Annotated in this window: 53 protein-coding genes (1 of these 53 running past the window's edge); 35 read left to right on the top strand and 18 right to left on the bottom strand. The window is 44.1% G+C overall.

The window, feature by feature from the left end; translation table 11 throughout:
• Positions 1-305, bottom strand: partial view of a hypothetical protein gene (locus tag NLX73_RS13455; RefSeq protein ID WP_069291487.1) — the 5' portion only. Its footprint begins 91 nt before the window's first position; only the first 305 of its 396 coding nucleotides appear in the window; it begins with the start codon at positions 303-305; the stop codon falls past the left edge of the window.
• Positions 306-546: 241 nt separating this feature from the next.
• On the opposite strand from NLX73_RS13455, the gene NLX73_RS13450 reads away from it, so the two are divergent.
• The 12 genes from NLX73_RS13450 to NLX73_RS13395 all read left to right on the top strand — a co-directional run bounded on the left by NLX73_RS13450 (position 547) and on the right by NLX73_RS13395 (position 13312).
• Positions 547-1428 carry a putative sporulation protein YtxC gene (locus tag NLX73_RS13450; protein WP_254326424.1) on the top strand — a complete coding sequence of 294 codons (882 nt, stop codon included), beginning with the start codon at positions 547-549 and terminating at the stop codon, positions 1426-1428.
• Between the two features lie 61 nt (positions 1429-1489).
• Positions 1490-2065 (top strand): 3D domain-containing protein, encoded by a 576-nt coding sequence (locus tag NLX73_RS13445; RefSeq protein WP_254326423.1) that lies wholly within the window; start codon positions 1490-1492, stop codon positions 2063-2065.
• An 84-nt stretch (positions 2066-2149) separates the two neighbouring features.
• Positions 2150-2458, top strand: a complete 309-nt coding sequence (locus NLX73_RS13440; RefSeq protein ID WP_069291489.1) for a hypothetical protein — start codon at positions 2150-2152, stop codon at positions 2456-2458.
• Positions 2459-2653: 195 nt separating this feature from the next.
• A complete protein-coding gene (locus NLX73_RS13435; RefSeq protein WP_103048234.1) occupies positions 2654-4240 on the top strand; it encodes a S1C family serine protease in 1587 nt (528 codons plus the stop codon).
• Positions 4241-4389: 149 nt separating this feature from the next.
• Entirely contained in the window at positions 4390-5079 is a 690-nt protein-coding gene (locus NLX73_RS13430; protein ID WP_013309432.1) for a response regulator transcription factor, read from the top strand.
• 1 nt (position 5080) lies between these two features.
• Positions 5081-6559, top strand: coding sequence for a sensor histidine kinase (locus NLX73_RS13425; protein WP_254326422.1), 1479 nt, complete (start codon positions 5081-5083; stop codon positions 6557-6559).
• A 111-nt stretch (positions 6560-6670) separates the two neighbouring features.
• Positions 6671-7627 (top strand): 4-hydroxy-3-methylbut-2-enyl diphosphate reductase, encoded by a 957-nt coding sequence (locus NLX73_RS13420; protein ID WP_013309434.1) that lies wholly within the window; start codon positions 6671-6673, stop codon positions 7625-7627.
• Positions 7628-7892: 265 nt separating this feature from the next.
• Positions 7893-8930: a 3-deoxy-7-phosphoheptulonate synthase gene (aroF, locus tag NLX73_RS13415; protein ID WP_013309435.1), complete on the top strand. Its 1038-nt coding sequence runs from the start codon at positions 7893-7895 to the stop codon at positions 8928-8930.
• Between the two features lie 271 nt (positions 8931-9201).
• Positions 9202-10626 (top strand): type I glutamate--ammonia ligase, encoded by a 1425-nt coding sequence (glnA, locus tag NLX73_RS13410; protein WP_061829159.1) that lies wholly within the window; start codon positions 9202-9204, stop codon positions 10624-10626.
• Positions 10627-10891: 265 nt separating this feature from the next.
• Entirely contained in the window at positions 10892-11983 is a 1092-nt protein-coding gene (gene serC, locus NLX73_RS13405; protein WP_254326421.1) for a 3-phosphoserine/phosphohydroxythreonine transaminase, read from the top strand.
• Positions 11984-12221: 238 nt separating this feature from the next.
• Positions 12222-12686, top strand: coding sequence for a tRNA (uridine(34)/cytosine(34)/5-carboxymethylaminomethyluridine(34)-2'-O)-methyltransferase TrmL (gene trmL / locus NLX73_RS13400; RefSeq protein ID WP_061829161.1), 465 nt, complete (start codon positions 12222-12224; stop codon positions 12684-12686).
• Between the two features lie 377 nt (positions 12687-13063).
• Positions 13064-13312: an AbrB/MazE/SpoVT family DNA-binding domain-containing protein gene (locus NLX73_RS13395; protein WP_013309439.1), complete on the top strand. Its 249-nt coding sequence runs from the start codon at positions 13064-13066 to the stop codon at positions 13310-13312.
• 98 nt (positions 13313-13410) lie between these two features.
• On the opposite strand, the gene NLX73_RS13390 is transcribed toward NLX73_RS13395, so the two are convergent.
• Both NLX73_RS13390 and NLX73_RS13385 read right to left on the bottom strand, forming a co-directional pair.
• Positions 13411-14478, bottom strand: coding sequence for a phosphodiester glycosidase family protein (locus NLX73_RS13390; RefSeq protein ID WP_254326420.1), 1068 nt, complete (start codon positions 14476-14478; stop codon positions 13411-13413).
• On the bottom strand, positions 14475-14882 hold the full coding sequence (locus NLX73_RS13385) for a hypothetical protein (RefSeq protein WP_013309441.1): 408 nt from the start codon (positions 14880-14882) through the stop codon (positions 14475-14477). The genes NLX73_RS13390 and NLX73_RS13385 overlap by 4 nt, the downstream gene beginning before the upstream one ends.
• 275 nt (positions 14883-15157) lie before the next feature.
• On the opposite strand from NLX73_RS13385, the gene NLX73_RS13380 reads away from it, so the two are divergent.
• Both NLX73_RS13380 and NLX73_RS13375 read left to right on the top strand, forming a co-directional pair.
• On the top strand, positions 15158-15814 hold the full coding sequence (locus NLX73_RS13380) for a response regulator transcription factor (protein ID WP_023987808.1): 657 nt from the start codon (positions 15158-15160) through the stop codon (positions 15812-15814).
• 50 nt (positions 15815-15864) lie between these two features.
• Complete coding sequence (locus NLX73_RS13375) at positions 15865-17118, top strand: aminotransferase-like domain-containing protein (RefSeq protein WP_250261955.1); 1254 nt, start codon at positions 15865-15867, stop codon at positions 17116-17118.
• A gap of 20 nt (positions 17119-17138) precedes the next feature.
• On the opposite strand, the gene NLX73_RS13370 is transcribed toward NLX73_RS13375, so the two are convergent.
• Positions 17139-17972, bottom strand: a complete 834-nt coding sequence (locus NLX73_RS13370) for a DUF2161 domain-containing phosphodiesterase (protein WP_069291494.1) — start codon at positions 17970-17972, stop codon at positions 17139-17141.
• A 283-nt stretch (positions 17973-18255) separates the two neighbouring features.
• On the opposite strand from NLX73_RS13370, the gene NLX73_RS13365 reads away from it, so the two are divergent.
• Positions 18256-20151 carry a PrkA family serine protein kinase gene (locus tag NLX73_RS13365; RefSeq protein ID WP_165176125.1) on the top strand — a complete coding sequence of 632 codons (1896 nt, stop codon included), beginning with the start codon at positions 18256-18258 and terminating at the stop codon, positions 20149-20151.
• A gap of 296 nt (positions 20152-20447) precedes the next feature.
• Positions 20448-21470 carry a globin-coupled sensor protein gene (locus NLX73_RS13360; RefSeq protein ID WP_061831409.1) on the top strand — a complete coding sequence of 341 codons (1023 nt, stop codon included), beginning with the start codon at positions 20448-20450 and terminating at the stop codon, positions 21468-21470.
• A gap of 38 nt (positions 21471-21508) precedes the next feature.
• Here NLX73_RS13360 and NLX73_RS13355 read toward each other — a convergent pair whose 3' ends face one another.
• The 7 genes from NLX73_RS13355 to NLX73_RS13325 form a co-directional block, all read right to left on the bottom strand.
• Positions 21509-22387 carry an arylamine N-acetyltransferase family protein gene (locus NLX73_RS13355; protein WP_165176121.1) on the bottom strand — a complete coding sequence of 293 codons (879 nt, stop codon included), beginning with the start codon at positions 22385-22387 and terminating at the stop codon, positions 21509-21511.
• Between the two features lie 244 nt (positions 22388-22631).
• Positions 22632-23528, bottom strand: a complete 897-nt coding sequence (locus tag NLX73_RS13350; protein ID WP_069291537.1) for an aminoglycoside phosphotransferase family protein — start codon at positions 23526-23528, stop codon at positions 22632-22634.
• Between the two features lie 18 nt (positions 23529-23546).
• Positions 23547-24557, bottom strand: a complete 1011-nt coding sequence (locus NLX73_RS13345; RefSeq protein WP_254326419.1) for an aminoglycoside phosphotransferase family protein — start codon at positions 24555-24557, stop codon at positions 23547-23549.
• Between the two features lie 207 nt (positions 24558-24764).
• Positions 24765-25316 carry a PepSY domain-containing protein gene (locus NLX73_RS13340; protein ID WP_254326418.1) on the bottom strand — a complete coding sequence of 184 codons (552 nt, stop codon included), beginning with the start codon at positions 25314-25316 and terminating at the stop codon, positions 24765-24767.
• A gap of 119 nt (positions 25317-25435) precedes the next feature.
• Positions 25436-26029, bottom strand: a complete 594-nt coding sequence (locus NLX73_RS13335) for a PepSY domain-containing protein (protein ID WP_254326417.1) — start codon at positions 26027-26029, stop codon at positions 25436-25438.
• A 22-nt stretch (positions 26030-26051) separates the two neighbouring features.
• Positions 26052-27413 carry a sensor histidine kinase gene (locus NLX73_RS13330; protein ID WP_254326416.1) on the bottom strand — a complete coding sequence of 454 codons (1362 nt, stop codon included), beginning with the start codon at positions 27411-27413 and terminating at the stop codon, positions 26052-26054.
• Positions 27410-28111, bottom strand: a complete 702-nt coding sequence (locus NLX73_RS13325) for a response regulator transcription factor (RefSeq protein ID WP_076294949.1) — start codon at positions 28109-28111, stop codon at positions 27410-27412. Before NLX73_RS13325 ends, NLX73_RS13330 begins: the two co-directional genes overlap by 4 nt.
• Positions 28112-28435: 324 nt before the next feature.
• Here NLX73_RS13325 and NLX73_RS13320 point away from each other — a divergent pair, with 324 nt between their 5' ends.
• From NLX73_RS13320 to NLX73_RS13290, 7 genes are all read left to right on the top strand, one after another.
• Complete coding sequence (locus NLX73_RS13320) at positions 28436-29131, top strand: AroM family protein (protein WP_254326415.1); 696 nt, start codon at positions 28436-28438, stop codon at positions 29129-29131.
• A gap of 26 nt (positions 29132-29157) precedes the next feature.
• Positions 29158-30108, top strand: coding sequence for an aminopeptidase (locus NLX73_RS13315; RefSeq protein WP_254326414.1), 951 nt, complete (start codon positions 29158-29160; stop codon positions 30106-30108).
• A gap of 16 nt (positions 30109-30124) precedes the next feature.
• A complete protein-coding gene (locus NLX73_RS13310) occupies positions 30125-30751 on the top strand; it encodes an aspartate/glutamate racemase family protein (RefSeq protein WP_254326413.1) in 627 nt (208 codons plus the stop codon).
• Positions 30752-31009: 258 nt separating this feature from the next.
• Complete coding sequence (locus NLX73_RS13305; RefSeq protein WP_254326412.1) at positions 31010-32545, top strand: PucR family transcriptional regulator; 1536 nt, start codon at positions 31010-31012, stop codon at positions 32543-32545.
• 33 nt (positions 32546-32578) lie between these two features.
• Positions 32579-33265 (top strand): response regulator transcription factor, encoded by a 687-nt coding sequence (locus tag NLX73_RS13300; RefSeq protein ID WP_254326411.1) that lies wholly within the window; start codon positions 32579-32581, stop codon positions 33263-33265.
• Positions 33262-34845: a sensor histidine kinase gene (locus NLX73_RS13295; RefSeq protein WP_254326410.1), complete on the top strand. Its 1584-nt coding sequence runs from the start codon at positions 33262-33264 to the stop codon at positions 34843-34845. The genes NLX73_RS13300 and NLX73_RS13295 overlap by 4 nt, the downstream gene beginning before the upstream one ends.
• 126 nt (positions 34846-34971) lie before the next feature.
• Complete coding sequence (locus tag NLX73_RS13290; protein ID WP_254326409.1) at positions 34972-36153, top strand: TolB-like translocation protein; 1182 nt, start codon at positions 34972-34974, stop codon at positions 36151-36153.
• Here the strand turns inward: NLX73_RS13290 and NLX73_RS13285 are convergent.
• From NLX73_RS13285 to yhbH, 3 genes are all read right to left on the bottom strand, one after another.
• A complete protein-coding gene (locus tag NLX73_RS13285) occupies positions 36140-37168 on the bottom strand; it encodes an aromatic ring-hydroxylating oxygenase subunit alpha (RefSeq protein ID WP_254326408.1) in 1029 nt (342 codons plus the stop codon). The genes NLX73_RS13290 and NLX73_RS13285 overlap by 14 nt on opposite strands.
• A 215-nt stretch (positions 37169-37383) precedes the next feature.
• A complete protein-coding gene (locus NLX73_RS13280; protein WP_254326407.1) occupies positions 37384-38826 on the bottom strand; it encodes a SpoVR family protein in 1443 nt (480 codons plus the stop codon).
• Entirely contained in the window at positions 38823-39989 is a 1167-nt protein-coding gene (yhbH, locus tag NLX73_RS13275; RefSeq protein ID WP_025723949.1) for a sporulation protein YhbH, read from the bottom strand. The genes NLX73_RS13280 and yhbH overlap by 4 nt, the downstream gene beginning before the upstream one ends.
• A gap of 164 nt (positions 39990-40153) precedes the next feature.
• Here yhbH and NLX73_RS13270 point away from each other — a divergent pair, with 164 nt between their 5' ends.
• From NLX73_RS13270 to NLX73_RS13250, 5 genes are all read left to right on the top strand, one after another.
• Positions 40154-40876 carry a response regulator transcription factor gene (locus NLX73_RS13270; RefSeq protein ID WP_254326406.1) on the top strand — a complete coding sequence of 241 codons (723 nt, stop codon included), beginning with the start codon at positions 40154-40156 and terminating at the stop codon, positions 40874-40876.
• Positions 40873-41943, top strand: coding sequence for a sensor histidine kinase (locus tag NLX73_RS13265; protein ID WP_254326405.1), 1071 nt, complete (start codon positions 40873-40875; stop codon positions 41941-41943). The genes NLX73_RS13270 and NLX73_RS13265 overlap by 4 nt, the downstream gene beginning before the upstream one ends.
• 144 nt (positions 41944-42087) lie before the next feature.
• On the top strand, positions 42088-43011 hold the full coding sequence (locus tag NLX73_RS13260) for an ABC transporter ATP-binding protein (RefSeq protein ID WP_165176096.1): 924 nt from the start codon (positions 42088-42090) through the stop codon (positions 43009-43011).
• Positions 43008-43715, top strand: a complete 708-nt coding sequence (locus NLX73_RS13255) for an ABC transporter permease (RefSeq protein ID WP_165176095.1) — start codon at positions 43008-43010, stop codon at positions 43713-43715. The genes NLX73_RS13260 and NLX73_RS13255 overlap by 4 nt, the downstream gene beginning before the upstream one ends.
• A gap of 14 nt (positions 43716-43729) precedes the next feature.
• Positions 43730-44464, top strand: coding sequence for an ABC transporter permease (locus NLX73_RS13250; protein WP_254326404.1), 735 nt, complete (start codon positions 43730-43732; stop codon positions 44462-44464).
• Here NLX73_RS13250 and NLX73_RS13245 read toward each other — a convergent pair whose 3' ends face one another.
• On the bottom strand, positions 44465-45826 hold the full coding sequence (locus tag NLX73_RS13245) for a lanthionine synthetase C family protein (RefSeq protein WP_254326403.1): 1362 nt from the start codon (positions 45824-45826) through the stop codon (positions 44465-44467).
• Positions 45827-46023: 197 nt separating this feature from the next.
• Between NLX73_RS13245 and NLX73_RS13240 the strand changes: the two genes are divergently transcribed.
• The 5 genes from NLX73_RS13240 to NLX73_RS13220 all read left to right on the top strand — a co-directional run bounded on the left by NLX73_RS13240 (position 46024) and on the right by NLX73_RS13220 (position 53359).
• The gene (locus NLX73_RS13240; RefSeq protein WP_103048208.1) at positions 46024-46176 is read left to right on the top strand and encodes an FDLD family class I lanthipeptide; all 153 of its coding nucleotides are present in this window, start codon (positions 46024-46026) and stop codon (positions 46174-46176) included.
• Positions 46177-46252: 76 nt separating this feature from the next.
• Complete coding sequence (locus NLX73_RS13235; protein ID WP_254326402.1) at positions 46253-47515, top strand: lanthionine synthetase C family protein; 1263 nt, start codon at positions 46253-46255, stop codon at positions 47513-47515.
• 49 nt (positions 47516-47564) lie between these two features.
• Positions 47565-48242 (top strand): winged helix-turn-helix domain-containing protein, encoded by a 678-nt coding sequence (locus NLX73_RS13230; RefSeq protein WP_254326401.1) that lies wholly within the window; start codon positions 47565-47567, stop codon positions 48240-48242.
• Positions 48243-48369: 127 nt separating this feature from the next.
• Positions 48370-51471 carry a lantibiotic dehydratase gene (locus tag NLX73_RS13225; protein ID WP_254326400.1) on the top strand — a complete coding sequence of 1034 codons (3102 nt, stop codon included), beginning with the start codon at positions 48370-48372 and terminating at the stop codon, positions 51469-51471.
• A gap of 154 nt (positions 51472-51625) precedes the next feature.
• The gene (locus NLX73_RS13220) at positions 51626-53359 is read left to right on the top strand and encodes an ABC transporter ATP-binding protein (protein WP_254326399.1); all 1734 of its coding nucleotides are present in this window, start codon (positions 51626-51628) and stop codon (positions 53357-53359) included.
• A 43-nt stretch (positions 53360-53402) separates the two neighbouring features.
• Here NLX73_RS13220 and NLX73_RS13215 read toward each other — a convergent pair whose 3' ends face one another.
• Both NLX73_RS13215 and NLX73_RS13210 read right to left on the bottom strand, forming a co-directional pair.
• Positions 53403-53726 carry an AzlD domain-containing protein gene (locus NLX73_RS13215; protein WP_039269810.1) on the bottom strand — a complete coding sequence of 108 codons (324 nt, stop codon included), beginning with the start codon at positions 53724-53726 and terminating at the stop codon, positions 53403-53405.
• Positions 53723-54448 carry an AzlC family ABC transporter permease gene (locus NLX73_RS13210; protein WP_254326398.1) on the bottom strand — a complete coding sequence of 242 codons (726 nt, stop codon included), beginning with the start codon at positions 54446-54448 and terminating at the stop codon, positions 53723-53725. Before NLX73_RS13210 ends, NLX73_RS13215 begins: the two co-directional genes overlap by 4 nt.
• 389 nt (positions 54449-54837) lie before the next feature.
• Between NLX73_RS13210 and NLX73_RS13205 the strand changes: the two genes are divergently transcribed.
• Positions 54838-55137 carry a hypothetical protein gene (locus NLX73_RS13205; RefSeq protein ID WP_254326397.1) on the top strand — a complete coding sequence of 100 codons (300 nt, stop codon included), beginning with the start codon at positions 54838-54840 and terminating at the stop codon, positions 55135-55137.
• 344 nt (positions 55138-55481) lie between these two features.
• On the opposite strand, the gene NLX73_RS13200 is transcribed toward NLX73_RS13205, so the two are convergent.
• Positions 55482-55907, bottom strand: coding sequence for a hypothetical protein (locus NLX73_RS13200; protein WP_254326396.1), 426 nt, complete (start codon positions 55905-55907; stop codon positions 55482-55484).
• Between the two features lie 1078 nt (positions 55908-56985).
• On the opposite strand from NLX73_RS13200, the gene NLX73_RS13195 reads away from it, so the two are divergent.
• Positions 56986-57324 (top strand): hypothetical protein, encoded by a 339-nt coding sequence (locus NLX73_RS13195; RefSeq protein ID WP_254326395.1) that lies wholly within the window; start codon positions 56986-56988, stop codon positions 57322-57324.
• The last annotated feature ends 347 nt before the right edge of the window (positions 57325-57671 follow it).

Raw genomic sequence — 57671 nt, 5'->3', positions numbered from 1 at the left:
TTAGGGATGCTCAATAACAGCACAAGCGCTATCAAAATGACAAAGGGAAGTGATTTGGCCGCAGCGATCACCAGATGAAGTAAAGGGGAGGATTTGCGTATAGCTGGTTTGGAATGGTGTTCCAGACCGTGAGAATCTGTTTCTAACGAGGAAACGTCAGCATGAGGCACAACAGAAGATCCCGCAGTAAACTGAAGGGATTGAGTGGTGTCTTCCGCATGAAACGTCACAGGAAGGGACAAAATCTGAACGAGGCTCAATATGACGATCATGAATGTACGCAGCATGTTCAGCATCGTTAACATCTTATCTCCTCCCTCTTGTGAAAAATTCATATTACTATAACCTTAACATACCCCACCCTAAATATTCAAACGTCTTTCGTTATTTTCCTATATCACAGTAATTGTTTATAACACGCCAAACCAGCTTTTTGAAACTTGATCATCCTCTTTTGGATATGTCTTTCTGTTTCCAGTCGTTCACTTCGTATAACCCTTTAGAGGCCGCCATATACTGAAAGCAGTGATCGAAAGGAGTGAGCCAATGGAACTGTTTACAGTGTGGACCAATACAGACGGAGATCAGGAAACCGACCGGTTTTATGAAGTGGTCAAAAGTAGAACAAAGGGACTACATATGTCACGGCGCGGATTTCGATTCACTTTCAGACAGCTGGACAACAAAGTGGCATGGACCTGCAAGGGCACAGAAAGCAATTCGGCGTTTGAAAGCTTTCTCCCCTGTGTATACAGCATCATGTCTTCGGCAATAGCGGATTATATTATCGAAGTCAAGGAGTGGGGACTGCTCAATCTCATTCTCACCAAAGCCTGTTCGCTGCTGGAGAAAGAGGATACAGAGCAAATTCGCAGTATGATTCGTTCGCTGTTAAGCGATGATGGCCCGAGAGGCCGTTTGAAGCGTCATGGTAAGCTAAGCACTCTCCTGGAGAAGGATTTCAAAGAGCTTCGTGTGATCAATTTGGAAGGACTGATTCAATTTAGGCTCCATGCGTATAAAAAAGAGCTTGAAGAAATCGTCGACTATGCCATGGAGGAATTCTGGGCAGATCGGCAATACGAAGAATTTATGGGGCTGCTTAAATATTTTGTTTTTTTTCAGGAAAGCAAAGTTCCGCTCGTACACGTACTTCACCAAGGCGGACATAATTTTACGATTCTGGATAGTGCCATGGTGCCCATACCGACTCCTGATGCAGATGACATCATTGTCGAGATGCCAGGCATTGAACTAGAAATGGAGGTCGAAGATCGAATCGTAAGCACCCTTATTTCGATTTCTCCTGCTTCCATTATATTGCACACAGACGATGAGCACACCCCCATAGTGCGGACACTCCTGCATATTTTTGAAGATAAAGTGAAGCTGAGCAGACTTTATCCAGGTCAGGATGTTCAAAAATAATAATCTTTTCGTATAAACCAATGGATTTCTGGAAAGCCTTTGCCTCAAGGGGAGGTTTTTTATGAGATCCATGTTGGTATGGAAACGGATTTTGGGAACCGTGTTAATTGCAACCTGTCTGATATTGCCCGGCAATGAAGTTTACGGTCACAAAGAACCGGTCCAGCATAAAAAATGGCAGTCCGCACCTGTTTTGGCTCCACGCGAAGAGCAGGTTATTACGACCATGACGGTCACGGCAACAGGATATACAGCAGGCTATGAATCGACTGGCAAACGGCCAAGTCATCCCGGTTACGGTATTACGTATTCCGGTGTAAAAGTGCGTCGTGACAAGAACACACTGTCTACGATTGCGGCTGATCCCAAAACGTTTCCTTTGGGAAGCATATTGTACATTCCAGGTTATGGATACGGGATTGTAGCAGATACAGGTTCTGCGATTAAGGGCAATAAAATTGACTTGTATTTTAAAACAACCCGGCAGGTGTATTCTGAATGGGGCAAGAAAGATGTGGATGTCCAAATTATAAAAAAAGGGAACGGAAAATGTACGGAAAAGATGGTAAAATCGCTCCAAAAAGCGATAGAAACGCATAAAACCATTCCGACTGCGACACTGGATGCTTCCATATAATCCTTGAATATTGTTTTTTCCAACATCACATACTATGTTGCGGGATGAGCTTATCCCGCAAAACATACTGGGAGGTTGAGAATTATGCCAAATCAAGGCGGAAGTTCTTTCACGAACAAAGGCTTCAAGGCAAGCACAGGAAATCAGTTCAAAGCGGAATTTGCACAAGACAATACGGTAGGTGTCGTTTCACAAAAGGTAAAGCAGTCTGAACAAAATAAAATTCAAGACAACTTCCAGACACCAAATGAGAAGTATGATGAAGAATTTGCAACAGATCAAGGCGGTACAGGTGCAGTAGCGCAAAAAGTTCAAAACTCCAGTCGCAACAAAATTCAAAATAATGCTCAAACACCGAACGAAAAGTTCGACGAAAACTTTAACACGAAATAAAAAAGCATATACAATCGATAATGCTCCGGATTATATCCGGGGCATTTCGTTTTAAGTGAAAGTGATTAGGTACAATAGGTCTAAGGTTTTATCTCCTTTTTAATTTTTTTTAAGGTGGAATTAAGGTTTAAAGTGCAAAATAAAGTCAGTTAAACAACACCACCTTGAAGCATAGGGTTTGGGAGGAGATATACAATGGACGAATTTAAAAATAATAACTCCGGACGCCGGAACGACAACGATCAGGTTGATACCGATAACGCAACTCGGCAAAACGATTCGAACGGTTCCTCATATTATTATTCTTACGGCCCTTTTTCTTCAGTTCAATCGGACGGACAACGTAAGGAAGGGCAGTCGGTGGAAAAGGATGTTGAGATTACGCCACCGCAGGCAGTGAGACCTCTTCCTCCCTCTTACCATCGGGCTATGCCTGAGCAACAGGATGGTTCGGGTCGGAATGGCGGCAACTGGCAATTCAAACCGAATAAGCCCAAGTCGCAGGTGAAAACAATATTCTTATCTTTTTTGGCCGGGATGCTGGTCATTACGGTATTGATGTATACAGCTGACCGAACAAATATGTTCACACCCGAGACGGCGTTGACTTCGGCGGCAGCTGAAAGCGGAGAAACGACTAATTCAGGAACAACCAGCTCGACTCCAAGCGCAGTTCCGGCTGTGATGCCTTCAGGTACCGCTGATGTTCAATCTGTTGTGGCCAAGGCTGGGCCGGCAGTCGTCAAAATCGAAACGCTTGCCAAACAAACCAGTGGCAGCAGTGGCAGACAAAGCAGCCCTTATTACAATGACCCGCTGTATCAATACTTTTTCGGTAATCAGTATGGTGACAGTGGCAGCAGCGGTAACAGTAATGAAAATGAAGGTAGCAACAGCGGGCAGCTGACTCCGCTTGGTATTGGTTCCGGTTTTATTTTTGATAAATCAGGTTACGTCCTAACCAACAACCATGTTGTTGAAGGTGCGAGTGTGGTTCAGGTTACAGTGGAGGGAACTAATAAGCCTTACGAAGCCAAAGTCTTGGGCAAAAATGCTGATCTTGATTTGGCGGTACTTAAAATTGAAGGCAAAAACAACTTTCCGACAGTAACTTTGGGTGACTCCGATAACGCTAAAGTCGGCGAATGGATGGTCGCAATCGGCAACCCTGAAGGCTTTGAACATTCGGTAACAGCCGGGGTGCTAAGTGCGAAAGAACGTACGATCACCATTAATAGTGAATCGACTGGAAAACCGACGCAATACAAGCATCTCATTCAGACGGATGCGTCCATTAACCCTGGTAACTCTGGTGGACCGCTATTAAATCTGCAAGGGCAGGTTATCGGTATGAACGTAGCTGTTAGTGCAGACGCACAGGGAATCGGGTTTGCGATTCCGTCCAATACGATTTTGGAAGTCGTCGATAAGCTGAAAAATAACCAGCCTATTCCGAAAGAACCTGTACCTTTCATTGGTGCAAGTCTGTTAAATTTGAGTCCTGAAGTAGCCAAAGAACTGGGTACATCTCTGACCGAAGGCTCGGTTGTACGGGATATTATATACAAATCACCAGCTTATCAGGCCGATCTGCGTCCTTACGATGTGATTATCGGAGCGAATGGCACGCCTTATAGCACATCACAAGAGCTGATCCAGTTCATTCAAAAACAAAAAGTGGGTACAGCGCTGACACTTAACATCGAACGAGCTGGGCAGAAAAAAGATGTTCAGCTGAAAATTGGCAACAAAAATGACTTTAGCTCGACGCTTCAACAATAAGATGAAAACTCTACAAAAATGAACAAGTGCACGTAAGAAACGGAAGGAAGATCCCTTCCGTTTCTTGCTGTATGAAGCAGCCAGATGCTACACGCGTCTACTCCTGCTACAATAGAAGGAAAAGAAGAGATAAAGGAGTTCGATCGTGTATGCGTTCTACTATTCTAATCATTGATGACGATGAAAAAATTGTTTCCATGCTGCGCAGAGGGCTGGCATTTGAAGGCTATGAAGTGCTGACAGCCGCCAATGGAGCAGAAGGATTAAATAAAATGTTGACAGCTGAGCCTGATGTGGTCGTGCTGGATGTAATGATGCCGCAGGTCGATGGTTTTGAGGTATGCCGTCGTATGCGGGAGGGTGGAAGTACGGTACCTGTCCTGATGCTTACAGCCAAGGATGAGGTTGAGAATCGGGTTAAGGGCTTGGATCTAGGGGCCGATGATTATCTCGTTAAGCCGTTCGCTCTAGAGGAGCTGCTGGCACGAGTGCGAGCGCTTTTGCGGCGTAAAACCGAACAACAGGACAATAACGGAAATCGGCTTACCTTCGAGGATTTACAACTGGACAACGAATCCCGTGAAGTGGTTCGTGGCGGCAAACGTTTGGAACTGACGGCCAAAGAATTTGAACTGCTCCATTTGTTCATGCAAAACCCGAAGCGTGTTCTGTCGCGTGATCTGATTATGGACAAAATTTGGGGCTATGACTATAGCGGAGAATCGAATGTGCTGGAAGTATACATTGCCATGCTACGACAAAAAACGGAGCAGGATGGCGGTAAACGACTCATTCGTACAATTCGGGGAGCTGGCTATATTTTAAGAGGTGATGTGTAATATGTCTATTCGGTGGCGGCTGACAGCCTGGTATTCGAGCATCTTGGCTATAGTACTAGTCATTTTTGGTCTGGTTACTTACGGACTAGTATATTACTACACGTATAATGAAGTGAAAAGTCAGCTTATGACTCAGGCGCCACAGATTAACAAGCAATTACGCCTTATTATAAAAGGGGGATTGTTTGAAGTCCCCAACCTGGATTTGGGATTAGAGCAGGGACGTGGAATAGATGACTCACAGCTATATGTACAAATTTACAATTATACGTCCGGTGTTACCAAAACGACCCAAAATATGAAAGACCTCAATATCACCTTCCCTGTTCCATCTACAGCGGCAGGAGCAGTTCAAAATGAGGGGATTCGGCGTGTGAACGTCAATGGGGATTCCTTTATGATTTATCAACAGCCGATTAAATCCGAGGAGTTGGGGTTGGTGGTCGGGCTGCTACAGGTAGGACAATTCACGGGCTCTCAGGATCGACTCATGAACAGGTTACAAAATGTGCTTGTATACGGTTCGTTGTTTGCATTACTCGCTGCTGCGACCTCAGGTCTCTTTCTGGCTCGCAAGTCTATGAAGCCGCTGGTCAAGGTCATTGAGGGGGCAAATCAGATTCAATCCAGTAATGATTTGAGTGTTCGGATTGAATATGACGGACCACCAGATGAAATTGGTCAATTAATCGGGACAGTTAACAACATGCTGGGGCGCACAGAGGTGTTTTACAAGGAGCTGGAAGATGCGTACGGTGCACAGCGCCGTTTTGTGGCTGATGCTTCCCATGAGCTTCGTACGCCGCTAACGACGATCCGTGGCAACGTTGATTTTTTGCTCAAAATGTGGACTACCGAACCAGGAGAGCGACCGAATATGGATGAAGAGATGATTCGCGAGCTTTCTATGGAGGCATTAAATGACATGGCGGATGAAGGCAAACGGATGAGCCGTTTGGTGAGTGATATGTTGTCACTCGCGAGAGCGGACACAGGGAAAACGTTCGATAAGACTCCCGTTGCGCTGGAACCACTTGTAAGTGAGGTTGCCCGTCGTGCTCAGTTTTTAGAGCGAACGGCCGAATGGAATGTGGGAGATTTTTCGTTGCTGAATGGTATTTATATGGATGGCAGCAAGGATTATTTGCAGCAAATGCTATTCATTTTCATTGATAATGCATTCAAATATACACCTGAAGGCACAGTCCGATTTGATGCCATTGTTTATCAAGGACAGGTGGGCCTACGGATCAGTGATACGGGCATTGGAATGGACAAGAGTGAGGTTCCCTTTATTTTTGACCGCTTTTACCGGGCAGATGAGTCACGCGGGGTGACAGAGGGAATTGGGTTGGGGCTATCTATTGCCAAGTGGATTATTGATGAACATCACGGGTCTGTGGAAGTGGTTACGCGCCAAGGAGAAGGAACGACATTTGTCATCTGGCTTCCAGTCAGCTTTTCCGCGCCTTTGGAATAGGCTATAATAGGAAGGCAACTACATCATAGAATTGGCCGGTAAAGGCTAGGATGCCCACAGCTACCGAGTTATCGGAGCTGTATACTGTGTCGAAGAAAGCGGGGGCTCATTTTGGAAGTACTCAGAATTTCGCCCCGGGGTTACTGCTACGGCGTAGTCGATGCCATGGTATTGGCTCGTCAGGCAGCCAGAAATCTGGACTTACCCCGGCCTATTTATATATTGGGCATGATTGTGCATAACAGTCATGTCACCAATTCCTTTGAAGACGAAGGGATTATTACACTGGACGGCCCGAACCGTATGGAGATTTTAAGCCAGGTAGAGAGCGGCACTGTTATCTTCACTGCTCATGGCGTATCACCAGAGGTTCGCAAGCTGGCACGAGACAAGGGGCTGACTACGGTAGACGCGACTTGCCCTGACGTCACAAAGACGCATGATCTGATTCGGGAGAAGTCTGCCGAAGGCTATCAGATTGTTTATATTGGTAAAAAGAATCATCCAGAGCCAGAGGGAGCTATTGGTATTGCTCCTGACCATGTTCATCTGATTGAAAAGGAAGAAGAGATCGACAGTCTTACGTTGCCAGCTGGCAAAATTCTTATCACGAATCAGACGACCATGAGTCAATGGGACATCAAGCACATTATGAAGAAGCTGCTGGAGAAGTTCCCGGGTGCTGAGATACACAATGAAATCTGTTTGGCGACGCAGGTACGTCAGGAAGCGGTAGCTGAGCAGGCTGGACAGGCGGATCTGGTGATCGTTGTCGGGGATCCGCGCAGTAACAATTCAAACCGATTGGCTCAGGTTTCGGAGGAGATTGCTGGTACAACAGCTTATCGTATTTCTGATGTAACCGAGCTGAAGAGAGAGTGGCTTGAAGGTGTAGCCAAAGTGGCTGTGACTTCTGGGGCTTCAACCCCGACACTGATTACCAAAGAGGTTATTACGTATTTGGAGCAGTATGATGCGGCTAACCCGGACACGTGGGAGATTCAGCGAACCATAGATATGAAAAAACTGCTGCCTCCTGTACGAGAGAAGTCAAAAACAACGAAATAGTATGTGATTGATTACAGCCGTTATTCGGATACAACCATCCGGATAGCGGCTTTTTAAATTGTTTTAATTTGTAGATATTTTCCGGTTAGCTTCACTAAGTTAGAATATTGAATAATTCGGGATAATTAAGCCTTGACGAGTATAGCTAAAACAGGTATAGTTGCTTTAACGAATAAAAGCTTAAAAGCGAACAAGCGTCTAAGTGTCATAATATTAACCTATATGTTGGTTTATAAAATATGTTTCATAGAGAGGAAGAAAAAAAATGATCGTTATCGCTGGTGTTCAAACACCTGAAGAGCATATTCAAGCTATTGTTGAAGTTATTGAGAAAGAAGGATTGCAGGCTCATGTATCAAGGGGATCGGATCGCACGATCATCGGACTGATCGGTAGCGTAGAGCCCAAGCTGGCTGAACATCTGCGTCAAATGAAAGGCGTAGAAAATGTGGTTAAAATATCGAAGTCCTATAAATTGGCCAGCCGTGATTTTCATCCGGAAAATACGGTTATCTCTATTAAAGGTGTAAATATCGGCGGGGGCGAGCTTGTCATTATGGGTGGACCATGTGCTGTTGAGTCTGCTGCACAGATAGATGAAATTGCCGGATTGGTCAAAGCTGCAGGCGCGCAAGTTCTCCGTGGGGGTGCTTTTAAGCCGCGTACAGGGCCATACAGCTTCCAAGGAACGGGTGTAGAAGGTTTAATCATGATGGCTGAGGCGGGGCAAAAGCACGATCTCTTGACCATCACAGAGGTCATGACACCTGAATACGTAGACATCTGCGCGGAATACGCCGATATTCTGCAAGTAGGTACACGTAATATGCAAAACTTTGATTTGCTGCGCAAGCTGGGTACTTGCGGCAAGCCAGTATTGCTCAAGCGCGGTTTCAGCTCGACTTATGATGAGTTCTTGAATGCTGCTGAGTACATCTTGGCAGGCGGCAATCCGAATGTTATGTTGTGTGAGCGCGGTATCCGTACATTCGAAACCTACACTAGAAATACGCTCGACTTGTCCGCGATCCCTGTTTTGCAACAGTTGAGCCATCTGCCGGTCATTTCCGATCCTAGCCATGGCACAGGTAGACGTGAACTGGTTGTTCCTATGACGAAGGCTTCGGTAGCTGCCGGAGCGGATGGTTTAATTATTGAGATGCATACAGACCCTGACAACTCGATGACGGGTGACGGCGTACAATCCCTGTTCCCAGATCAATTTTCAGATTTGCTAAAAGATTTGGAAATATTGGCTCCTGCTGTGGGGAAAACATTTCACACGCCTACTACCATTGCTTAAAACCAATGTTTAACATTAATGCATAAAAGTTTTGCTGCAACGCAGTAATGAGATTTAAATTGCCTAAAAGCCCGATGTTTCGGGCTTTTTGTGCTATTCAAATGTTATCAAGGGCGTAAGCATATCTAACATTAGTTTAAAAAATACCTTACATAGCTATTGACCCGTGTCATGTTTGAGATTTATAATGACGACAGAAAAAAACATTCGATCATGAACATTTCAGGGTTGTATAAGACTTAATGTTCGGAAAAATTGGGAGGAAGAAGACATGTCCGTTGAAAACGTATTGAAAACAATTCAGGAAAATAATATTGAGTGGGTAGATTTTCGTTTTGTAGATTTGTCTGGTCGTGCTCACCATATTTCATTGCCAGCTTCCGAAGTAGATGAAGAGACATTTGTTAACGGTGTTGCTTTCGACGGTTCTTCCATTCCCGGCTATCGTGGCATCGAGGAATCCGACATGGTTATGCTGCCCGATCCAGAAGCGGTTTTTATCGACCCTTTCACTCAGCATCCTACACTGAATATCCTGTGTGACATTGCTACGCCAGACGGCGAAAAATACGACCGCGATCCTCGCGGCATCGCAAAAAAAGCTGAGGCATTTCTGCAATCGGCAGGAGTGGGCACAGCAGCATTTTTTGCACCTGAGTCCGAGTTTTTCATCTTTGATGATGTACGCTACGAAAGCGGCATGAACAGCTCCTCCTTCTTCGTAGATTCCGAGGAAGCAGCTTGGAACACGAACCGTAAGGAAGAAGGCGGCAACCTGGGCTTTAAAGTGGGAGTGAAGGGCGGATATGTACCTGTAGCGCCAGTAGACACCCAACAAGATATCCGTAGTGAAATGTGCCGTTTGCTTGAAGAAGCAGGTCTGAGAATTGAGCGCCATCACCATGAGGTAGCTACGGCAGGCCAAGCGGAAATCAACTTCCGTTTTGATACACTCAAGAAAACAGCAGACAACCTGCTCGTTTATAAATACATTGTACACAACACAGCTCGTCAATATGGTAAAGTGGCAACATTCATGCCGAAACCGATTTTTGGGGATAACGGAAGCGGTATGCACGTTCACCAATCTATTTTCGATGGCGACACTCCTTTGTTCTACGAAAAAGGTGGTTATGCTAATCTGAGCGAAATGGCTCTTCATTACATTGGTGGTATTCTGTACCACGCACCTGCGTTGATCGCTTTGACCAACCCAAGCACCAACTCGTTCAAACGTCTCGTTCCTGGCTACGAAGCACCAGTTAACCTGGTATTCTCCAAAGGTAACCGTTCTGCGGCTGTACGTATTCCAGTAGCAGCTGTTACTCCAAAAGGCTGTCGGATCGAGTTCCGTACACCGGACTCCACAGCTAACCCTTACCTTGCCTTCTCAGCAATGCTGATGGCGGGTCTGGATGGCATCAAGCGCAAACTGAACCCAATCGAATTGGGATATGGTCCACTTGACAGCAACATCTACGAGCTGTCTGACGCTGAAAAAGGTAAAATCCGTAGCGTACCTGGTTCATTGGATGAGGCTCTGGATGCTCTGGAAGCTGACTACGAATTCTTGACTGAAGGCGGCGTATTTACGAAGGACTTTATTGATAACTATGTAGAGCTCAAACGTTCCGAAGCTAAATCGGTGAACATCCGTGTTCATCCACACGAATACAGCCTGTATTTTGACTGCTAATAAGTCGATAGCATAGCTGCTTTGAATAACAAGCATTAGCTTACGGGTAACAGTTGTTATTCAAAATAGGTCTCCGGTCTTATGCCGGGGACCTTTTAATATTAAAGTGAAAATCACAGAATAAAGATGTTAAATATGTTGACATTCACAACTCTGTCACATCATAAATGAAATTGAAAACATTTTTATACAAGTCTTGAACGCATTTATGAATACTGCTATCATAGCGATAATATCCACACCAGAGTAGAGAAGGGATGGGAATTTGTTGAGTAAGAGAGCCTACAATTTTAATGCAGGACCAGCGGCATTGCCGCTCAAAGTACTAGAACGTGTACAAGCTGAATTCGTAGATTTCCAGGGAACAGGGATGTCGATCATGGAAATGTCTCACCGTGGAGCTGTGTATGAATCTGTTCATAATGAGGCGCAGGAACGCCTGTTATCTTTGCTGGGCAATCCACAAGGCTACAAGGTGTTATTCCTACAAGGTGGCGCAAGTACGCAGTTTGCGATGCTGCCTTTAAATTTCTTGAGCGAAGGACAGACTGGGAGCTATGTAATGACAGGTAGCTGGTCGGACAAGGCATATAAAGAAGCCAAGCTACTGGGCAAGGCTCATGTTGCTGCATCCTCCGCTGATGAGAAGTACATGCGTCTTCCGAATGTGGATTCCTTGGACTTGCCTGAGAATACTGCTTATGTGCATATGACGTCCAACGAAACGATTGAAGGTACACAATTTAAGCAATTTCCGGATACGGGTTCCGTACCCTTGATTGTGGACATGTCCAGTGATATTTTTTGCAAGCCTTTTGATGTTACTCAATTTGGATTGATTTACGCTGGCGCACAAAAAAATCTGGGACCTTCTGGTGTGACGGTCGTGATTGCCCGTGAAGAGTTGCTGACTTCCTCACCGGACAATATTCCTACGATGCTGCGTTATAGCACATATGAAAAAAATAACTCTCTCTACAATACTCCCCCATCCTTTGCCATATACATGGTGAATGAAGTGCTGAAATGGATTCAGGAAGAAGGCGGTTTGGAAGGCATTGAGCGTGTGAACCAGCAGAAAGCTGCTTTGCTATACAACCGTATTGACAGTAGCGAAGGCTTCTATCGTGGTTGTGTGGACAGCGCTGATCGCTCTATCATGAATGTAACCTTCCGCCTCGCGAACGAGGATCTGGAAAAACAATTTATTAAGGAATCCGAACAGGCCGGGTTTATCGGACTGAAGGGGCATCGCAGTGTAGGAGGGCTTCGCGCCTCGATCTACAATGCTGTTCCAATGGAGAACTGTCAAGCATTAGCCGAGTTTATGGACGGATTCAAGCAACGTAACAGTTGATTACACGGACATATATTTCGATACACGGTATTTGAAATCGAAAAAGTAAATGTAGAGCCTTCCCTGAATGTGTATAGGGGAAGGCTTTTAGTGGTGTGGGTTGAAATTTTTGTCGTTTGATGTTCATATCTGTCTGATTTTGTTAAAATAAAAGAATGTGTATGTTTTCAATGTATACACTTTGGTTAAACTGTAGGTTATTTGTCTGATGAATTTAAAATGAAGGGAACGAAACGTGATGCCATTACATATTGTGCTTGTCGAGCCGGAAATCCCGGCTAACACAGGGAATATTGCTAGAACGTGTGCTGCAACCGGAACTCATCTACATCTGGTGAAGCCACTGGGCTTCCGTACCGACGATGCCACGTTAAAACGGGCCGGACTTGATTATTGGTATGCTGTCCACATTGAATATCATGAGTCTTTTGCTGAAGTGCAGGAGAAATATCAGGAAGGTCGCTTTTTTTATGCGACGACCAAAGCGAATCAGCGATATAGTGATATTGCATTTCAGGATGGAGACTTCTTGGTATTTGGTAAAGAAACGAAAGGTTTGCCGCCAGAGCTGCTAGCTGCTAATCCAAATACATGCATCAAGATGCCTATGTCAGATAAAGTAAGATCTCTAAACTTGTCGAATTCCGCTGCGATTATCGTATATGAAGCGTTGAGACAAATGGATTTTCCAGGTTTATCGTAAAGAACATCGAGTGAACAAGTATAAATGCGAATAAAGAACCAGGACCTTAGTTGGTAATAAAAGTTTCACCTATATTGCTCAAATCTACATGATAGTGGAACTTAAATAAAGGTTGTATGGTCAAAAAATTTGCGAAATTTCTCAGCGAGGGCTAATGATAATTGGCTTTCCGGTCGATAAAAATATTATAGACATTCTGTACCATACTTTGATATGGTTCATGATTTTATGAAAAAATGTAATAAAATTTCCTGTGATCAGCAGGATTCGACAAAAAGACAGCGAATACTACATAAAGAATAGTGTCTTTGTACCTAGTTTTTCGCATGGTAAGAAATTTGTAAGTTATTACTCAATAGGAGAGGTGTACGATTACGATGAAACCTGCCGGTGTGGTACGTAAAGTTGATCAGCTGGGGAGAATAGTTTTGCCTAAGTCACTGCGTAAAAGATATCAAATGAATGAGGGAGATCCTGTCGAAATTTTGGTTCAGGGTGACCACATTATTTTGGAGCGTTATCGTCCAAAATGTGTATTCTGCGGGTCAGTAGAACAAGTGAACGATTTCAAAGACCGTTATATTTGTGCTCAATGCCTGACAGAAATGACACAGTATTCCTCCTAAATGAGGCAAAAGCATCACGACATTCGTTCGTGATGCTTTTTTTCGGATAGTGCCGTACGTCGGCAAGCATATTTAATTTGTTAGCAGACTACACATAGCTATTTATAGAACAAAAAATGAGTAGGGACTGGACGCAAATTACCATCTGACGGTTTGTTTACGACTCGACTGTTAAGTATAAGCGACGAGGAACCGCCTCCGTCCAAATTATAGGCATCTTGAACACCTAGATTGTACATTTTTCCTTGCAGTTCTTCGAGCGTCGCGCCCGAACCCCCGCTTTCATTGTAGCCGTCTACGACAATAATGAGCAACTGATCATCTTTATAGTTGCCAATGACCGTACGTGGGGCCCGCTTGGGGGAGACTTTCCATTTGTCAGGAATAGGCATTTTTTGTCCCCTTTGCAGCAGGACGGGAACGAAGGTAGCACCAAAGGCAGGCTTTAAGCTGTCAAGAGCACCTTGACTGTAAAATTTGCCACCGATAAGCTTGCCATCGTTACTCAGTCCGACGAAGGACAAATCCTTAAAACTGGACTGAAAGCCAGTAAGGTAGTGGCCGTTCAAGACAGTAGTGCTTAATGGATAGCGTTTGCCGTCTCCATCCGCAAAGCCGCCTGCATTGATGCCTGCAATAGCTCCGTGTCTCAAGACTGCACGCATGGTGGTTTCGGAGCCACCCAATTTGTCACTTCCCAAAGACATTTTCATAGCAGTAGGATCTTTAAGTTTGACCTTCATAGCGTAGCCATGATAAATTCCCGGGTTTACCTTAAATAATTCAATGGTAATCCGATTGCTATCTACCCGCTCATAGGGAACCCCCAGTTTGGCGGTGATGCGTCGATCATAGATAATCGCGGGCCGCTTGGACTGCGTAGAGGCAGTCACGACAAGCTGATTCATCGTTTGAGTCGTTTGCTTGTATAGCTCAGAAGTCCGGCGAATTGTAGACAAGGTGTATGTTGCCGTTTGCTTGGCTTCATCAAGCTGTTTACCTACTGATTGCATTTGTAGAGTGACTTCAGCTTTTTGCAGACTCAAAGAAGTAGACCCAGGAAAGCTCAATGAGGGATGCACTAACAAAATATACCCCAACAAACCGATAAAAGGAGCAAGGGCCAACATAAAGAACCGGTTCACTTGTTTTGCGTCTACATTCATTTTAGCAAGTCCATTTTTTTCTGAAGTGTATTGAGCTGCTGCTTGACTTCGTTTAATTGGGTATACAGTTTGTTGCTGTTATCGGTCTTATTGTTTGCATTATCCTTCGTAAAGGTCAGTAGTTCATTGAAGGACTGGACTTTTCCCTGCAATCCGCTAACTTCCTTGGAAAGAGCAGTCAGTTGCTTTTCATAGTCAGATTTGAGTGCTTGAATCTGTTGGTCTGTATGGGTTTGCATCTCGTTTAGCATTTGCTGCTTCAAGTGATTGCTATACAGATAGGTTGCGAGAGCACCTAGTATAATAAGAATGAACCAAAATAGCAGAAAAGCCTTTACGGGTAACCCCTTTCTTGAATTGCTCCGCCGAGCTTCGGCAGGAGGACGTTCAGGTGAAGCTTGCATACGATTTTCAACTCCCGTGTAAAGTCAAATTTCCAGTCTTTATTTGCAGTACCAATTCTATCATGGGCCTATTTATTTCGCAAAAGCGAAATAGTCGTATAAAAATATTGGAAAAAGAGATTGCATCGGAAGGAAGTCCTAGGATACAATTTCCTTAAACGTTTTTCGCTTCCTATACGTTCACATTCGCGCAATTTCTACATATGCAATCCCTAATTTTAGAATTATTTTTGCTACTAACTATGTATTTTTTTGTAAACTCAGGAGGTTTAGATATGAGAAAAGTATGGCAGGTGGTCATCATAGATATCCATCCTACAAGTATGCTGGGAACAAAGCTTATTTTGGAAGACCAGCAGGATTTGCTTGTCAGAGGGATGTCTTCCTCCGGAACGGAAGGCTTGGAACTGGCTTGCTCCATTCGACCGGAAATCATTTTAATGGACTACAGGTTGCCTGAGGGAACGGCGGAACCATTTTTGACACAAATGCGGGCCTTGTCTCCGGACAGCCATATTGTTATTATGACGGATGAGGATAATATTACGTTGTTTCAGCAGTTAATTTCGCTTGGAGCAAATGGAATGTTATCCAAACAGGCATCACCGAGCCAGTTAATCCATTTGATCAACGGTTTGCGCGAAGGATTTGCTTCTTTACCAATGGATTGGATTCGGTGTGGAAACTGGCCCTTTATGCCGTTAATGGCATCCGAGCCTTTTGATGAATTGACACAAACCGAAGTGTTTATTATGGAACGTATTGTACAAGGAATTACATATGACAAAATTGCTATCGAGATCGAAGTTAGCCGGCGCTCCATTGATAATTATCTACGTAAAATTTATGCGAAATTAGGCGTGTCCAGCCGGGCGCAGGCGATTGAACGTTATGCCTTATATGCGCGTCAGATGAAGCAGCTATATGCCTGACGCGTCAGCCCGGAGATCATGACCTATTTTTCAGGAGAAGGAGGATGTTCATGCAATATTCCTTTGCTTCACGAACGGCTGCGATGTTGGCTTCTCCAGTGCGTCATATCCGGGAAAATGCGAGAAGACACTCCTTTATATCTCTGGCTGAAGAACTACCTGCACAAGAGCTGTTTCCGGTGAAGCTGCTGGAAGAAGCGGCCCATGATGTGTTTGGCTCCGGCCCTGACGCCCTCCAGTATGGTGAACCGGAGGGCTATTTCCCTTTGCGAGCATGGCTTGCGGGAGAGTGGGAACAGCGTAAAGGAGTAAGAGTACCACCAGGTCAAATCCTCCTCACGACAGGCAGTCAGCAGGCCATTGACCTGATCATAAGGCTGATGGTGGATGAGCGTGATCCGGTATTGGTCGAAAACCCTACGTCTCCTGGATGTTTACAAGTGCTATCTATGCAGGGTGCTCAGATCGTTCCTGTAGAATCAGATGGGGAAGGTGTGATTCCTGATAAGCTTGAAGCTTTGATGATCCGTTATCGACCCAAGCTTTTTTTTGCCACGCCGACGTTTACGAATCCGACGGGCTCCTTATGGAGCGCGGCTAGGCGGCAGGAAATTTTGGACCTGTGCAGGCATCATGAGGTGCTAGTAGTTGAGGATGATTCTTATGGTGAATTGCATTTGAAGCAAAAAAATGAGTTCCATGACAAGAGTCCACATGGTCAGAGTCGAAAATTTGCAGAGACTTACCCCTCTCTATTTGCGCTGGATCATGCGGGTCAGGGCGGCCAAGTGCTCTATATCGGTTCGTTCAATAAAACAGTTGCTCCTGCGCTCAGAACGGGTTGGGCTGCTGGTCCTGCGCCGCTGATTGAAGGAATGTACGCCTTGAAGCAGCTGGCTGATATGCAATCCAGTACGATGAACCAACGGTTGTTGTTCCAATTGCTGACCAGCTCGCGTTTTCAATGGCACGAGCACTTAGCGATGCTGAACAAGGAATATTCGACTCGACTTCAATTAATCTTGGAGCTGCTCAAGCGCCCGTTTTGGAAAGACGTGACGTATCTTATTCCGTCCGGTGGCATGTATGTATGGGTGCAGTTGCCCGATGGGCTGGACAGCGCATTGCTGCTAAAGGCGGCGTTACCCAAAGGCGTAGCCTTTATGCCAGGTGCACTATGTGCGGTTGGCAGTGAAGGCGCGTCCCATATTCGCCTTAATTTTAGCCATCCGGGCCGTGAGCAATTGCTTATGGGCATGAATCTGATCGGTGAAACGATTAGCGAATTTACTGCGCGGAGCTAGCGAAAACCATCCGCCCCATGTCAGTCATCCTCCGCTTCCACAACAACGGTGGAGTAAGTGATTGGCGCTTCCGCAATCTGGAGCTGTCCACTGTCCTCGTCAAGCTCTGCGTCTATTTCAGCGGCCGTTTTTATGCCATGCTCTTGCAGTACTGCCGCATACTCGTTCAGGGCAGCTTCGCCAAACGGAGTCAGTCGATAGCGGCCGCGGGATACGCGCTCAAACCAGCCGTAGTAGTTGTGCTGAAGTACGGCAGCAGCTGTGCTGACGGCTGCTATGCGAGCGAGCTGCGCCGGGGCAGCTTCCCCCAAGCCCTGCAAGGCTGCGGCTACGCGCAGCGCTTTTTCCCGGTAGGCAGTGACCAGCTTGCGTCGGGTGCTGCCGCCGGTATTGTGGTCACCGCTGCGTGCGTGAAATTCCCGCAGCAGCTTTTCCTTGCGCGAGCCGTGGCGTACCGTTGCTGCATTGTGGACATTGTCGCTATGCGCCGCAGGCTTACACAGTACCTCAACGAGCGGCGGCTTCGTTTTAAAATGGGTGACGGTGAGCAAGCCAAGTCCCAACTGGCGGCACAGTCCGACCAGCTCGTTCCAGCGTTGATTCACGGCCCCTTTTTTGGCACGATTTCGTTCTACAGCTACATATACATTGCTGCTTAGTTTCAAACGCTGCATGCCTTGCAGCACAAGCGCCAGGTTAAACGTCTTTTTGATCTCCACAATCAATGGTGTCTGTTGCCCTGGCTTGATACCCACCAAATCGCAGTTGCGCACCTCTCCCTTGACTTCATATCCCAAGTTCTCAAAAAAGGCTTTCACCGGAGCGTACAGCTCCGTCTCATGCCGAACCGCCATGACTTCTCCCGCTCCTTTATCCCATTATTCCGAGCTTATATTGTACCATAATGCGTCAGGTCCGCGTTGTTGTTGTATATTTTAGCACAGTGTATCCCTTGGTTTTTTCGAAAAAGCAGAGAGACCTGTCACAAAAAATAGGTCAATTCTGAAATCAATCTGCATAGGTATGTATTACACTTTTTTTAAGGGGATTGCATCATATCCTGAAAGGCGTGACGAGTGTAGCCATAATCATCAGGAGTGGAGGATAGTCATTACGCAGTCATGGGAGGAACCGAGCATGAATATTTTTGAACGCGTTGCGGAGTACCGGGCGGAAAACAACCGTCTGGCCTGGAGCGGCACTTTTAGAGAGTATATTGAGATACTCAAGAAAGACCCGACGCCGGCGATGACAGCTCATGCACGGGTTTACAAGATGATTGAATCTTTTGGTGTAGAAGAGGTTGGGGGACATAAGCGATACAAATTTTTTGAGCAGGAGATCTTTGGACTGGATCGAGCGCTGGAAAAGTTGGTGGAGGAATATTTCCATTCCTCAGCCAGGCGGCTCGATGTTCGCAAGCGTATCCTTCTTTTGATGGGACCCGTTAGTGGGGGGAAATCGACACTGGTCACGTTGCTAAAACGTGGTCTGGAGAAATTTTCAAGAACGGATCAGGGAGCCGTATACGCGATTGAAGGCTGCCCCATGCACGAGGACCCGCTTCATCTGATTCCCCATGAGCTGCGTCCCGATTTTGAAAAGGAGCTGGGTGTACGGATTGAAGGTAATCTCTGCCCATCCTGCCAGATGAGATTGCGCACGGAATTTGATGGTGATATTGAAAAGGTCCGCGTGGAGCGGGTATTTATATCGGAAGAAAACCGGATTGGTATTGGTACGTTCAGCCCTTCTGATCCGAAGTCACAGGATATTGCTGATTTGACGGGCAGCATCGACTTTTCCACGATTACAGAGTATGGTTCGGAATCCGATCCGCGTGCGTATCGGTTTGACGGAGAATTGAACAAAGCGAATCGTGGACTGATGGAGTTTCAGGAAATGCTGAAATGCGATGAGAAGTTTTTGTGGAATTTGCTTTCTCTGACCCAAGAGGGAAATTTTAAGGCTGGGCGGTTTGCGCTCATCAGTGCAGATGAACTGATCGTGGCTCACACCAATGAATCCGAGTATAAAAGCTTTATTGCAAACAAAAAGAACGAGGCGTTGCAATCACGGATGATTGTAATGCCGATTCCTTATAACCTGAAAGTATCTGAGGAAGAAAAGATTTACGCCAAGCTCATTGATCAAAGTGATATGAGACATATCCACATTGCGCCTCATGCGCTGAGAACGGCTGCCATTTTCTCCGTGCTTACCCGCTTGAAGGAGACGAAGAAACAGGGGATGGATCTGGTCAAAAAGATGCGCATGTATGACGGTGAAGAGGTCGAAGGATACAAGGAAGCCGATCTGAAGGAAATGCAAAGTGAGTTTCTGGAGGAAGGTATGTCCGGGGTAGACCCGCGGTACGTCATTAATCGTATTTCTAGTGCATTGATTAAGCAAAATGTGGAATCCATCAATGCCCTAGACATTTTACGAGCAATTAAGGATGGTCTGGATCAACATGCCTCCATCACAAAGGAAGAACGGGAGCGGTATCTGAATTTCATTTCCGTGGCTCGTAAGGAATATGACGAATTGGCGAAAAAAGAAGTGCAGAAGGCCTTTGTGTACTCTTTCGAGGAATCAGCCAAGACGCTGTTTGACAACTATTTGGATAACATCGAAGCTTTTTGCAATTGGGCGAAAATTCGCGATCCGCTCACAGATGAGGAACTCGACCCGGATGAGCGGCTCATGCGCTCTATTGAGGAGCAAATCGGGGTATCGGAAAATGCGAAAAAAGCGTTCCGTGAAGAAATATTAATCCGTATTTCCGCGTATTCTCGCAAGGGACGAAAGTTTGAGTATCATCATCATGATCGGCTGCGAGAAGCCATTGAGAAGAAGCTGTTCGCCGATTTGAAGGATATTGTGAAGATTACGACTTCGACCAAAACGCCTGACGCTAATCAGCTCAAACGGATGAATGAGGTGATTAAGCGACTGATTGAGGAGCACGGCTACACAGGAGCCAGCGCCAACGATCTGTTAAGGTATGTAGGTAGCCTCCTGAATCGGTAAGACGAATAATAAACAAGTACAGTATGGTGAAACCATGGGTTGATCTGGATGGTGTCATACGGTTGTGAGGTATCCGATGAACGTGTTTCGTAGAGGGAATTCGGCAAGCACAGGGGATTTCAGGTGCTGCCGGATTCTTTTTTTTGTATCATTAAGCAGTTGAGTTTATATATAATTTTTCTGAAATTGCTATGAAAAAAATCATAATCAATCTTCTGCTTTTTTAACATTTTCTAAAAAGTTGCCGATAAATATGGTAATGTAAAATCTATGTAAACTATTATTTGGAGGAACTTATGATTCATGTCGCGGAGAGTAGATTAAAACAGATACAATATATTGGTATTACTGATGATGATTTGGCTTTATTGCATCATTATCAGGGACTATTCCAATCTATTGTGAATGAGGTGGTCGATCGGTTTTATGAGCATGTAGAAAAGGTTCCGCATCTCATGTCGATTATTTCCAAATGGTCGAATATTGAACGACTAAAACAAACACAACGTGAATACTGGCTTTCTCTCGCAGATGGAAAAATAGATGATCAGTTTATCGAACACCGTCTTTTTGTGGGGCAGGTACATTCCCGAATCGGATTGTCTTCCGATTATTATTTAGGCACGTACATTGCTTATCTTGATATTGCAGTCGACATTTTAAAACGTTCGGGGATAGAGGATTGGTTTTCTATTGTGCATGCTCTTTCCAAAATGTTCAACCTGGATTCCCAGCTTGTACTGGAAGCTTATCAGGAAAAGGAAAAGGAACAAATCAACGAGCTGGCCGACGAACAAACGCAGGTGTTGACCGTTGTGTCCCGAATTGCGCAAAATTTGACCGGGATGATTGCTGAGCTTAGGGAAAATACGGATAATATCGCGGAGAGTGCCTGCAACACTGCTTCTTCGCAGGAACATACAGAGGAATTGGTACAGCATTTGAGTGACGAGATTAAGCATATTGAGCAGATGAGCGGTACGATCCGGGAACTGTCCGATCAGACTCATCTGCTGGGACTGAATGCGGCGATTGAAGCTGCCCATGCGCAGGAAGCAGGGCGCGGGTTTCAAATTGTGGCACAGGAGGTGCGAAAGCTTGCATCTAATTCGAAGCAAGCACAGGAGCAAATTCAGCGCAAGGTGCTGGATATTGCCCGTATGCTTGACAGTGTGCAATCCGAAACAGCTGTCACAACAGCCAGTGCCCGGCAACAGGCTTCCAGCTCAGAGGAATTGGCTTCGTTCACAAAGCTGATCGAAAACATGGTGAAGGAATTGGAAATGCTGCAGCACTCCTCGGAAATGCTAAAGGTGTAAGATGTGGCTTGAAGGCTATCCTTACGTTGGAGGCTTCACTACTGTAACGATTCAGTCATAGACTTTTTCCATTCTATATGAGCCGCAAGTACTCTTTTCCATAACTCGTCCCGTTCCTGGCGACTGTAGTTAACGAGCGGCTCGCCAAATACATCTGCCAACACTTCCAGCCACTGCGACTTCTTATCCAGTTCTATTTTTTCCAAACTGTGTAGCCCGCGTCTTTTCCAAATACATCCTCTGAGTTCATTCGCCTCTAATGCTTGCCTTTGCCGAATCAGAAACAGGTTAAACCATGGAGATTCCGCTGAGCGGCTATAGAAATGATGTTTCGGCATGAATTCTTCCAAATCCTGAACAACCGCAGGGGCAAAATCAACGCCAACAAATGAAGCAAGTGAGTCATGCTCTAAGCGCCAACCTTTTGTAACAACTCCGGATTCCATAACTTTATAATGAAGAGGGGCTTGTTCATAAGTCCCCATACGGAGTGGAAGAGGCTCATAGGGCATATCGCCTAGCCCGACATCAACAATCCATACTTCATCTTCATGATGCTCATTTAGCAAGTTCACTGTTAGTCCAAGATGAAATGAATTAATGCGTGGTTCAGCTCCCAGAGGTTGTACCCCGGCACGATGCAGAGAGACTTTGTACCCTAGTGAATATAGTAGTGCACTAAAGGCACCATTCAGATGAAAACAATAACCACTTCTCCCATGTAGAATGAGTTGAATGGATTCTCGAAAACCAATGGCTGCCGGCTTCCTTGCGAAAATGTCCAATGTTTGCCATGAAAGATGTTTTACATGAGCCTTATGCAGTTCAACTAAATAGGAAAGGGTAGGAGGCTGAATTTCGGGAATTCCGATTCTGTTTAAATAAGCTTTTATTTCTTCTTTTGTCATGGTGTACATGTACAATCACCTCTATTGTTAGTTTCCCAAATTCTCTTCTCGAAACCATTAAGCATTGAGTCTTAGCATCATTGTAGAAGGGGGAAGTGCTGTTTACAATGCTATACATTTTTGGTTGTACCGGTACAGTCAGCAATTCGATTGCCTTTAGCGGCATGCGCTTTTCCTGTAGTTGGTTGTCAGTACACAAAAAAACAGACCGCTTCATCGGGTCTGTTTTTTTGTTTAGTTCCAAGCTGACAGATTATAAGAGTGATCTAAGTTCACGTCGGTATTTGTTCAAATGCACGAACGACGGAATGACTCGCTTGGCAGAACGGAAGCCGCCTATTCTGATATTGCGGACCACATGATAGGGAGAGATCAATAGTGCGTGAAGCAGATGCAAATCATGGGTGCTCAATGGACGATATCGTTGATAGTAATCTATCGCGCGCAGCATCTTTGTCCCATTCCAAAGACAATTCCGATGAAGAAGATGGGAGAGATCTTTCATCCTTACATGTAGGGAGCAATTTTCAAAGTCGATCATATGGATTTTGAGCTGTTTGTCTTTAATCAGATTGGGATAATTATAGTCGCCGTGTATAAATGCGGCGGCTTTTTGCTCCTGAGCAATGGCTTCTCTAACTTTGGGCTGCTGTAGGCGATGGGACACTTCCTCACAAAGAGCTACGAGATGTGCTGTGCCTCTGTATGGGATGAGGCGTTTTTTGTATCCAGCTATTTCATCGCTCAAGTCTTCATAACGGATTCTGGATGGCGGAGCTTCAGTGACAGGAAAGCCCACGGCACTGGAATGGAATTTGGCTAAAGTAGCAATTCCCTTTTTGAAGTCTATTCTTTTTGTGAATTCTGGTCTGAGTCCATGAACCCAATTGGTTAATGTATACGAAACACCTTCATAGGTCATGTAAGCCGTTTGTTGTACTGTTGGATAGACCTTTTGGCTGCGTGTAAACCCGCGCTCATCCAAGTAGGACAAGACACGTGTAATAAAACGGATCTCTTCTTCCGGGAATTTGTAGGGTTTTAAGCAATAAGTCGTATTAGCGGTCTCAATCTTGTGAATGTCCTTCATTTGACGGCTACGCTGAATTTTGATTCCGTACATCTGCTCAACGTTCGATAAAATCGACATTTTGCTCCTCACTTTCTTTTATACATGAGCCCAATCCTGCAAAATATGGATGATTTGTAATCGAAGAGGCCACGACTGATCCCAATTGTCCAGGATTTCGCGATCTCTTGAACGATTCGGGTGTCGGGAAGCATGCCAGGCTTCTCGTGGTAGTTTATATAAAGCTGTAACAATCTTCCGTTCAGTACGGCTTAGCGGTTTGCGTTTTTGGTATCCCTTCAGCAAGGATTGCACAAATTCAGGGTTGAATTGAGTCGTATTCATAAGGGCCTTTGCCAAATCAGCATAGGCTGAGCCGATCTTAACCCGATCCCAATCAATGATTTTGAGATGACCGTCATCCGAAATAATGACATTCGGGGTAGTGATATCACTGTGTATCAAGGAGGGATGCCGATGTTCCATCCGAAGCATCCTTATAATGGATGCATCCTGCAAATCCTTCCATGCTCGCCTGGATAAACGTTTGCAGTCTTCGCCGTGAGCATTGTACCAGTTGCGGTACGTTTTATCATAGCGACTGGTTTTTGTCATTTTTTTTTGAAAAAGACGATCCTGGTTTTTCCATATCCGCAATTGTTGAATGGTCGGAGGGGACTTTCCTTTATCCATCTGATGCAAGCCGGTGGAGGTGGCGTGAAGTGTGGCAAGTGCCCGCCCCAGTTTTTCGAAATCTTCAGCGGTCTCCAGTCCCCGTCCTTTGATCCACTGACTTACATAAAATGGCGTTCCCTCATATAGAGTCCATAACTTGCCGGAATGAGTGGGGAGCCATGCGGGCATGTAGGTATACTTTCTCTTTTTCAAAAGCCTGATATGGCTTACAGCTCGTTCCATCTGTTGAATCGTATTTGAACGGACCATCTTTGTACGACTAAAGGGTTTTAATGCATAAGTTCCCTTTTTCGTTTTCACCTGGATCACTGCATTTTTTCGGTATAATGATGAGACTAAGCTTGATTTTAATGGGATCAGGCCGAAACGACGGGTGATTTTGCGAATCTGTGCTTTAGTATAGGATTTCGCCATAAGAACCTCACTTGACTTTGGATTGAAGAAAAAAGGTAATCCTCTGTTAGTTATCAGTCTATTCATGAAGAAATAATAGGTGCAGTTTTATGGAGCCATCTTCGTTCTTTTCCTGTGTCACATTGGTCAAAAAAACGGAGCAGCGAAAGTTCGCTGCTCCGTTTTAATTAGCTCTGTATTTAGTTACCCTAATTATGACCTGGTTAATTAATATTCGTTGTCATCATCATCATCGTCTGTATCCACGATTGCGCCAGATGATGCATGGATATCAAGCTCAACGGTTCCTTCGTTGGTGAGTACCTTTACCTCGTAGATGAATTGTCCATCTTCCTTATCCAATTTAGAAGACAAAAGGGTACTCCCGGGCACGTGCTTAAGCGCAATTTGTCCAGCCTGTTTTTCAGTCAGGGTGATGTCATTTGGCTTGTTAAGGGAGGACTCGTCATTCGAGTCATGATCAAGCTCAGAATGGGAACGGATGGTTTTCCCAGTATAAGCATCAACATCTATATCCCAATCTTTATCCCCTTGCTGGAGATCCACCTCATAGTATACTTTTCCGTTCTTGCGCTCTAGTTCGACATCTTCAACTTGTGCATTATTCCCCACAGCCTTCTTGGCAATGTTGGCAGCGGCGGTCGCTCCAATAAGGCCCGTAGGTTTAGCGGCCCATACGGCATTCGCTGAGACACCCGTAACTGTAACTCCAAGCAGAACCGTGGCTGCCATAATTCCTAATGTATAGTTTTTATTCATTACATCATTCCTCCTTGTGCTATAAGCATGAATACAGCTTATCTCTTGAACATGAGAGGAACATAATAGAATCATGAGAAAACCATGAGAAAACATGAGCTGAGATGATCATCAAGTCGTCATGATTCGTCGTGCTCCTGTTTTGCTTTTTCCCACGTTATAGAGTCGATAGAGCCCGATACTGCATTGACCTGTACCACTGCTTCACGCCCATTTTTCACCTCAACCTCAACCAGATAATAGAGGCCTTTGTCGTTGCGGTGAAGCTCAATATCATCGGATGTTCCGTTAACTGCTTTGGCAGCAAGCTTGGCTGCTTCTTTCTCTGTAATAACGAGAGAAACCGGGTCAGGTTTATTAGCTGGATTCGATGTGTCTCTGGTTGGTGAGTTACCGGGATTGTGGTCTTGGGGCTCCTGCTTCACATCTGTATAAGCTTGTGTCCGCTTAATGGAGTCGATGACACCGTCATAGGCATTGGCTTTTATATCATACTTCCCTTTGGCGCGTTCCAGCCTGATCAGATAAAAATCACCCAAGCGTTGGGATTCGAGCACCTCGCCGGGATACTGATGCAAAACGGATTGGATGACGGCCTTTTCTTCCAATGGAGAAGCTACTAACGACCGTGCCCAAGGCCACTGTAAAAGACAAATTGTAATCAATACAGCCGCCAGCGTACCCCCAATCATCCACACATAGATGGATTTCATCGTTATTCCCTCCTTTGGATTATTATTTTGGAACGGTAGGGAGGATGATCGTTGCCGTTGTTCCGCTCCCCTCTACACTTTCTAGCCCAATTTGAGCATGTATAGCTTGTGCAATTCCTGTAGCCAATGATAAGCCTAGTCCAGTCCCACCTTCCTCGCGGCTTCTGGCTTCATCCACACGATAGAAGCGGTCGAATACTTTAGATAACTTTTCTTCCGGGATTCCAATTCCTTGATCTGTGATTCTTATGCAGGGTTGAGCTGTATCGCCTATCGTATCAATCATCAGGTGTATCGGCTCGTCACTGTATTTGCGTGCATTATCCAAAAAGATAAACAGGAGCTGCTTCAGCTTATTTTCATCGGTATAGCCAATGCAGTCTGCCTGTACATCCAGTTGAATTTGTCGGGCGAACGCATTTTCAAATGTAGTCTTTAATTCTGTCGCTATTCTGGTCAGGCGTACAGGCTCCAGCACGACATTCCACTGTTCTTCGTTTCTGGCCAACAAAAGAAGCTGCTCTGCCATGTCCTTCATTCGGATCGCCTCGGAATGGATCGCTTCAACGGATTCGGCAAAAATCTTGGGATGCTGCAACCCCCGCCGTTTGAGCAGGCTGGCATAACTTTCAATAATGGTGAGCGGCGTCTTCAATTCATGGGACGCATTAGATACAAATTGTTCTTGCCTGACGAAATTTCGCTCCAGCAGTTCAATCATGTCATTAAATGTTTCACCCATTTCGACCAGTTCGTCGCGTGATGATGAATGGAGTGGAAGACGTTTAAATTTCCCGCTGCGCTGAATTTCTTTCATCGTGCTAATCATAGATGTAATTGGACGTGTAATCAGTCTGCCGAGCAGTCTTCCCGATACTACGACAGGAATGAGCGCAATTCCAGTGACAGCAACAAGTACGATTCTGAGTACCTGTAGCGTCTGCATCGTCGGTTGCAGACTTTCGGTCACCTGGAGATTGACAACCTCGCCATTGGTCCAAATCATAGGGAGCGATACAAGAATGTAACGGTTACTTTCATAGGTAATGATGCGAACCTGCCGTGTTTCATCAAAAACGCCCTTCATCAAGCTAAGAGATTGCTCGGAAGAAGAGGTGATAGGGGGAAGAAAGTCGCCTTCTGGTTTCATTAGCCGAAGCATGCCATCCAGCGGTACATAGGCTCGGAGAAGATCCTCAGCGGCTACGGATATCGGAGCACGTTGAATCCCACGAATCATGTTTTCTGCTGCGGCCTCTACCTGGTCTTTTCGACTGTCTATCGAAAGTTGGCTGAATAGGAAATAGACTGAGAAGTTAATGGCCACAAGTAAAATCCCGAATAATAACGAGGTATACGTATGGATTTTGTTTTGTAGCTTCATAAGGATTCCTTCAGAACATAACCAATTCCGCGTACAGTATGGATCAGCTCAGGGAGCTGGCGCGTAGGGTCGATTTTATTGCGCACGTAGCGAATATACACATCGACCACATTGGTATCGCCCATATAATCTATGCCCCATACATTCTCCAGTAATTGTTCACGGCTAAGTACCTGCCGCTGGTGTCTGAGTAAATGAACGAGCAAGTCAAACTCTCGCGGTGTAAGCTCAATGTTGTGCTCTCCCCGAAGAACTTCACGAGTACCTTCATGGAGACGTAAATCCCCGGCACTAAGCCATTTATCTACCACTTGTGGAGCCATGTCTTTCGTTGCACCCACTCTGAGTGCGGCCCGTACACGTGCAAGCAGCTCTTCGATCACAAACGGTTTGGTAACATAATCATTGGCTCCCAAATCGAGTCCCTCGACCTTATCTGCAATGGAACTTTTAGCCGTCAGCAAAATGACAGGAACGTTCGCATCATGCTTACGAATCCTCCGAAGTAGCTCGATGCCATTGAGACCGGGAATCATAATATCCAACAACACTAGGTCCCAATTGCCTTTGCAATACGTCTCCAGCCCATCAATTCCGTTTTTTTCTTTACATACTTGATAGCCTTCAAATTGAAGTTCAATCTCTAGAAGCCGGGCAATCTTTTCTTCGTCTTCTACGATCAAAATAGATTGTTTCATGATCATGCCCTCCTGTAGGCGAATAGCCGATACGGAAGTATTTTAGCATATACGGACAGGTAAGACACTTCAAAGCGCAGGGCAGTGAGGGAAGAGATATTTATACTGCGTTATATTTCTTGACATTAAAAAGGGTTAAAATGTAATGATAGCGCTATGATTTTGTTTTTTTATCCTTTGTGCACAATAAATAAGCCTTTGTTTTGGTCAGAACGAACATTGTTTATGTTAGGAAAGTTGCAGTAACATAAGTTAAAACTATTCCCAGAACCGAAATAAGGGCAGACCGCGGGCTTGCCCTTTGTCGCCAGGAGCGTAAAATAAATGAAGCGAAAGCAGGGGTTCAAAATGCATAAGCTTGGGATGATTACGATTGGGCAAGCCCCTCGGTCAGATGTGGCCCCTATCGTAGAAAGGGCGTTGGAAGGACGGGCAGAGCTGGTACAGGCCGGTGCGCTGGATGGGCTCTCATTGGACTATATACAACAGCATCTATCACCGTCACCGGGAGAATATGTATTAACCTCGCGCTTGACGACCGGGGAGTCGGTGGTCATTTCACGCGAAAAAATCCAGCCGCTGCTCCAGGAAAAAATCACACATTTGGAGGAGCAAGGCATACGTACGATTTTGCTACTCTGTACCGGTGTGTTTCCTGGATTGCATACCCGAAGCGCTTTTCTAATTGAGCCAGATCATGTGCTTCCCCCTGTACTAAAGGCTATGTCCAGCGGAAGAAGACTGGGCCTCATTGGACCGCTCGAAGAACAGAAGAACAACGTCAAGCTCAAATTCAGTCCTTATGGATTGAATCCAGAGTTTGCGGCGGCCTCGCCTTACAGTGGCAGTGAGGAAGAATTTTGCCGAGCAGCCGGACAGTTCAAGAATCAAGCCGATCTGATCGTGCTGGATTGCATGGGCTATACGGAAACGCATCGAGAGCTAGCGGCGCATTACTCAGGGATTCCCGTTGTATTGTCCAATGCCTTGATTGGCAAACTGGTATCGGAAATGGTGTAAGGAGCTAAAAATTGGAGGTAAGAACTATGAGTCAACAACGTATTGAAATCAGTAAAAATGTATTGCAAAAATGTTTGGGACTTACCGCTGGGGAGACGCTTCTGGTCGTAACCGACGATGATAAAAAAGAATTGGGCGAGTCCATATATGAGGCTGGCAAGGCACTGGGGGCAGAAGCAGCTATTTTGACGATGAAGGTTCGTTCCAAATCGGGCGAGGAGCCTCCAGTCCCTGTTGCCGAAGCCATGCTTCGCTCCAACGTTGTTGTATGTGTCACCCGGTATTCGCTGACACATACAAGTGCCCGTAAGCAGGCCGCAGCTGCTGGAGCACGCCTGGCGACCATGCCTGGCATGACAGACGATATGTTCATGAATGGAGCAATCGCTGCTGATTATCTGAAGGTCAAGGCGCTGACCGAAGAGGTAACCGCATTGCTGACTGCTGCCAAGCAGGTACGGATTGAAAAGGATGGATATAGCTTGAACTTTACCATAGAAGGGCGCAACGGCGTTCCCAGCACAGGTATGTATTTGAATCCTGGCGAATCGGGCAACCTGCCTTCCGGTGAAGCGTATATTGCTCCGCTAGAAGGAACGGCACAGGGTCAGATTGTGGTGGACGGTTCTATAGCGGGAATCGGTGCCTTACAAGAGCCGCTGCTGCTGACGGTGCAAAATGGCAGATTGATCGCCGCAGAAGGGGAAGCCGGACAGTCCCTGCTGGATATGCTCGGTGAAGGCGATGGTAGAATGCTGGCCGAATTTGGTATTGGAACGAATGATAAAGCCCGCATTACAGGTGTTGTATTAGAGGACGAGAAAGTATATGGCACGATTCATGTCGCTTTTGGCAGCAATAATACCTTCGGGGGAACTGTCGCTGCGGGTGTACATATTGACGGAGTCGTACAAAAACCGGATGTATATCTGGATGATCGTCTGATGATGAAGGCTGGTCAGTTGCTAGAGAGATAAAAGGGAGGAAGTTATCATGCTTGGAATGATCAGAGTGCTTACCATGCAGGACAAAGCAGCTATCGACCTTCACGGCCGGGTCATTGAGCAGCGCTACGGGCTGCCTGTCACCAGTGTATGTATCCCTGATCAGCCGAAAGGAATCTACGATGATATCACAGACCGGGAAGCGGTGCCTAAAATTGTGTTTGCGGCGCAACAACTCGTTGAACAAGGCTGTACGTCTATCGGTATTAGCTGCGCGGCTGATCCGGCGCTGGAGGAAACTCGTCAAACTGTATCTGTACCTGTATACGGGGCGGGGTCTTGTGCGGCACTCTTGGCTCTGACATCGGCCAGCCGTGTAGGCGTGTTGACCATTTTGGAGGAGGCTCCGCCGCTGATTCGCCACATTTTGGGCAATTCCTATATCGGTACAGAGCGTCCCATAGGTGTGCAGACGACACTGGACTTGAACACTCCACAAGGTAGAGAGGCGGCTATGGCAGCGGCGTTGCGGCTTCAGGAGAAGGGAGCTGAGGTCATCGTACTTGCCTGCACAGGTTTTGTAACGATGAACTTTGCGCCAGAGCTGGAGCGTACACTGGGTATTCGGGCTATTGATCCGATTGTGGCGTTGGGTGCAGCCGTGTCGGTACGCTAGCAGTTGCTTCGTGTGGAGAACAAGCAGGATAGTTCTTAAACCTCATTATAAATAGTTGAATATTAAAATAAACCGCCTTTTCCAGAAAAGGGCGGTTTATTTAGGTTCCATTGAGCTCCTAAAGATAGGAATGGGCTGGTGTGGATAGACTTGACCAAGCGGTAAAAGGTTTTGTTTTGTACACTTTTTTGGTACACTATCCTGAAAATTAGATGAAGTAAGGATTTTGCAAAATAAATAGCAGGGTGGTCTGTCTTTATGAAAATACCGGGTGTAACAGTTCAAGAGCTCATGGCAATACCCGTGTTGAAGGAGGCGAAGGTATTAAGCGGAGAACAGGGGCTAAGCCGGGTTGTCCGGTTTATTGACATTATGGAAGTCCCTGACCTGAAAGGCTGGGTCCGGGAAGGTGTATTGTTGATGACAACGGCTTATTCGATCCGTCATGAGCCTGAGGTATTGTGTCAAATTATTCAATTACTGCATCAGGGCGGAGCGGCGGCGCTTGTGATCAAGCCTACCCGCTTTCTCACGGGAATTCCCCACAGTGCGCTGGAAGAAAGCAATGCCTGCGGCCTTCCTGTGATTGAGATTCCATCCGATATTCCCTATACGGATATTACGCAGCGTGTCATGGATATGGTGTTGAACCGACAGGCAGAGCTGCTGCGACGTTCGGAAGAAATCTATCGAACGTTAACGACGATGGTGCTGGAGAACAGTGGCATACAGGCTGTAAGCGATAATATAGCAGAGCTTTTTAAAGCTCCGGTTGCTTTGATTGATAATGGAGGTCAAGCCATTGTCACTTCACCACAAGAATGGGATTGGACGATAGTACAAGGTGCTCGTCATTTTCCCATTAGCGTAGATAAACGTACAGTTGCCAAGTTGGTCATTGCCCGCAATGAGCTGGATGATATGGAGCAGGTTGGTATTGAGCAGGCACGGCTGGTGATGGCGTTGGAATTAATGCGTGAAAAGGCGGTAGAAGATACGGAAAGCCGACTACGGGGGAACTTTATAGATGAGCTAATGACACCTCCGTTGCCGTTGCGGCATGAGGTTGAGCGGAGAGGTCGTCAATTGGGATTTAACCCGGAATATGACTGGGAGGTGGCTGTACTGGAAAGTGCTGCGGCTCCGCCAGAAGAGATTCTTTCTGGGTTATTGAGTATGGAATCAACCCGACGGCGTGTGGTGTCTCATATTGAGTTTCGTTCAAATCGTGCGATATTATTTCTGCCGACTCTTCAGCCGAATGATCACCAGACCGGATCTGACTCTGATCAGGAATTGTCCTGGAGTGATACGCTGAAAAACTGGTCAACTGAAAAAGCCTGGGGTACCGCCGATTATTATGTAGGCATCGGAAGTGCCAAAAAGTTGTGGGAGCTGCTGCAAAGCTACAATGAGGCACGTCGTGCCATTACTGTAGCTCAGCGACTGTATCCTGATCAACGTGTATGCAAATACAGCGATATAGAGATGCACTATATGCTTGGAGAAGCGATGGACAAAGAGGAATTTTCAAATGTATTTGAACGCAAGCTGGGGAGACTTCAGCAATATGATCGCTCACATGGCAGTGACTTACTCAAAACGTTATTTTATTATTTGGAAAACAGGGGCAGTCTGGTAGATACAGCCAATTATCTTTTTATACATCGTAACTCAGTAAAATACAGATTAGAACGGATACGCGACATGACAGATTTTGATCTTAACGATCCACGTGAGCAGTTTATATGTCATACATGTCTGATTCATTATTATTTGCGGGAACATAGGTAGCTGGAGCGGTTTTTTATGCAGGGAGGGCAGGACATGGATAAAAAAATACTGATAGCGGACGATGAGGCGAGCATTCGGAATGCGCTGGCTTATGCATTAAAGCGAGAGGGTTTTTTGGTGGAAACCGCCGTTGACGGGGAGGACGCCTTGGAAAAAGTGCGTTTGTTCCATCCAGATGTGCTCATACTGGATGTGATGATGCCCAAACTGGGTGGATATGAGGTGTGCCGCCGTTTGGAAAGTCGGAAGGGCATCGGTATTTTACTGCTGACGGCCAAAAACGATATCGTTGATAAGGTACTCGGGCTGGAGCTGGGTGCGGACGATTTTATGAGCAAACCGTTTGACCTGAGGGAGCTGCTCGCTCGTATTAAAGCATTGGTACGGAGGCTGGAGCGAGAAGGAGCGCCTGCCCCGGAAGGAACAGAAGTGGTCCTCGGCCCATTACGGGTACGTCCGTCCAGCCGAACAGCTGAACTTGGAGCCATAGCGCTGGAGCTGACCCCCAAGGAGTTTGATGTGCTGGCGCTGTTGGTGTCTCATGCCGGGAGGGTATATACACGGGACGAGCTGCTGGAGCAGGTATGGAGCTTCGATTATGTGGGCGGAACGCGTACGGTGGATATTCATATCCAGCGCTTGCGCAAGAAGCTTGAGCCACACCAGGCGATATTGCAGACCGTGTATGGTATCGGCTATAAGGCAGAGAAAATAACGTGAACGAACATCATTCACTCCATCAGCAAGGAAGCTTGCGGTCCACCGACCAACAGAAGCGCAAACGCAAACCTACAGGCTTGAGCCTGCGTTGGAAATTTCCGCTGGTACTGGCGGCTTTGCTGCTGTTTACTGTGGGTGTGCTGAGCTGGCTCGTGCTTACTGGTATTCGCGCTAACCAGACAGATCAAATGGAACGCAGCTTAAAGCGTCAGGCCGAAATTGTAGAAATGCGTGTAAAACAGTCTTACCTGTTGGGAGTGCGCCAATCACCGGAAGACTTTATGAAGAAGCAGGCACCTGGGCTCGCAGTGGAACTAGGCGTATCCAGTAATATGCGTGTTATTTTATATGATAGTCAGGGGCATGAGGTTGGCAATTCTCTACCGCTGGCTTTTAGAACAGATGTCAGCCAGGCGCTCTCCTATGCGATCCAAGGCAAAATTGCGTATATTACGGAAGGAAGTGCAATCACTTATTTGGCTCCGCTTCAAGGTCCAGACGGCTTACTGGGAGTGGTACAGCTTCACAGCTCAACAGAAGCACAGCAGCAGTTCTACCGGGCCATTGCCCACTTGTTTCTATGGACGGGGGGTGCGGTGATGGTATTGAGCTTTATTTTGGGTTTAGGCTATGTTAGCCGCCAGACGAGGGACATCGGACGACTGACTCGGGCTTCCGAACAGATATCGGCAGGGCATTATCCAGAAGTCAGACTGCTGCGGCGGCAGGATGAACTGGGAAGACTGGATGAAGGAATGCTCCAAATGAGTCATGTGATCCGGAAGAGCATTACCGCGCTGGAAAACGAAAAGCTCCGGCTGGAAGAAGCGGTTCAGCGCTTGAGAGAGCTAGAGCAGCAGCAAAAATCTTTTATTGGAAATATCAGCCATGAACTAAAGACTCCATTAACCTCTATTCAAGCTTATGCTGATTTACTGGATATGTATGGGGATGATCCTGAACTGCTGCGTGAAGCGAGAGAAAGCATCAGTAAGGAAACAAAACGGTTGTACGAGCTTGTCGAGGACTCGCTGCGGCTATCTGTGCTGGATAAATATGATTTTGAATTGCATACGGAGGCTGTGGAACTGCATACGTTACTGGAAGATGCAGGGAGCCGTATTCGAGGAAAAGCGGCAGCGCGTAGACTGAATTTTTCGATAGATACCGTTCCTGCCCAGGTGTGGGGAGACCCTAAGCATCTGATGCATATTGTATTGAATTTGCTAGATAATGCAGTGAAGTACAATCGGGACGGTGGATGGATTACGTTATCGAATCGGGTAGAACAGGACACCGTGATTGTGTGTATACGCAATTCCGGTCCATGGATTCCCAGGGAGCAATGGAACATGATTTTTGAGCCGTTCGCTACCTTAAGTCGTGATCGATCTCGTCAGGACAGCGGTACGGGACTCGGTCTTCCTCTGGCGCGCAGACTGGCGGAGCGCATGGGGGGAGAGTTGCAGCTTACAGCTTCAGATCATGGTGGGTTGGAAAATGGCAACGGCCATACGAATGTAAGTGTGAATGAATTTTCGCTTAGACTCCCCCTCTTGGTTCACGATGGCTCCCTGTAAACGGCCGATTGTTAGCACAGGGCTAGATAGAATGATGTCTTGTTTACAATTTGGAAACAATTCGATGTATTCATGAGATGTTCGGCTATTAAACTAGGGGTATCGTTAACAAGGAGGCCGTTGTACATGATAAAGAAAAACATAGACAGCTATAGGCAAAAGATCGGCTCCTCCCATCGCGAAGGTTCCCGTACCAGAGTTTTCAGTCAGAAAGCCACGGGGGTGCTCATGACTGGCTTAATCGCTGGGGGGTTGCTCAGCGGTTGCGGCATGAAGAACGCAGGAGAGACAAATCCAGCATCCGGTATGAAGCCGGGTCAGCAGCTTACTGTGATTGACACGGATGCAGCCCGGCAGCAGGTAACGGACGAGCTGGTGGTATCGTCTATCGACAGGCTGGGGGATGTCTACGCGAGGTCTTGGCTGAGCGACGAAGAGCTGATTGTCGAGCGTAAAACCCAGCTGTGGATTCATAATGTAGAGACAAACAAGGAGCGGATTTTAACACCAGGTCGTAAGGCTCCACAGTTACTTGCTGTGGTATCACCAGATCAGCGCCATGTCTTTTTTACTGAAGGTAGCACCAGCAGCAAATATGATATTCAGGGCTACATTTTGGAACTAAGCAGTGGTAAGGTTACACCGATTGGCAAGCTGGATATGACTAACGAAGTGAGCTGGAGCGATGAGAATGATCTCATTACAGGCACACCGGATGGTAAAATCCAGCTGATTGGTCTGGACGGCAAGGCTGAAGAATTGAGTTTTCAAGATCCGAATCGCTCTGAATTGATGTTTCATGTCGAAAAAGTGGGTAACGCCATATTTTATACAGGCAGTGATAAACAAGGGTATCCGGTGCTGAATCGGTTCACCCTCAATCATCCTCAGGCTGTGACCATTGCAGAGGGTGCCATGTCCTTTGCCGTGTCGCCTGACGGTAAGTCTATTGCCATTGAAAAGCGGAAATGGAATACATCCGAACCAGCCCGTATGATCATTTTGGATGAACAGGGCAAAGAGAAAGGAATCGTCGGTCAAGGTACTTTAATGAGTCGTGGAAGCTGGTCCAGTGACGGGTCCAAGCTTGCTTTTTCCATTTATGATGAGGATCAGCAAGGCATGAGAGGGCTGTATGTGTTTGACCAGTCCACGGGTAAAACCACTCCGGTTACGACCGATATCCAATCCTATGACAGCCCAACGGTATGGAGCCCATCCGCCCGGTTTTTATCCATGTACCAGAACATTTCGGAAGGTGGAAAACAGCTCAATCAAAGCTACATCGTCGAATTTAGGAGGAAGTAGTTTCTAGATTCAGTCGTACACGAGGCTCATCGTTGACAAGGAAATCATACCAGCGGTTGCGAAACCGAACCTGAGGTCCATCAGCAGGGACGTGTGCCTCCATTCGCAGCGCTTCTGGGATTGGACGCGGATGCTGACTTTCCACCACGGCCCGATCCTCTTCCAGTACCTTGCCACTGTATCTGGAGAAAATATGGCTCATGCCCGGTACAAATCTGGCAAAATTACGACCAGCCAGTCCGTAGATGGCCGTTAACTCTTGCTCAATCGGAGTGAAGGTGACGAAATTAATAAACTTGCTGCGTCCTTCCTTGGCGGGAGTCAAAATCCATTGTGGAAAGGCATATTGCAATAGACCTTTCCCATTTTTCACTCGAATATGATTGTCATCCGCTTCAAACTCGATATGAATGTCGGTGGAGGATTTTTTACCGATCGTTTTGTTATGGACAATTGGCAAATGAGCGACATCCAACACGCTTTCCACAACTCTCGTCAGATGTGCCTTCCACACGGAATCGTAAGGAGATAAAATAAGAGAGGGGTCCTCCAGCTCGGAAAAAATCTCCAGAGGAAGTGGGGATGTAGATGTGCCCAACCCTGAGTTTATCTCAGACTTTGAGCCAACGGCCTGAGGATATACCCACAGCAGACCGGCTTTTTCAATCGCGGGATAGGCATAGGTATGAGCAAATTCAGGAATAGCCCGTCCTGGATGTGCCGGAATATCCACACACTGCCCACTCTCATCGAAAGACCATGCATGATAAGGGCATGTGATGTGCCCGTTTTGACAATAGCCGAGCGACAAATCAGCTCCACGGTGCGGGCAATAAGCATGGATGGCATGTACCTGACGATGATCGTCACGGTACAGGACAATATCTTTGCCAAGCAGTCGCTTTTTAAGCGGTTTATTGTTTAGTTCCTTGGACCAGCCAACGGCGTACCAGGCGATTGGGAATACCTGCTGGTCACTTTCACGTACTTCACGAAAGCTGGGATGGGTGTTCATCTATATCAATGCTCCTCGTACTGCTTCTCATGTATGACCCGTGGGTCATTTATTATATTAGTATAATACACCCCTGATCCAAAACGAAACAGGCGTCCTGAAATTGGCAAGAAATGAAGGTCGCTTAAGGTTGTATGAAATACTAAAAAAAAGGCGCATATCCGTTTTTTCGGAATGCACCTTTTTAAATTAGGATGGCTATTGATTTTATATATCTATACAAACTTGCGATGATGTTTTTTACCGTCATATGAGAATAAGGCGAGCTTACCCTCAATCATGGTTTCCAAATGAACGGTGCGCCCCCACAGCTGATATACATACGGAAGTGTGCGCTCCATATATTTTAAATCCAGCTCAATGCCTTCGTACTGGTGCTTGAGCTTCAACTCGCCCGTATGCAGGTAATCTCCATCCTCGACGACGATATAAGGGGAGCCTCCATTCACACGTGAAAACACGAGCTGATCCCGTATGTTTTCCCAAGATTTATCAGTAATTTTCCAATCGGGTCCCCGTTTCTCAAACACGTACAGATCCAAATCCTCTGTCAGTTTCTTGGTCATGTAATTGCGTATAAAAGAGGTGTCTGAGTCGAACTCTCGTACCTCAAACATTTTAGCTCGACCCTCGCCCGGTCTGCGTCCTTGTCGCTCTTGCTCCTCACGGGTTGGGTTATCCCATCGTTTTTCAATATCCTCAAATATTTTCAGACCCAAATAGTACGGGTTTAGGCTTTGCTTGGAAGGCTGTACGACAGAAGCGTTCAACATTGCAAATTCAACGGTTTCCTCCCCGGTCAAATCCAGTTCCCTTACAATCCGCTGGTGCCAATAGGAGGCCCAGCCTTCATTCATGATTTTGGTCTCCATTTGGGGCCAGAAATACAGCATTTCGTCCCGTAGCATCGTCATAATATCCCGCTGCCAGTCCTCCAGCACCTCCGAGAATTCCTGAATAAACCAGACGATATCTTTTTCAGGTTCCGGTGGGAACTTGCGTACCTTGATGCCCTCGGTCTCGGCGGGATCATGCTGCTTCACTGTGTCCAGTGACCACAGATCATCGTAAGGCCCAGGGGGACGGTGGCGTTTTCCGGGTTCTTTCTGCTCCCGAATTTTGAGCTCCATGTAGCGCTGCTTATCCAGATGCCTTGGTTTGATGATCTGTGGATCCACATGCTCTTGTATCGCCAATACAGAGTCAATGAAGGATTCCACAGCCTTTGAACCGTATTCCATTTCATAGCTGTTGATTCGATCTGCTGTGGCCGACATACTCTCCACCATATTGCGATTAGAAGCTGAAAAGCGAGCGTTGTGTTTAAAAAAATCACAGTGTGCCAGTACATGGGCGACAATTAGTTTATTCTGCACCAAAGAATTTCCTTCCAGCAGGAAGGCATAGCAGGGATTGGAGTTAATGACCAGCTCATAGATTTTGCTCAATCCAAAATCGTACTGCATTTTCATCTTGTGAAACGTTTTTCCAAAACTCCAGTGGCTGAAGCGCGTGGGCATACCATAGGCTCCGAACGTATATACAATATCCGCCGGACAAATCTCATACCGCATCGGGTAGTAGTCGAGCCCGAATCCATCTGCAATCTCCATAATTTCTGATATCGCATATTCTAGCTCCTTCTGGTCGGTGCTCATCCCACCGTTCCCCCTTCCCGTTTGCGAAAAAAGGTACGTAAGGCTTGGTATACCTCACCTTTTTCCTTGATGACATAGTACATAAACTGATCCTTTTTAATATTCTTGTAGGCTGACATCAGCGTGCTGCTGCGATTATATTGATTCACTTCTCCATAGCCGAACATATTGCTTCGCTTTATAAGTTCCTCGATTAGCTTCACACACCGCTCATTGTCCGAGGTCAGGTTATCGCCATCCGAGAAATGGAAGGGATATATATTGTAGCTGGAAGGAGGATATCGTTTGTCGATAATCTCTAGTGCTTTCAAATAAGCCGAAGAGCAGATCGTGCCGCCACTTTCTCCGCGGGTAAAAAATTCTTCCTCCGTAACCTCTTTAGCCTCGGTATGATGCGCGAGAAAGACAATTTCCACCTTTTCATACTGACGGCGCAAAAAGCGGGTCATCCAGAAAAAGAAGCTGCGAGCGCAATATTTTTCAAAAGAGCCCATCGAGCCTGATGTGTCCATCATGGCTATAATCACCGCGTTGGATTGGGGAATAGTCTTCTCTTCCCATGTTTTGTAGCGAAGATCGTCCGGACTAATATGATGAATGCCCGGTTTCCCCTCACGGGCATTGCGGCGCAGATTTTCGAGAATGGTTCGTTTCTTGTCAATGTTCGCTTGCATGCCTTTTTTACGTATATCATTGAACACGATAGATTCAACCTCAATTTGATCCTTATCTTTTTGCTGTAAATTCGGTAATTCCATTTCCTCGAACAGCATATCTTCCAGTTCTTCTATGCTGACTTCCGTTTCCATAATATCGTGTCCCGGCTGGTCGCCGGCTTTCTCACCTTTACCAGGCTTCTGGGAGGCAGGATCACGTCCGATGACATCCCCCACCTGACTATCTCCATCCCCTTGGCCTACATGCTTTTGCTTTTGATAGTTATAAATGAAGCGATATTCATCCAGACTGCGAATCGGCACTTTAATAATCTGTTGACCGTCCGACATAATAATATTTTCTTCCGTTATCAGATCGGGTAGATTTTGCTTAATGACATCTTTGACCTTCTGCTGATGACGTTGCTGGTCCTGGTACCCTTTGCGATGCAGCGACCAATCTTCGCGGGATACGACGAATGAATATGGCTGGCGTGGTTCCGGCATTATTAGGCACCCCCCAAGTGGATACACGGCACAGTTTGGCCTTGTTGGTTATTAAGTATATTCACGGGGATGAACGATATGTGATGGAACTCGATTTAAATTCTGCCCGTTTGCTTTTATAATGAAAGTAAAAAATGTAAAAAAAGAATGGAGAACCTTGGGTTATGGAAGAAATTGCAGTACTTATAGTAGACGATGAGCAGGGACTGCGGGATATGCTGACAACGGTGTTAAAAAAAGAAGGGTTCCTTCAAGTCAAGCATGCTGCAACAGGTCGGGAAGCGCTGCAAGTCGTGATGGAATCGGATGTGGATGTGATTGTACTTGATGTTATGCTGCCTGATAACGATGGGTTTGAGGTATGTCGCCAAATGCGCCTATATACGGATGCCCCTATTCTTTTTTTGACGGCAAGGGATACAGACCTAGACAAATTAATGGGGTTTGGTATCGGAGGGGATGACTATATTACCAAACCGTTTAACCCACTGGAAGTCGTTGCCCGTATGAAGGCTCGAATGAAATATCGGAAAGTTTCGACAGTGGCCATGAAACCGACCTTACGAACTTTAGATTTTGGATATTTCCGACTGGAACTGGAATCCGGTGTGTTGTTTGTGGAGGACAAGCAGGTCGAGTGTCCGGCACGTGAATGGCTACTGCTGGTATTTTTGTGCAAGCATCCTAATCGTATTTTCAGTGTACGGCAGCTTTACGAGGCGATATGGAGCGAGGCCTACTTGGGTGATGAGAAGACTGTAGTGATTCATATCTCCCGTTTGCGGAAAAAAATTGAACCTGATCCCAAGCACCCCCAATTTTTAATCAATGTAAGAGGACTTGGTTATAAAATGATGATGTCAGTCAAGATGGAGGAGCAAGAATGAACTCTCTGGTTAAGATGTCCTTTCGTTTTATGAAAGTAACGTTATGCTTTGTACTGGCCTATGTCCTATGTTTTGTTATTTGCACGATCTTATATATTTTTATAAAAAGTATATTTGGAGCATCTCAAAATATAAATATTGATCTATTCTGGACAGGACTTGGTATCGTGCAGAGTGTTGTGTTCATAGCTGCCTACGGATGGTATATAGGCAAACCTTTGGTGTATGTAATTAAATGGATTGGAAATATTGCGACGGGGGAATTCCAAGCGCCGCTAAGTGAACTGGAACTGCCGGAGGGCAAAAAGAATCAGAAAAATAGTTATAAGCCTCCGTATCAATTGTATAAAGAAGTTTTTGAACAAATGAGCATCTTATCGGCACAATTGCGCAGCAATGAGGAAGAGAGAGTGGAAATAGAGAAACGAAAGCAGCAGTGGGTAGCAGGTGTAAGCCATGATCTCAAAACACCATTATCTTATATTGAGGGATATGCGGCCATGCTAACTGCTCAAGAGTATGACTGGTCTGATGAAGAAAGAAGAAGCTTTAGTATGAGTATCAGTGAGAAAGTGACTGAAATGAAGCAGTTGATTCAGGATTTGAATGCTTCTATGCAGCTTAAGGAAAGTCCATTGCCAATCCAATTGGAGAAGGAGGACATTGTGGAGTTTCTCCGTAGTGCGGTCATAGATATTGCTAACCATCCTTCGGCCGAGCAATACGAATTTTCTTTTACGTCCATGGAGGCTGCTTGTATTATGTCCTTCGATAGCAAGTTATTAGGCAGAGCGCTGCAGAATTTTTTGATTAACGCAATCATTCATAATCCTCCAGGTACACACGTTTCCATGGAAGTAAACAAAGCGAACGATAAGCTTCTTATTTCTATCGAAGATGACGGAATAGGAATGAATTCTAATGAGTTCATGCAGGTATCTCACTCCCAAGGGCATGGAATACCTATTGCCAAAAGCTTTATTGAAGCGCATAACGGAACACTTCATATCCTTCCAGGCAGTAAAGCGGGTACAAGGATGGAGATTTCACTGCCGCTAAACATCTAACTTTTTAACATCTAATCTCACATTTTGCAGTCTGCTCGATTTTTTTGCCTGTTGTTTAGGGACTGTTTACCTGATGTTTACTTTACTTCAGTAAACTGTATGTAACTTAAGCTTCAGCATTAGAAGTCGAGAGGAGATCAGGAAATGTCTGAATATGTAATACATACACAGCAGCTAACTAGGCGTTTTGGAAAACGGGAATTTGTAAAACGAATAAATCTCCAGGTACCCGGACAGCAGATTTATGGATTTTTAGGACCTAATGGGGCGGGTAAAACAACCACGATTCGTATGCTGCTTGGGCTGATTAAGTCCACATCCGGAGAAATTGAGATTTTCGGGAAAAAGCTAAAGGATCAGCGTATGGAAATATTGAAGGATGTTGGCTCCTTGGTTGAATCACCTGCCTATTATGCCCATTTATCTGCATATCGAAATTTGGAAATCGTCACAACCATGCGTGGACTTCCGACCCGAAGAATTCATGAAGTGCTGGATTTAGTGAGATTAAGCAAGGATGCGTATCGTCCGGTAAAGGGATATTCCTTGGGGATGCGACAAAGACTGGGGATTGCTATGGCGCTTATTGCGAACCCCAAATTATTGATACTTGATGAACCGACGAATGGTTTGGACCCGTCTGGTATTCAGGAAATTCGGGAGTTAATTATGAGCCTTCCTGGCGCTTACGGAATGACGGTACTGGTTTCGAGCCATTTATTAAGCGAAATTGAGCAGATTGCAACCTATGTAGGAATTATTAATCAGGGTGAAATGATTTTCCAGGGAACGATGAAGGAACTCACCGCCAAAAGCAAGCCTCAATTATTCATTGAAACCCCAGATCCTGTTCTGGCTGCCGGTGCACTGATTCAGTATGGATGGACGGCCGGAGCTGAATCGATTGAACAAAATGAGGTCGTGACTCCTATTGTAGATCGGCAACAATCTTCGGAGATGATCAAGGTGCTTGTCGAACACAATCATCCCATTTATCGGGTCACAGAGAAGAAAAAAACCTTGGAGGAGATATTCCTGGAACTGACAGGTAAGGAGCGAAGCTTATGATACTCCGGGTTATAAAGGCAGAGGGTTTTAAGCTGAAGAAAATATGCTGGTGGATTCCTCTTATACAGGGGTGTGTACTTACAGGCATGACTGCCGTGGAATGGTATCTTTACTTTCGGCAAGGACCAGGAGGTGTCTATGCTGGTTTTGCCGTTATGTTTATGTTCCTTTCGTTTGTGATGCTGCTTGGCGGTACACTTTTGGCGAGCATTATGGCCGGTACAGAGCATGATACTCAAACATGGAAGCAGCTTATGGCCATGCCTGTTCCCAGAAGCTATATCTATTTATCCAAAATCGTATGGATCGTGATTCTGCAGTTGGGTACTGCCTTGATCACTGTAGCAGGTATGAGCCTCATCTGGGTGTTATATACAAGCGAACCCATTCCTTGGCGGATCATGCTGTTACAGCCGATTAATGCAAGCTTGGCTACCCTACCAGTACTTGCAATTCAACTTTGGCTGTCTACGCTTTTCACTAATCAGGCATTCCCATTAGCGTTTGGTATATTCGGTTCTATTGCAAGCTTGTTTTTGGCACGCACAAGTATTCTGTGGATTAAAATATTGCCTTGGTCGTACCCTGCACTATCAAGTCCTCTGATGAAGGAACACATGATTTGGGTAATCGTTGCTTTAAGTGCGGGAGTCATCTTTACGGGACTTGGTACATTACAGTTTACCAAGCATGAATTCAAATAGAGAGGAGAAGATACATGGGCTCTATTTTACGCGTAGAGACGATAAAGCTTCAATGGATCATGGTATGGATTCTCATTATATTAGATGCGGTCATAAATTCTTTAATGGGAGTCCTGGAGCTGAACGATTTGAAGCAGTTTTTTTCGCCCAGCTGGTTAACTTTATATACGTATTCAGCGCAATTTCACTCTATGTTTTTTTATCCGCTCTATTGTGGAATTATCGCTTCTCTTTTGTGTGCGTATGAGCATCGGGATGGGGGATGGAAGATTTTATTAAGCAGCCCGTATCCTCGTCAGCAAATTTATTATGCAAAATATATATTGCTCATTCTCATACTGGGTCTTGATCAGCTTATATTTATAGTAGGCTATTTTGTAAGTGGAAATATAGCAGGTGCTCCAGGAGAAATCCCTTGGTCTGTCGTTCTTTCTACCGGCTTGGGAGGGTGGCTCGGGATTTTTCCCCTGGCAGCATTACAGCTTATCCTCTCGATAAAAATTCGGAATTTTGGAGCTTCTTTGGGAATGTCTATTTGTTGTGTGGTTCCTAATATTGTCATAACAGGCTTTCATTCTTCCATAGGTGCGTGGTTTCCTTTTACGATCCCTTATTATATTATGATGCCGCAAACAGCGAGTTATGCACCCAGAGTTGAGCCTTACAGTCTCGGATTGATTGTCATTTTTACGTTTTTAGCCTATCTGTATGGTGGGAGAAAGATGTTTGTGAATAGGGACTGGTTGTAGTTAGGATAGCATGAGGATGTAATCCCAACCGATCTCTTTGTTCTCAGAAACACTTAATAAAGCAGCTGCAATCCCAGCAACGCCTTCAAGCATGCCTGCTTTTGTCAGCCAAGTCAAAGAGCCATCTGACCTTGGCTCGGGGTCCAGATATCCAAGTGGGCTATCCATTTGAAAGCGATCAAGCAGACAATTCGTTAACTGTTGAATAAGCGGGAGAAATGCAGGCTCTTTACTGTGACGCCACATTCGCCAAGAGATGGTAAGTAATCCGGCAAGACCGTGACAGAGTGCAGAAGAGTCCATTTCCCGCTTAGCTATCTCATAGGAGATTGCACCGACACAAGCTTTCACAGCTAATTTTTGCAGTTCCACATTATGGAGAGCCTTTCCGGCAAGAAATAGGGAACAGGTGATGCCGGGTGTACCGTAGCACCATGCTTCTCTTGCTCGTTCCAAATCAAACCGTAGAGAGCCTGTTTCAGCTTCAAATGGAACAATATGAGGCCAGTAGCTACCATATTCATCCTCATATTTATACTTAAGCAACCACTCCGTAATGGTTTCAATCGCTTGATATTGGCCTTTTACTTCAATTCCAGAACTATAAGCTACAGATAATAAAGCCAACGGTCCAGGAATGCCATGTGCCATTCCACAATTGAAATTGCCCAGAGGATAGTTACGTTTATCCCGATCTAAAAATTGAAACTTTTGTGGGGAGTACCACCCTGGGACATAATGATTGTGAATATGTATGGGATGTGTAAGATCAGTAAGAAATTGAAGAATTGGCTCAACAAGAGGAGTACAAATAGGATCGGTTGAGTTCATCAAAATATATCTTCCAATCCCGGAAGCTCCCGAAATGGTGTCAAAGGATTGCATGGGCATACCTTCGTGAAGGCTTAATTGTTCTGTGTTCGACTGAAGCCATTGCTCTGTTAGAGGCATCATCCATTGATGTATTTGCTGTAAAAAATTGCTGTAGTATTCTCCATAATTAGAAGCCTCTCTTACGGACGCAGCGATGCCTGCCCAGCCACTGTAAAGAGAGAGGTCGTCAAGACCATTTATAGCAAGTGAGGATTGGATCTGAGCCATATTTAAATGTATGGCTCTATTCCAATCATACGAAAGGTCTGTAGCACGCCATTTCGATAGTAAATGAATGTTACCAGGATAACCATGCGAAAGTGAGGTTTCTCCCCATGGGTGGTACTTTGTTTCTGGCGAAACATTGTGTTCCGAATGGACTGCTGCATAGACGGATTCGGGCTCGCACAGACGTAAAGCAATTTTTTTACTAATATCTCTTGCACGAACTTGGTCGGATTGTTGTATAACAAAACTATCAATTTTCATATGAAAGCCTCCATTATATTTTCCCTCATTATATTGTCACTAAAATCTAGTGTGCTGTCCTTAAAAATACTAAAAAGTAATAAAGGTTTATCTTAAATGTATTCGTTGAAATTAAGACAAATGTAAGAAATATATAAAGTCTAGTTAAGATTATATAACTTATAATAAAATTGTAAAAAATAAAAGGAGGTAACAAGATGAAAAATCAATTTGATCTGGACTTGCAAGTAGCCAAAAATGAGGTTGCTCCAAAAGGGGTTCAACCAGCCAGTGGTCTTATCTGTACTCCTTCATGTGCAACAGGTACTTTGAATTGTCAAGTTAGTCTTACCTTCTGCAAAACGTGTTAATAACGAAAATACATGGAAAAAAGGCACGGTTTCTATAACCGTGTCTTTTCCAGTTATGAAAATGAGGGAAGGATTTATGGCTGAAGATTTGAAGGGGAGATCAGTTGAAATCAGTAAGTATATAGCACAAAAGCTAATAGACCTATCATATACAGAAAAGATAGTTAATCATACAAACAACCTTTCACCTTCACGTGGAAAGTCCCCTTGGAATCCTAGCTCGCTTGCCGATGGAATTCCGGGTGTGTTAGTGCTGTTGTCTGAATGGGGTTATCTGGAGCCTGATCAAAATTGGGCAGAGCATGTGCATAGTCAGTTACGGTACTTAGATGCTAACTCTCTATTATTATTGCCTCGTATTTCTCTTTATTATGGAACAACCGGAGTAGCTTATGGCATATTGTTAGCTTCCAATAACAGAGCTAATTATAACAAACTAATCTCTCAGCTTAATAAGTATATTGAAGTAAAGTGGGGAGATTTACCTGTAATTGGTACAACTACAGAGTTCAGTACGCAAATGGATATCATCAATGGACTGCTTGGAGTGGGTAGATACACACTGGAGGTTACTGAAGACAACACGATGTGTGATCTGTCCCGTCAATTATTAGATACCATTACGCACTTTATACCTGAATATATACATTTGTCGTCAAGGGAAGATTCGGCTTCAATCCATCTAGGTTTGGCGCATGGTATCACCGGAATACTTGCACTGCTTGTCACTGCCCTACAAAAAAAGATCAAAGTTGAAGGATTACAAGAGGCTATAAAACATATAGCCGATTTTTTGCTTATTCAAATTCAGGAGGATCAATATGGCTGGTATTGGCCTGTAAACTCTCAAGTGCCTTCAATGAACAAGAGAGTGAAAAAAGTAGGGATGAGAGAAATCGAAGGCTGGTGTCATGGAACCTTTGGAATAGCTTGGACATTACTCAGAGCAGGAATTGAGTGCAGTAATGAAGAATGGAAAAAGATAGCGGAAAAAGCTATGGAATCCATATTTTGTTTAGATGATGAGCTACTAAATGCGCTATCCCCTACTTTCTGTCACGGGTTGGCTGGTTTGCTTCATATAGCTCATAGATTCTATAACTTAACCGATAATCTAGCAGCGTTACGCTTTGCCGATCAGATAGTTTTAAAGTTAGTAAATTTATACGATGAAGAGCTCCCATTTGGATACCAGGATTTGGAGGGGACAACTCATGTTCATAATGTAGGAATACTGCAAGGAGCAACAGGGATTGCGTTAAGTTTGCTGGACTATGGAATTGGGAAAGAACATCTTAAATATTCAGGGAGATGGAGTGAATTGTTTCTAATTTCTTAAGGGTGCTACCTTATTGCTTTATCTGAAGCATTGGTTTTGGGGGGATTAGATGAAACAAAAATTTATGGTTATATCATCTTTTAGGAAGATTAAGCATTTTTTTGAGACTTTAAGCACTCCAGAAAACATTCGAATCATGTTTTATGATTCGCTTTATCAGGCTCTACCGGAGATTGATGAGCAGTGTATCGGTGTAGCTTTGAATCAGGATCAAGTAACGCTAGAGGACTTGTCTTACTGGCACAGCATTAAAGAAAAATTTACAGTTCCATTTATCTTTCTTTCCTATCATAGTGATGATCAACGGCAACTGGATCTCCTCAAACAATTGTTTTCAATGGCTTCATCTGAATATGGAATGAAAAGAGAACAGCAGGCTATTAGTTTATCACCCAATGTCATTTTTGATCCTGCTGGAAAGGTTATTTGGAAGCAAGGGCATGAGCATATGCTGACTATGATGGAATTCCGATTATTAATGTATCTTCTTACTACAAAAGAGTGTGCTTCTACGATTGATCACATTATAGACAGAGTCTGGGGAGTGGATGCTTTTACTACGTCTAATACGGTGTATGTGCACATCCGAAAATTGAGAGAGAAAATAGAAGATGATCCAAGTCATCCCAAAATTCTGGTAACATGTCATGGAATCGGTTACAAGTTGAATATATTTCCTAAAAACTTGGAGGTGGTCAGTTGTGAAGAGACAACTGCATTACACTAATGCTCATAAACTACATAATGAAGTGAGAGATCGGGATGAAAGATGGTTTAGTGCATGTGATTTTTTTCTAATCAGAGCTCCATTACTACCACTAGACCGATATTTTCAGGTGTTTTCGGATCAAAATGTGGACAGCCAGCTTACTTTGGAGGAAATAACTCGTCGATTAAAGTTGGCATCCCAAGAAGCTGTTGTTCAAGAAGCCATATCATTAGCCTCTCCGTCCCTAATGCAGTTTCTACATTACTTGAAAGATGGCCATGCTTTGGATGATAAAGGAGAGCTACAAAAGTATGAGAAGACGCTGAACAGCTTTTATCGGTATTTTATTCGGATGACTACCCGAACGACTCCATTTGGGTTGTTTTCAGGAGTGGGGCAGGGAATTTGCGGGAAGACTACCGATCTGGATATTGGTAGCTATCCTAAGCATCTGAAGAGAGCCAGACCTGACATGGAATGGATATATAAACTGATTCAAAAAATAGAAGCTGATCCGGCCATATTTAATCAACTAAAGGTCTTCCTAAACAAAACGGTTATGATCAAAGGAAATCGAGCCAAATTACCATTCCGACCTAAGCATGGAGCAGCAGAAGCTGATGATTCGGCAGAAAATTTTAATTCCATTCGGTTTACTGACGTTGTTCGAATGACGTTTGAAGCTGCTGAACATCCAATTCGAGTGATGGAACTCAAAGAAATACTATTAAAGGCATTCCCTGACGCTACTTTGGAAATCATAGCTGATTATTTGCAGCAACTAGTAGAACAAGAGTTTATTTTGAGCGAGCTTAGACCTCCATTAATGGATCATTCACCCTTTCATTACATATTCGAAAAAATTAAAAAACTGGACATTTCCGATCCTTGGATTCACATTTTACACGAAATTGATGCTTTATTACTTCAATATAATCAATGCACAATTGGAGAAGGAGAGAAGGTCTACCGGAAATTATGTGACAAAATGCTGGATATCATTTCTGTGAAAACACCTGTACAAGTTGATGTTAAATTGGATAAAGAAGTAACGCTGCCGAAACATGTGCTTGATGAGGTTTCATTAGGGGCTGAAGTCATGTGCAAATTGTATGCAACCCCCAAAACGGATGAATTGGCTGAATATTTGAATCGTTTCTTGGAAAAGTACGGTGTGTATCAGGAGGTTCCTATTCATGAACTGTTTGATGAGGATTGGGGTCTGGGTATACCGGAAATGTATCGTTCCAATGAAAAAAAATCAATGGGCATGGAGGCATTTAAACGCAACGCTGTTCTCTTTCAATGGGTTTCGAATGCCATTTCTAATCATGAAATAGAACTCGCCCTTACAGATGAACAGTTAGAGCAACTGATGATTTCTGATAACTACGACACTTCCCCAGAGTCAATGGAGATCTATTATAGTATATTTGCTGATTCTCCTGAAAAAGTTGATTCTGGAGATTATTCGCTTTTACTTGGAGCCAGTGCTGGCTCGAATAGAGCGGGTAAAACCTTTGGACGTTTTCTGGATATGTTTAGTGAGGAGTTTGTACAAAAATTATCTGAAATATATGATCATCACCGATGCTTTCATCCCGATGCCTTATTGTCAGAGATGGTTTTTATGCCGGAACAGGGGAAAATATCCAACATCTCATTAAGCAAAAATTTAATGGAATATGAGATTGTATCGGGAACCACGTCTTCTAAAGATGAGGACCATACGCTCTGTATTGATGATTTAGTGGTGGGTGCTACTCATGATCGTTTTTATGTCAAGTCCAGACGTTTGGGTAAGGAAATAATCCCCTTGCAAACACACATGCTGAATTACAAGCTTTCACCACATATATTCAGATTTCTAACGGATATTACTAATAAAGAGATTGGTACGTGGTCTTATTTTGACTGGGGGCCATTAGAGCAGTCCCCTTTTTTGCCAAGACTAGTATATAAAAAGATCATTATTAGTGCTGCGCAGTGGAAACTGAGCAAAGCTTCATTGAATATTTCAGAATCATGCGAGTCCAAAGAAGGCGAAGAACTTTTCCAGGTGTGGAGACAACAATGGAATGTACCGCGCTATGTTTACCTAACGATGGGGGATAATCGCCTTTTATTAGACCTATGCAACCTCTTCCATATCAAAGAATTGCTACATGAGGTGAGCAAGATACGCGAAGGACAGGAGCTTCTTCTTACCGAGTGTTTGGATAATCCCTTCCATACCCCATTACAGGGGACAGCAGGAAGATATATGGGGGAATTTGTGTTTCCACTAAAGAAGAAAAAATTAAAGGTGAAACCGAGTATCCCTAGTTCACAAAATCATATTGATTCTCCAAACTTCATTGCTCATACTTCTTCCAGCATTCATAGAGGCATATTTCCAGGAGGGGAGTGGCTATACCTTAAATTGTACGGAGTCAAGGAAAGAGAGACTGACCTGGTAGGCTTAAGCCTAGGGCATCTCTTAAAACAGCCGGGGTTTAAGGATTGGAGTCGAAAATTTTACTTTTTACGATACGTTGATCCTGAACATCATATCCGTCTACGGTTTCAGGGAGAACCAGAAAAGCTATGGCTTGTTGGCTTGCCTCAATTAAATCAGTGGGCAGCCGAGTTGCGTGAAGAGGGGATAATTACGAATATGGCCATAGATACATACCATCCTGAATTGGAGAGGTATGGAGGACAGACACTTATGGAGCTGGCAGAACAGGTTTTTGACGCGGATAGTCAATGGGTCATCGCCTATATGAAGGGAATTCGCTCTAATGCTTTCAATCTGGACATAGAGATAGCGGCTGTGATTAACATTATTCATTATCTGAGTGGTTTTGGCTTAACAATTCAGGAGCAAGTGAGCTGGCTAGAAGAGAGAATTGATTGCAAGCCTCATATGAAGGCGTTTAGGGATGTCAAAAAAACATTGATTACCACTGTAGAAGCGAATTATGAATGGATTGGACAAGCAGATACGGCCACACAGGTTGCTTTCTTAGCACTTGTAGAAAAAAGACAGACTATGATTCAGCAGTATGCTCAAGCGATAATCCTGGCTAAAAATAATCACGAGCTTACCAATCATCCTGATGATATTTTGGGCAGTATCATTCATATGCATTTGAATCGTCTGCTTGGTGTAAATAGGGAGCGAGAAATAAAATGTATGGCTTTAGCTAAGCATACAGTAGCTAACCTGTTGCATAGGAAAGGGGTAAGCTATGTCACAGTCTAATGGACAAACCAATGACCTGATCTCTTTGTCCTATAAAAATATATTTCGTACCTTTCTATTTTGGCCTCGTATATTCAGACTGCTTTGGGACACACATCCTTCCTTTTTGATTGCTATACTCATTACGAATTTGTTGAAGGGTGCAATTCCTGCTGTGATTCTTTTAACCACGAGAGAATTAATTAACAGTGTCGTGGCGGGAGCGTCAGGGGGAAGCTTTCAACCTGTATTTATAGCTTTTGGCGTCTTAATCGGTGTCAATTTGCTGTACGATCTGATCAATATTGGCGAAAGCTTTTTTCGTAAAATGTTTCAAAGCCGGCTATCAAACCAGGTAAATATCAGAATTATTGAAAAAGCACAAAAGATGTCTTTGCAGTCGTTTGAGGATGCAGATGTGCAAAATATGCTTCAACGTGCTCAGGGAGAGGCAGATTTTAGGCCGTTTGAAATATTTACTCAAATCCTTGCTATTATTAGCAGTGTTGTAACCTTATTTTCGACGGGTGCGATTCTTATCGCATGGAGATGGTGGGCATTCTTATTCATTTTTCTCATTCCATGCTTGTCATTCTATTCTTTTTTACGTATCGGGCAAAGAGAATTTAATGTTCACTTTCAAAGAGCAGGAAGACAACGTGAATCCTGGTATTTGTCATTTTTAGTGACAAGAGATAATAGTTTTAAAGAAGTGAAAATATTCCAACTGGGAGACTATCTACGAAAAAGATACAAAACGATACTCGAAGGGTTTTATCGCGAGGATAAAGTGCTAGCGGTTCGTAGATCCTATACTTCTCTTGTATTTCAGATTGTAAATCAGGGTGCGTGTGCATTTATTATTTTCATAGCCATACAAGCCACTTATGTTGGTCAAATTTTAGTGGGGAACTTGGTGAGCTTAATTCAGGGTATCACGTTAACTCAGTCAACATCGCAGAGCATTGTACAAGGGCTTTTAAGCTTGTGTCAAAATAATTTGTATATCAAGCAGCTATTTGATTTTTTAGATATGCCGGAAGAGGCAAAAATACAAAAAACGGTTCAGCAATTGCCTTTGTCCGCTATTCATAGTATTGAATTCCGGAATGTATCGTTTAGATACCCGAACACGGAGGAGAATGCCATTTCTAATGTTAGCTTCAAGCTTCATCAAGGAGAGAAGCTGGCGATTGTAGGGAGAAATGGATCGGGTAAATCAACGATCGTGAAGTTACTAACTCATTTGTATTCCGATTTTGAAGGAGAAATCTTAATTAATGGACACTCTATACATGAATTGGATAAGGACATTTTTAGAGAAAAGATAGGCGTTGTTTTTCAGGATTTTGTACATTATGAGATGGCTGTTAGAGATAATATAGGCTTTGGTCATGTGGCTTCCAGAGAAAATGATGAGGCTATTTGGACAGCTATAGATAAGGCGGGAATTACAGATTTGATAGTCGGCCTGCCTGATAAAATGAATACCTTGCTTGGAAAATGGTTTGAAGATGGACAGCAGCTATCTGGAGGACAGTGGCAGCGTATTGCAATAGCCAGGGCTTTTATGAGAAATGCCGATATATATGTTTTGGATGAACCGAGCTCTTTTTTGGATCCACATGCGGAGAAAGAGGTTTTTCAAAAGTTTGATCAGCTTATTCATGAGAAAATTGGAGTGTTTATATCCCACAGATTGTCCTCCGCACGTATGGCGGATACCATTATTTTAATGGAGGAAGGCAGAATTGTAGAAGCAGGTAGCCATGAACGCTTAATGGATATAGACGGAGTGTATGCAGAAATGTTCAGGCTTCAAGCCTCCTCGTATCTTTCTCAACGAGAATCTGACTTTGAGGAAGAAGATCTGTCGCCCTCGTTAGTAAGGACGACAGGTGGATCATAAGAAATGGCAGATGCCCTCCTATTGTAGGAGGGCATTTTTATCTTCACCACAATAGTCGAACTACAGCCATACTCACAATACCGACAACGACGGTAGCCAGCAGGTTTTTGCTCCACAAGGCGGTCACTAGCGTAGGAAAGACAGCCATAAGCACTTGCCCATTAAGAGTGACTGAGGATTCGGTTCGGACGAGCAAATTCTCCATCACGAGGGCCGTGAATATGCAGATGGGAATATAGGAAAGCCATTGTAGCACTGGTTTGGGGAGCGCCAGCCTTTGCAGCACGACAAAGGGAATGATCCTTGGGATGGCTGTGACAATCATGGCACCGATAATGATATACAGGACATTGGGATTAATGCTCATTTGTCGGTTAACACTCCAATCGTTGCGGTGACCATGGTTGCTACAATGACGGCGATATATGATGGCACCCACCAGGACAAAAGGTACATCAGAACAGCCATACATAGCACAAGCAGCAGACGATGCTTGAGTTTGGAGGTCTGGACACTTTGGAGCTGGGAAATAAGCAGGGCAAGGAACATCGCAGGCAAGGCAAAGTCCAGACCAAAAGTCTCCGGCCGGGAAATCCAGTTCCCGAGAACCCCTCCCGCCACACAGGATGCAATCCAAGCGAGATAAGCTGTAATATTAAGCCCGTTCATCCAGCGGTCACTGACCTGCCCGCCTTTAGCCAATTTATCCGACGCTACTCCAAAGGATTCGTCCGTCAAAAGAGCGCCGATGCCTATGTTTTTCCACAATGAATATTTAGAAAAGTAAGGAGCCAGCGACGCACTTAACAGCAGATGACGAGCATTCACAATGAATGTCGTTAAAATAATGACGGATGGAGGACTGGCTGCAGCCAGCATCGAGCACATAATAAACTGAGAGGCTCCGGCGTACACAAGCGCTGACATGAAGGCAATTTCCATGGTGCTAACCCCTGATGAGGCACCCACAATGCCTGCCGCGAACCCAATACATACATAACCGAGCAATGTAGGAATACAATCTTTAACCCCATGTAAAAAGCTGAGTGAATCGGGCTTCGTTCCGCTCAACTCCGAAGCTATGGACATTTTAACCATACCCCCAGTGTATAAATTTTATAATAGTATATAACGTAAGTTGTAAAGTATCAATATATTATACGTTTGTACGTTATATTGAATAATGTCTATAGCGAACACACAGGGAGAATGTCCGTTGTAATTAGTTTTGTCATTATATGAAATATGTTTTGTCATTAAACTTGAATTAGATGTCAGTGCCTGCGACCTTGATGGTTCAGGCATTTTTTACTTTCAGTTATTTATTTTCTTGATTAACGCTAACTTTTTTCGGCAACAATGGCTTATAAGAATGCAATTAAAACTTGATAATAAAATGTCATTTTAGAGGTGATAGCAGTGAACTGGGTCGGTAAAAGATCATGGTTACATGAGGATGAACTTTATTCAAGAGTCAAATGCCAGAATTAATAAATTGGTATATCCAAAGGAAAGAAGAAGTAACCCAAATAAATAAAATTGAAACAGAACGTATAAGACTTGAGAATGCAATAACAGCCATATGTAAATTATATAAAGAAGGGGTTTCAATATCGCATCAAAGAATTACTGAAGAAACCGGTATAGAAAGAAAATATTATAGAGTACATTCTCTTACAACTATTATGAATTCAATAATTTATGATCTTTATAATTCAAAAATAACAGTGTATGAGCTCGAAGTGCTTTTGCAACAGAATAAAAGTGTTGAGGATTAGAAATCAATTTTTATTAAGCATTTAGCCTAATATCTAATTGAGCTAAAGCAACTTTGTCAATGTTTCGATATCGTTTAAGATTTACTTTAAACTATAATAATGTTTTCTTTAGGCATTAACTTTTATTATCAATTTTTAAAAAACTATGAGCAATTATTTTCTTAAGTGGCTTTTTTTAAATTATGAATTAATTGAAAGATATTGTACTTTTTCAAACTGTATGCGTGGAAGTAACCAGTAATTCATCTTCCTTTGATGCAGTAGCTGAAATATATAGATCAAACTCATTTCTTGATTTCTCGTCATATATATTATTACTTTTCTTTAAACATAAGCATGAAACATCAATTGAAAATCGATAAATCTTTTTTGCTCGTACCTTCCTCACATTTTTGTAGTAAAAACGACCGATAAGCTCTTTCTAACCAAATAAATTCCGAGGATTGAACAAAAAACTCAAATTTTTTTAATCTAGGGTAAAAATTTCTGCTGCCTTTGTTTCTTGAAATAAAATCATTTAAAACAAAATAAAAGTTGTATGGGAAGTTTTTGTACATCCAATAAACATTTGCATAAGCAAGTGCCTCATCATAACCATTTTTGCGATGATTACTTTGATTATAAAAAGCTATAATAACACCTTCCTTCATTCCTATAAAATGCTTAGCACCAATTAACAAGTGAAAACTTCCATACGCCAATTTAAGATATTCAGAGAAACTATCAATATTCGGCAGAATTAAATTTTGGTTTAGCAATGCTTCATACATTCTTTTCTGAGATTCAAAGATTCAAGAAGCAACGCATTTTGGCATATCTCAAAATTTGCATTCTCTAATTTGGAATTACAAGCTTCACATTCATTTCCTATAAAAGTGCTATGAGTAATAGGTGAAAAGCAAGTCGCGCAACAATCTTGCAATCTAGTTTTATGTATTAAACATAAATGTAAAGGGTGAATTCCCCAATGCAAACGATGATAGTGCTTTAAACTAATACAGACCGGACAGTATTTAATTTTATTTTTCAGTAATACTTTATTAAACCAATCACTGGTAATTAATCTGAGTCTCCAAGCATAAGTGTGCTTGTAATAAGGATAATTCTGTGTATTTGTTCTAATTGATAGGTTTTCAATTGCTCAAAGAGGAAAGTCACTGTTTACAGCCTGAGTATAGGATAAACCTAATTCCTTTATCAATGTGTTTGCAGAATTAAAACAATTTTTATATACCAGCCTAAAAAAATATCCTGATATACTTTCATCCTTTTCTATGGTAGGTCGTAAAGGTAGATGATTGATTATATTGCACATCTTTTTTCTTCCTATCTTTATGAATATTTTTTTAAAAACCATAAGACCATTCATTCAGCTCACTTCTCGCTCAGTATAAACATATTCCAAATAAATAATACCTACTATATAAAAATTTGATATGTTTATATAAATAATAATTTCCTTTTTGATTATAGATATATCCCAAAAAAGTACTTATGATTGATACAATTACTAAACATAGTCGGCCAAAGATTCGTAATTTCAAAAAAATTAAATTATCTCAAGAACTTGGTCAAAAAGCTGTTCTTATTTTCCATGAAAGTTTCTGACTTAAAAAGTTTCATGTGCTTCTACCTAAAGTATTCGATAAAAAATAACCGCTGTCCTCAGAAAGAGCAGCGGTTATTTTTTATCAATCATTATTGGATTAATTATTTTTATTCATGGCGGGGAATGGAATAGCGGATCAAAAGCTGATATCGAGTACGCCAATCGACGTTATGCAAAGGGGGGATATTACCGCTAACATTGATTATTCTCTCGTGAAAAGAAAAGCAATAGGGGGCACTATGAACAAGATGCTCGATGATTTTGAAGCAAGCATCAAACATATCAACGAAAAGACTACAGAACTTGGTTACCATGTAAATAAACTAGCCTTGTCTAACGCTTCCGATGGAGAGTTGGGCTATTCTTACGAAGTCTGGTCCCAGCGTCTTTTAGCTCAGCACGTTCGTAAATACGCTTTGACTGAAGGTTATGAATGTTTCTCCCCGTCGAAACGCCGCGCTGTGAAGCCTCAAAGATTCATGGTACATATACGGTATATAATGAAGAAAAAAATTCAAAAGTATATGAGGAGTACAGTAATAGAATTGATTTTGATAAGTCACTTACTATTTGTATAATTTACATGTAGTAATCAGGAAACCTAAATGATATATTATTTATCCGGCCGTAAGATAGGCTGTGATGCAATGGTTAGATGGACTTCAAAAATTCAAGGGCTCACCTACAGGTATTATTTACCAGTAGTGTGGATCGAAAAAGTATGATATATTATTTGTCCGGCCCAAGAAAAGCCAAATGAAAATTTGATCTTTGAAAACTGAACAACGAGTGAGTAAATTGATTTTGTTCGCAAAATCAAACAAGAGATATTTTATCTCGTCAGTTTCAAAATGAGCTTATCGCTCTTTCTATAAACCAACTTCGGTTGGTCTTTAATGGAGAGTTTGATCCTGGCTCAGGACGA

Source organism: Paenibacillus sp. CH40, assembly GCF_024213605.1.
Classification (GTDB): Bacteria; Bacillota; Bacilli; order Paenibacillales; family Paenibacillaceae; genus Paenibacillus; species Paenibacillus polymyxa_B.
This window is presented reverse-complemented; position numbering and strand designations above follow the sequence as displayed.

What these genes read in the sequence shown, in the direction of transcription:
- NLX73_RS13450 (WP_254326424.1), top strand. Translation starts at nt 547, where the DNA reads ATGGAACTGTTTACAGTGTGGACCAATACAGACGGAGATCAGGAAACC.
- NLX73_RS13445 (WP_254326423.1), top strand. Translation starts at nt 1,490, where the DNA reads ATGAGATCCATGTTGGTATGGAAACGGATTTTGGGAACCGTGTTAATT.
- NLX73_RS13440 (WP_069291489.1), top strand. Translation starts at nt 2,150, where the DNA reads ATGCCAAATCAAGGCGGAAGTTCTTTCACGAACAAAGGCTTCAAGGCA.
- NLX73_RS13435 (WP_103048234.1), top strand. Translation starts at nt 2,654, where the DNA reads ATGGACGAATTTAAAAATAATAACTCCGGACGCCGGAACGACAACGAT.
- NLX73_RS13430 (WP_013309432.1), top strand. Translation starts at nt 4,390, where the DNA reads ATGCGTTCTACTATTCTAATCATTGATGACGATGAAAAAATTGTTTCC.
- NLX73_RS13425 (WP_254326422.1), top strand. Translation starts at nt 5,081, where the DNA reads ATGTCTATTCGGTGGCGGCTGACAGCCTGGTATTCGAGCATCTTGGCT.
- aroF (WP_013309435.1), top strand. Translation starts at nt 7,893, where the DNA reads ATGATCGTTATCGCTGGTGTTCAAACACCTGAAGAGCATATTCAAGCT.
- glnA (WP_061829159.1), top strand. Translation starts at nt 9,202, where the DNA reads ATGTCCGTTGAAAACGTATTGAAAACAATTCAGGAAAATAATATTGAG.
- trmL (WP_061829161.1), top strand. Translation starts at nt 12,222, where the DNA reads ATGCCATTACATATTGTGCTTGTCGAGCCGGAAATCCCGGCTAACACA.
- NLX73_RS13395 (WP_013309439.1), top strand. Translation starts at nt 13,064, where the DNA reads ATGAAACCTGCCGGTGTGGTACGTAAAGTTGATCAGCTGGGGAGAATA.
- NLX73_RS13390 (WP_254326420.1), bottom strand. Translation starts at nt 14,478, where the DNA reads ATGAATGTAGACGCAAAACAAGTGAACCGGTTCTTTATGTTGGCCCTT.
- NLX73_RS13385 (WP_013309441.1), bottom strand. Translation starts at nt 14,882, where the DNA reads ATGCAAGCTTCACCTGAACGTCCTCCTGCCGAAGCTCGGCGGAGCAAT.
- NLX73_RS13380 (WP_023987808.1), top strand. Translation starts at nt 15,158, where the DNA reads ATGAGAAAAGTATGGCAGGTGGTCATCATAGATATCCATCCTACAAGT.
- NLX73_RS13375 (WP_250261955.1), top strand. Translation starts at nt 15,865, where the DNA reads ATGCAATATTCCTTTGCTTCACGAACGGCTGCGATGTTGGCTTCTCCA.
- NLX73_RS13370 (WP_069291494.1), bottom strand. Translation starts at nt 17,972, where the DNA reads ATGGCGGTTCGGCATGAGACGGAGCTGTACGCTCCGGTGAAAGCCTTT.
- NLX73_RS13365 (WP_165176125.1), top strand. Translation starts at nt 18,256, where the DNA reads ATGAATATTTTTGAACGCGTTGCGGAGTACCGGGCGGAAAACAACCGT.
- NLX73_RS13360 (WP_061831409.1), top strand. Translation starts at nt 20,448, where the DNA reads ATGATTCATGTCGCGGAGAGTAGATTAAAACAGATACAATATATTGGT.
- NLX73_RS13355 (WP_165176121.1), bottom strand. Translation starts at nt 22,387, where the DNA reads ATGTACACCATGACAAAAGAAGAAATAAAAGCTTATTTAAACAGAATC.
- NLX73_RS13350 (WP_069291537.1), bottom strand. Translation starts at nt 23,528, where the DNA reads ATGTCGATTTTATCGAACGTTGAGCAGATGTACGGAATCAAAATTCAG.
- NLX73_RS13345 (WP_254326419.1), bottom strand. Translation starts at nt 24,557, where the DNA reads ATGGCGAAATCCTATACTAAAGCACAGATTCGCAAAATCACCCGTCGT.
- NLX73_RS13340 (WP_254326418.1), bottom strand. Translation starts at nt 25,316, where the DNA reads ATGAATAAAAACTATACATTAGGAATTATGGCAGCCACGGTTCTGCTT.
- NLX73_RS13335 (WP_254326417.1), bottom strand. Translation starts at nt 26,029, where the DNA reads ATGAAATCCATCTATGTGTGGATGATTGGGGGTACGCTGGCGGCTGTA.
- NLX73_RS13330 (WP_254326416.1), bottom strand. Translation starts at nt 27,413, where the DNA reads ATGAAGCTACAAAACAAAATCCATACGTATACCTCGTTATTATTCGGG.
- NLX73_RS13325 (WP_076294949.1), bottom strand. Translation starts at nt 28,111, where the DNA reads ATGAAACAATCTATTTTGATCGTAGAAGACGAAGAAAAGATTGCCCGG.
- NLX73_RS13320 (WP_254326415.1), top strand. Translation starts at nt 28,436, where the DNA reads ATGAAGCGAAAGCAGGGGTTCAAAATGCATAAGCTTGGGATGATTACG.
- NLX73_RS13315 (WP_254326414.1), top strand. Translation starts at nt 29,158, where the DNA reads ATGAGTCAACAACGTATTGAAATCAGTAAAAATGTATTGCAAAAATGT.
- NLX73_RS13310 (WP_254326413.1), top strand. Translation starts at nt 30,125, where the DNA reads ATGCTTGGAATGATCAGAGTGCTTACCATGCAGGACAAAGCAGCTATC.
- NLX73_RS13305 (WP_254326412.1), top strand. Translation starts at nt 31,010, where the DNA reads ATGAAAATACCGGGTGTAACAGTTCAAGAGCTCATGGCAATACCCGTG.
- NLX73_RS13300 (WP_254326411.1), top strand. Translation starts at nt 32,579, where the DNA reads ATGGATAAAAAAATACTGATAGCGGACGATGAGGCGAGCATTCGGAAT.
- NLX73_RS13290 (WP_254326409.1), top strand. Translation starts at nt 34,972, where the DNA reads ATGATAAAGAAAAACATAGACAGCTATAGGCAAAAGATCGGCTCCTCC.
- NLX73_RS13285 (WP_254326408.1), bottom strand. Translation starts at nt 37,168, where the DNA reads ATGAACACCCATCCCAGCTTTCGTGAAGTACGTGAAAGTGACCAGCAG.
- NLX73_RS13280 (WP_254326407.1), bottom strand. Translation starts at nt 38,826, where the DNA reads ATGAGCACCGACCAGAAGGAGCTAGAATATGCGATATCAGAAATTATG.
- yhbH (WP_025723949.1), bottom strand. Translation starts at nt 39,989, where the DNA reads ATGCCGGAACCACGCCAGCCATATTCATTCGTCGTATCCCGCGAAGAT.
- NLX73_RS13270 (WP_254326406.1), top strand. Translation starts at nt 40,154, where the DNA reads ATGGAAGAAATTGCAGTACTTATAGTAGACGATGAGCAGGGACTGCGG.
- NLX73_RS13265 (WP_254326405.1), top strand. Translation starts at nt 40,873, where the DNA reads ATGAACTCTCTGGTTAAGATGTCCTTTCGTTTTATGAAAGTAACGTTA.
- NLX73_RS13260 (WP_165176096.1), top strand. Translation starts at nt 42,088, where the DNA reads ATGTCTGAATATGTAATACATACACAGCAGCTAACTAGGCGTTTTGGA.
- NLX73_RS13255 (WP_165176095.1), top strand. Translation starts at nt 43,008, where the DNA reads ATGATACTCCGGGTTATAAAGGCAGAGGGTTTTAAGCTGAAGAAAATA.
- NLX73_RS13250 (WP_254326404.1), top strand. Translation starts at nt 43,730, where the DNA reads ATGGGCTCTATTTTACGCGTAGAGACGATAAAGCTTCAATGGATCATG.
- NLX73_RS13245 (WP_254326403.1), bottom strand. Translation starts at nt 45,826, where the DNA reads ATGAAAATTGATAGTTTTGTTATACAACAATCCGACCAAGTTCGTGCA.
- NLX73_RS13240 (WP_103048208.1), top strand. Translation starts at nt 46,024, where the DNA reads ATGAAAAATCAATTTGATCTGGACTTGCAAGTAGCCAAAAATGAGGTT.
- NLX73_RS13235 (WP_254326402.1), top strand. Translation starts at nt 46,253, where the DNA reads ATGGCTGAAGATTTGAAGGGGAGATCAGTTGAAATCAGTAAGTATATA.
- NLX73_RS13230 (WP_254326401.1), top strand. Translation starts at nt 47,565, where the DNA reads ATGAAACAAAAATTTATGGTTATATCATCTTTTAGGAAGATTAAGCAT.
- NLX73_RS13215 (WP_039269810.1), bottom strand. Translation starts at nt 53,726, where the DNA reads ATGAGCATTAATCCCAATGTCCTGTATATCATTATCGGTGCCATGATT.
- NLX73_RS13210 (WP_254326398.1), bottom strand. Translation starts at nt 54,448, where the DNA reads ATGTCCATAGCTTCGGAGTTGAGCGGAACGAAGCCCGATTCACTCAGC.
- NLX73_RS13205 (WP_254326397.1), top strand. Translation starts at nt 54,838, where the DNA reads ATGCCAGAATTAATAAATTGGTATATCCAAAGGAAAGAAGAAGTAACC.
- NLX73_RS13200 (WP_254326396.1), bottom strand. Translation starts at nt 55,907, where the DNA reads ATGTATGAAGCATTGCTAAACCAAAATTTAATTCTGCCGAATATTGAT.
- NLX73_RS13195 (WP_254326395.1), top strand. Translation starts at nt 56,986, where the DNA reads ATGAACAAGATGCTCGATGATTTTGAAGCAAGCATCAAACATATCAAC.